This window comes from Frigoribacterium sp. NPDC087798, from assembly GCF_044742985.1.
GTDB lineage: Bacteria > Actinomycetota > Actinomycetes > Actinomycetales > Microbacteriaceae > Frigoribacterium.
Genome location: NZ_JBIUVP010000002.1, coordinates 169408 through 225104, shown reverse-complemented (window position 1 = coordinate 225104; position 55697 = coordinate 169408). Strand labels below are relative to the sequence as shown.

At 71.8% G+C, this 55697-nt stretch carries 53 protein-coding genes and 1 tRNA gene (2 of these 54 only partly in view); 17 read left to right on the top strand and 37 right to left on the bottom strand.

Annotated elements, in window-relative coordinates:
• The 5 genes from ACIOSR_RS08045 to ACIOSR_RS08025 all read right to left on the bottom strand — a co-directional run.
• Positions 1 to 581 carry the 5' portion of a DUF4397 domain-containing protein gene (locus ACIOSR_RS08045; RefSeq protein ID WP_402752313.1) on the bottom strand. The gene continues 283 nt to the left of window position 1, outside the view, so only the first 581 of its 864 coding nucleotides appear in the window; the start codon lies at positions 579 to 581; its stop codon lies off the left edge, out of view.
• Between the two features lie 98 nt (positions 582 to 679).
• Positions 680 to 2686, bottom strand: a complete 2007-nt coding sequence (locus tag ACIOSR_RS08040; RefSeq protein ID WP_402752312.1) for an ArnT family glycosyltransferase — start codon at positions 2684 to 2686, stop codon at positions 680 to 682.
• Positions 2683 to 4173 carry a glycosyltransferase gene (locus ACIOSR_RS08035; protein ID WP_342211737.1) on the bottom strand — a complete coding sequence of 497 codons (1491 nt, stop codon included), beginning with the start codon at positions 4171 to 4173 and terminating at the stop codon, positions 2683 to 2685. The genes ACIOSR_RS08040 and ACIOSR_RS08035 overlap by 4 nt, the downstream gene beginning before the upstream one ends.
• A 15-nt stretch (positions 4174 to 4188) precedes the next feature.
• On the bottom strand, positions 4189 to 4800 hold the full coding sequence (locus tag ACIOSR_RS08030) for a GtrA family protein (protein WP_402752311.1): 612 nt from the start codon (positions 4798 to 4800) through the stop codon (positions 4189 to 4191).
• A gap of 85 nt (positions 4801 to 4885) precedes the next feature.
• Complete coding sequence (locus ACIOSR_RS08025) at positions 4886 to 6325, bottom strand: glycosyltransferase (RefSeq protein ID WP_402752310.1); 1440 nt, start codon at positions 6323 to 6325, stop codon at positions 4886 to 4888.
• 183 nt (positions 6326 to 6508) lie between these two features.
• Between ACIOSR_RS08025 and ACIOSR_RS08020 the strand changes: the two genes are divergently transcribed.
• A complete protein-coding gene (locus ACIOSR_RS08020; protein WP_056048517.1) occupies positions 6509 to 7513 on the top strand; it encodes an aldo/keto reductase family protein in 1005 nt (334 codons plus the stop codon).
• Positions 7514 to 7669: 156 nt separating this feature from the next.
• Positions 7670 to 8221 (top strand): YceI family protein, encoded by a 552-nt coding sequence (locus tag ACIOSR_RS08015; RefSeq protein ID WP_054144994.1) that lies wholly within the window; start codon positions 7670 to 7672, stop codon positions 8219 to 8221.
• Between the two features lie 54 nt (positions 8222 to 8275).
• On the opposite strand, the gene yidC is transcribed toward ACIOSR_RS08015, so the two are convergent.
• Both yidC and ACIOSR_RS08005 read right to left on the bottom strand, forming a co-directional pair.
• Positions 8276 to 9019, bottom strand: coding sequence for a membrane protein insertase YidC (gene yidC / locus ACIOSR_RS08010; RefSeq protein WP_402752309.1), 744 nt, complete (start codon positions 9017 to 9019; stop codon positions 8276 to 8278).
• Positions 9020 to 9097: 78 nt separating this feature from the next.
• On the bottom strand, positions 9098 to 9394 hold the full coding sequence (locus tag ACIOSR_RS08005) for a DUF6412 domain-containing protein (protein ID WP_056048521.1): 297 nt from the start codon (positions 9392 to 9394) through the stop codon (positions 9098 to 9100).
• Between the two features lie 112 nt (positions 9395 to 9506).
• Between ACIOSR_RS08005 and ACIOSR_RS08000 the strand changes: the two genes are divergently transcribed.
• Complete coding sequence (locus ACIOSR_RS08000) at positions 9507 to 10064, top strand: TIGR03086 family metal-binding protein (RefSeq protein WP_056048524.1); 558 nt, start codon at positions 9507 to 9509, stop codon at positions 10062 to 10064.
• A gap of 86 nt (positions 10065 to 10150) precedes the next feature.
• Positions 10151 to 11845 (top strand): long-chain-fatty-acid--CoA ligase, encoded by a 1695-nt coding sequence (locus ACIOSR_RS07995; protein WP_123571717.1) that lies wholly within the window; start codon positions 10151 to 10153, stop codon positions 11843 to 11845.
• 80 nt (positions 11846 to 11925) lie between these two features.
• On the opposite strand, the gene lepB is transcribed toward ACIOSR_RS07995, so the two are convergent.
• From lepB to ACIOSR_RS07980, 3 genes are all read right to left on the bottom strand, one after another.
• Positions 11926 to 12567, bottom strand: coding sequence for a signal peptidase I (gene lepB / locus ACIOSR_RS07990; RefSeq protein WP_402752308.1), 642 nt, complete (start codon positions 12565 to 12567; stop codon positions 11926 to 11928).
• Between the two features lie 86 nt (positions 12568 to 12653).
• The gene (locus ACIOSR_RS07985) at positions 12654 to 13571 is read right to left on the bottom strand and encodes an oxygenase MpaB family protein (protein WP_402752307.1); all 918 of its coding nucleotides are present in this window, start codon (positions 13569 to 13571) and stop codon (positions 12654 to 12656) included.
• Positions 13572 to 13677: 106 nt separating this feature from the next.
• Positions 13678 to 14496: an SDR family oxidoreductase gene (locus ACIOSR_RS07980; protein ID WP_402752306.1), complete on the bottom strand. Its 819-nt coding sequence runs from the start codon at positions 14494 to 14496 to the stop codon at positions 13678 to 13680.
• A 123-nt stretch (positions 14497 to 14619) separates the two neighbouring features.
• Here ACIOSR_RS07980 and ACIOSR_RS07975 point away from each other — a divergent pair, with 123 nt between their 5' ends.
• Positions 14620 to 16302, top strand: a complete 1683-nt coding sequence (locus tag ACIOSR_RS07975; RefSeq protein WP_200412294.1) for a long-chain-fatty-acid--CoA ligase — start codon at positions 14620 to 14622, stop codon at positions 16300 to 16302.
• Between the two features lie 81 nt (positions 16303 to 16383).
• Here the strand turns inward: ACIOSR_RS07975 and ACIOSR_RS07970 are convergent, their stop codons facing one another.
• The 5 genes from ACIOSR_RS07970 to ACIOSR_RS07950 form a co-directional block, all read right to left on the bottom strand.
• Positions 16384 to 16839, bottom strand: a complete 456-nt coding sequence (locus ACIOSR_RS07970) for an SRPBCC family protein (RefSeq protein WP_056048541.1) — start codon at positions 16837 to 16839, stop codon at positions 16384 to 16386.
• A 108-nt stretch (positions 16840 to 16947) separates the two neighbouring features.
• Positions 16948 to 18411 carry a phytoene desaturase family protein gene (locus tag ACIOSR_RS07965; RefSeq protein WP_402752305.1) on the bottom strand — a complete coding sequence of 488 codons (1464 nt, stop codon included), beginning with the start codon at positions 18409 to 18411 and terminating at the stop codon, positions 16948 to 16950.
• On the bottom strand, positions 18408 to 19418 hold the full coding sequence (locus ACIOSR_RS07960) for an SDR family oxidoreductase (RefSeq protein ID WP_043594173.1): 1011 nt from the start codon (positions 19416 to 19418) through the stop codon (positions 18408 to 18410). The genes ACIOSR_RS07965 and ACIOSR_RS07960 overlap by 4 nt, the downstream gene beginning before the upstream one ends.
• Positions 19419 to 19508: 90 nt before the next feature.
• Positions 19509 to 20342 (bottom strand): hypothetical protein, encoded by an 834-nt coding sequence (locus ACIOSR_RS07955; RefSeq protein WP_402752304.1) that lies wholly within the window; start codon positions 20340 to 20342, stop codon positions 19509 to 19511.
• A 109-nt stretch (positions 20343 to 20451) separates the two neighbouring features.
• The gene (locus ACIOSR_RS07950) at positions 20452 to 21168 is read right to left on the bottom strand and encodes a DedA family protein (protein ID WP_123571520.1); all 717 of its coding nucleotides are present in this window, start codon (positions 21166 to 21168) and stop codon (positions 20452 to 20454) included.
• A gap of 191 nt (positions 21169 to 21359) precedes the next feature.
• On the opposite strand from ACIOSR_RS07950, the gene ACIOSR_RS07945 reads away from it, so the two are divergent.
• Positions 21360 to 21686 (top strand): hypothetical protein, encoded by a 327-nt coding sequence (locus ACIOSR_RS07945; RefSeq protein ID WP_056048554.1) that lies wholly within the window; start codon positions 21360 to 21362, stop codon positions 21684 to 21686.
• 83 nt (positions 21687 to 21769) lie between these two features.
• Complete coding sequence (locus ACIOSR_RS07940; protein WP_402752303.1) at positions 21770 to 23470, top strand: discoidin domain-containing protein; 1701 nt, start codon at positions 21770 to 21772, stop codon at positions 23468 to 23470.
• Positions 23471 to 23534: 64 nt separating this feature from the next.
• Here ACIOSR_RS07940 and ACIOSR_RS07935 read toward each other — a convergent pair whose 3' ends face one another.
• The 10 genes from ACIOSR_RS07935 to mnmA form a co-directional block, all read right to left on the bottom strand.
• Positions 23535 to 23933, bottom strand: a complete 399-nt coding sequence (locus tag ACIOSR_RS07935) for a DUF3054 domain-containing protein (protein ID WP_082460565.1) — start codon at positions 23931 to 23933, stop codon at positions 23535 to 23537.
• 52 nt (positions 23934 to 23985) lie between these two features.
• Complete coding sequence (locus ACIOSR_RS07930) at positions 23986 to 24831, bottom strand: spermidine/putrescine ABC transporter substrate-binding protein (protein ID WP_402752302.1); 846 nt, start codon at positions 24829 to 24831, stop codon at positions 23986 to 23988.
• A 136-nt stretch (positions 24832 to 24967) separates the two neighbouring features.
• Entirely contained in the window at positions 24968 to 25804 is an 837-nt protein-coding gene (locus ACIOSR_RS07925; RefSeq protein ID WP_192122713.1) for a DUF3097 domain-containing protein, read from the bottom strand.
• The gene (locus ACIOSR_RS07920; protein WP_402752301.1) at positions 25797 to 26594 is read right to left on the bottom strand and encodes a hypothetical protein; all 798 of its coding nucleotides are present in this window, start codon (positions 26592 to 26594) and stop codon (positions 25797 to 25799) included. Before ACIOSR_RS07920 ends, ACIOSR_RS07925 begins: the two co-directional genes overlap by 8 nt.
• A 37-nt stretch (positions 26595 to 26631) precedes the next feature.
• The gene (gene gatB / locus ACIOSR_RS07915; protein ID WP_402752300.1) at positions 26632 to 28131 is read right to left on the bottom strand and encodes an Asp-tRNA(Asn)/Glu-tRNA(Gln) amidotransferase subunit GatB; all 1500 of its coding nucleotides are present in this window, start codon (positions 28129 to 28131) and stop codon (positions 26632 to 26634) included.
• Positions 28131 to 29681 (bottom strand): Asp-tRNA(Asn)/Glu-tRNA(Gln) amidotransferase subunit GatA, encoded by a 1551-nt coding sequence (gene gatA, locus ACIOSR_RS07910; RefSeq protein WP_159827029.1) that lies wholly within the window; start codon positions 29679 to 29681, stop codon positions 28131 to 28133. The genes gatB and gatA overlap by 1 nt, the downstream gene beginning before the upstream one ends.
• 2 nt (positions 29682 to 29683) lie before the next feature.
• Positions 29684 to 29983, bottom strand: coding sequence for an Asp-tRNA(Asn)/Glu-tRNA(Gln) amidotransferase subunit GatC (gene gatC / locus ACIOSR_RS07905; protein WP_159827032.1), 300 nt, complete (start codon positions 29981 to 29983; stop codon positions 29684 to 29686).
• Between the two features lie 105 nt (positions 29984 to 30088).
• Positions 30089 to 31525, bottom strand: coding sequence for an alpha/beta hydrolase (locus ACIOSR_RS07900; RefSeq protein ID WP_402752299.1), 1437 nt, complete (start codon positions 31523 to 31525; stop codon positions 30089 to 30091).
• A 125-nt stretch (positions 31526 to 31650) separates the two neighbouring features.
• A complete protein-coding gene (ligA, locus tag ACIOSR_RS07895) occupies positions 31651 to 34002 on the bottom strand; it encodes an NAD-dependent DNA ligase LigA (protein WP_402752298.1) in 2352 nt (783 codons plus the stop codon).
• 10 nt (positions 34003 to 34012) lie between these two features.
• A complete protein-coding gene (gene mnmA, locus ACIOSR_RS07890) occupies positions 34013 to 35143 on the bottom strand; it encodes a tRNA 2-thiouridine(34) synthase MnmA (protein ID WP_123571527.1) in 1131 nt (376 codons plus the stop codon).
• 39 nt (positions 35144 to 35182) lie between these two features.
• Between mnmA and ACIOSR_RS07885 the strand changes: the two genes are divergently transcribed.
• From ACIOSR_RS07885 to ACIOSR_RS07875, 3 genes are all read left to right on the top strand, one after another.
• Positions 35183 to 36433, top strand: a complete 1251-nt coding sequence (locus ACIOSR_RS07885; protein ID WP_123571528.1) for an MFS transporter — start codon at positions 35183 to 35185, stop codon at positions 36431 to 36433.
• A gap of 55 nt (positions 36434 to 36488) precedes the next feature.
• A tRNA-Leu gene (locus ACIOSR_RS07880) sits at positions 36489 to 36570 on the top strand.
• A 227-nt stretch (positions 36571 to 36797) separates the two neighbouring features.
• Positions 36798 to 37505 carry a DedA family protein gene (locus ACIOSR_RS07875; RefSeq protein ID WP_056048583.1) on the top strand — a complete coding sequence of 236 codons (708 nt, stop codon included), beginning with the start codon at positions 36798 to 36800 and terminating at the stop codon, positions 37503 to 37505.
• 63 nt (positions 37506 to 37568) lie between these two features.
• Here the strand turns inward: ACIOSR_RS07875 and ACIOSR_RS07870 are convergent, their stop codons facing one another.
• From ACIOSR_RS07870 to murI, 3 genes are all read right to left on the bottom strand, one after another.
• Positions 37569 to 38195, bottom strand: coding sequence for a non-canonical purine NTP pyrophosphatase (locus tag ACIOSR_RS07870; RefSeq protein ID WP_402752297.1), 627 nt, complete (start codon positions 38193 to 38195; stop codon positions 37569 to 37571).
• Positions 38192 to 38938 carry a ribonuclease PH gene (gene rph, locus ACIOSR_RS07865; protein ID WP_043595412.1) on the bottom strand — a complete coding sequence of 249 codons (747 nt, stop codon included), beginning with the start codon at positions 38936 to 38938 and terminating at the stop codon, positions 38192 to 38194. The genes ACIOSR_RS07870 and rph overlap by 4 nt, the downstream gene beginning before the upstream one ends.
• 72 nt (positions 38939 to 39010) lie before the next feature.
• Positions 39011 to 39865: a glutamate racemase gene (gene murI / locus ACIOSR_RS07860; RefSeq protein WP_173152677.1), complete on the bottom strand. Its 855-nt coding sequence runs from the start codon at positions 39863 to 39865 to the stop codon at positions 39011 to 39013.
• Positions 39866 to 39970: 105 nt separating this feature from the next.
• Here murI and ACIOSR_RS07855 point away from each other — a divergent pair, with 105 nt between their 5' ends.
• The gene (locus ACIOSR_RS07855; protein WP_402752490.1) at positions 39971 to 41221 is read left to right on the top strand and encodes a nicotinate phosphoribosyltransferase; all 1251 of its coding nucleotides are present in this window, start codon (positions 39971 to 39973) and stop codon (positions 41219 to 41221) included.
• A 13-nt stretch (positions 41222 to 41234) separates the two neighbouring features.
• Here ACIOSR_RS07855 and ACIOSR_RS07850 read toward each other — a convergent pair whose 3' ends face one another.
• From ACIOSR_RS07850 to ACIOSR_RS07840, 3 genes are read right to left on the bottom strand one after another with little or no spacing between them, the layout of a single operon-like run.
• Entirely contained in the window at positions 41235 to 41495 is a 261-nt protein-coding gene (locus ACIOSR_RS07850; protein ID WP_043595414.1) for a DUF3039 domain-containing protein, read from the bottom strand.
• Positions 41496 to 41520: 25 nt separating this feature from the next.
• On the bottom strand, positions 41521 to 43086 hold the full coding sequence (locus ACIOSR_RS07845; protein ID WP_402752296.1) for an ABC transporter permease: 1566 nt from the start codon (positions 43084 to 43086) through the stop codon (positions 41521 to 41523).
• Positions 43062 to 44477, bottom strand: coding sequence for an ABC transporter ATP-binding protein (locus tag ACIOSR_RS07840; protein ID WP_402752295.1), 1416 nt, complete (start codon positions 44475 to 44477; stop codon positions 43062 to 43064). Before ACIOSR_RS07840 ends, ACIOSR_RS07845 begins: the two co-directional genes overlap by 25 nt.
• Positions 44478 to 44741: 264 nt before the next feature.
• Here ACIOSR_RS07840 and ACIOSR_RS07835 point away from each other — a divergent pair, with 264 nt between their 5' ends.
• The 5 genes from ACIOSR_RS07835 (at position 44742) to ACIOSR_RS07815 (ending at position 48323) form a co-directional block, all read left to right on the top strand.
• Positions 44742 to 45455 carry an NTP transferase domain-containing protein gene (locus ACIOSR_RS07835; RefSeq protein ID WP_056048594.1) on the top strand — a complete coding sequence of 238 codons (714 nt, stop codon included), beginning with the start codon at positions 44742 to 44744 and terminating at the stop codon, positions 45453 to 45455.
• A 61-nt stretch (positions 45456 to 45516) separates the two neighbouring features.
• Positions 45517 to 46314, top strand: a complete 798-nt coding sequence (locus ACIOSR_RS07830) for an ABC transporter permease (protein WP_173152684.1) — start codon at positions 45517 to 45519, stop codon at positions 46312 to 46314.
• A complete protein-coding gene (locus tag ACIOSR_RS07825; protein ID WP_123571534.1) occupies positions 46314 to 47075 on the top strand; it encodes an ABC transporter ATP-binding protein in 762 nt (253 codons plus the stop codon). Before ACIOSR_RS07830 ends, ACIOSR_RS07825 begins: the two co-directional genes overlap by 1 nt.
• A 9-nt stretch (positions 47076 to 47084) precedes the next feature.
• A complete protein-coding gene (locus ACIOSR_RS07820) occupies positions 47085 to 47888 on the top strand; it encodes an EcsC family protein (RefSeq protein ID WP_235452818.1) in 804 nt (267 codons plus the stop codon).
• Between the two features lie 153 nt (positions 47889 to 48041).
• Positions 48042 to 48323, top strand: coding sequence for a hypothetical protein (locus ACIOSR_RS07815; protein WP_200412305.1), 282 nt, complete (start codon positions 48042 to 48044; stop codon positions 48321 to 48323).
• A 50-nt stretch (positions 48324 to 48373) separates the two neighbouring features.
• Here ACIOSR_RS07815 and ACIOSR_RS07810 read toward each other — a convergent pair whose 3' ends face one another.
• From ACIOSR_RS07810 to ACIOSR_RS07785, 6 genes are all read right to left on the bottom strand, one after another.
• Complete coding sequence (locus ACIOSR_RS07810; protein ID WP_056048603.1) at positions 48374 to 48679, bottom strand: helix-turn-helix domain-containing protein; 306 nt, start codon at positions 48677 to 48679, stop codon at positions 48374 to 48376.
• A gap of 99 nt (positions 48680 to 48778) precedes the next feature.
• Positions 48779 to 50083: a CDP-glycerol glycerophosphotransferase family protein gene (locus ACIOSR_RS07805; RefSeq protein WP_402752294.1), complete on the bottom strand. Its 1305-nt coding sequence runs from the start codon at positions 50081 to 50083 to the stop codon at positions 48779 to 48781.
• A gap of 52 nt (positions 50084 to 50135) precedes the next feature.
• On the bottom strand, positions 50136 to 51023 hold the full coding sequence (locus ACIOSR_RS07800; protein WP_402752489.1) for a glycosyltransferase family 2 protein: 888 nt from the start codon (positions 51021 to 51023) through the stop codon (positions 50136 to 50138).
• Positions 51020 to 51826 (bottom strand): CDP-alcohol phosphatidyltransferase family protein, encoded by an 807-nt coding sequence (locus ACIOSR_RS07795; RefSeq protein ID WP_192122727.1) that lies wholly within the window; start codon positions 51824 to 51826, stop codon positions 51020 to 51022. The genes ACIOSR_RS07800 and ACIOSR_RS07795 overlap by 4 nt, the downstream gene beginning before the upstream one ends.
• Before the next feature lie 6 nt (positions 51827 to 51832).
• Positions 51833 to 52876: a glycosyltransferase family 2 protein gene (locus tag ACIOSR_RS07790; protein ID WP_200412308.1), complete on the bottom strand. Its 1044-nt coding sequence runs from the start codon at positions 52874 to 52876 to the stop codon at positions 51833 to 51835.
• Between the two features lie 175 nt (positions 52877 to 53051).
• Positions 53052 to 54791: a trypsin-like peptidase domain-containing protein gene (locus tag ACIOSR_RS07785; protein ID WP_402752293.1), complete on the bottom strand. Its 1740-nt coding sequence runs from the start codon at positions 54789 to 54791 to the stop codon at positions 53052 to 53054.
• 144 nt (positions 54792 to 54935) lie between these two features.
• On the opposite strand from ACIOSR_RS07785, the gene ACIOSR_RS07780 reads away from it, so the two are divergent.
• Positions 54936 to 55697 carry the 5' portion of an aminotransferase class I/II-fold pyridoxal phosphate-dependent enzyme gene (locus ACIOSR_RS07780; RefSeq protein ID WP_402752292.1) on the top strand. 438 nt of this gene lie beyond the right edge of the window, so the window shows 762 of its 1200 coding nt (coding positions 1-762); its start codon is at positions 54936 to 54938; its stop codon lies off the right edge, out of view.

Sequence of the window (55697 nt, the reverse complement as noted above, 5' to 3'; positions counted from 1 at the left end):
CTGGCGCTGCCGAAGGGCGCGTCCTCGGCGATGGTGGTGCCCGTGCTCGTCGCGACCGTCACGGTCTCGCTGACGTTCGCGGCCTGCACGAGGCGGACCTTGGCCTGGCCGTCGGCCGGGGCCGTCAGGTCGTCCGTGAAGACCTGGGTCTTCAGGTCGTCGTTCGGGCCGTAGGCGACGGCGGTGATCGGCTGGCCGCTGTCGACCGTGATGTTCGACGTGATGACCGGCTTGGCACTGGTGGGTGCGTCCGCGGCCGTCATCGAGACCACGTAGGTGCCCGCGGCCAGCGCCTGGTAGGGGCTGACCTGGCCGTAGGTGACGTCGTCGAGGTCCATGACGACCTGCCCGCCCTTGAGCGAGGTCAGCGTGACGTCGACGGCCTTCGTGTCGGGCGAGAGGTGGCCGACGCGGACCCAGCCGTCCCCGTCGGCGGCGTGCGCGGGCGACGTGCCCACGAGGGCGCCGGCGAGGGCGACCCCGGTGGCGGCGGTGAGGGCGAGCACCGTCGCGAGACGGCGGCGTCGGGACGGGACGCCGGTGACGGCGGGTGCGGTGGTGGTGCGTGAGAGGGAAGCCACGATGGCTGGTCCTTTCCGGTCGGGTGTCCCACCCGGGACGGGTGGGACGCGGTGAGGAGGTGCCGGCGCCCGTGGGAGGACGGACGCCGGCGTGGCGATCAGTTCGAGAGGACGCCCGTCGGTGCGACGGCCGAGAAGGTGACGCGCAGTCCGTCACCCGAGGGGACGACCGACTCGGGGACGTAGACGCTGCCCAGGCCCTCGAGCGTGGTCTGCACCTCGTCGACGGACTGACCGCCCTGCGGGGTGACGTCGAACTGCCGGAACAGGGCGTCCTGTTCGCCCGGCAGGGCCGCGGGGTCGGCGACCGAGATCGGCCCGAGGGCGGCGAGCTGACCGAGCACGATGATCGCGCGCGGGTCGAGGCGACCGTCCGAGAGCGCCGTCGACAGGGTCGACGAGATCTGCAGGTTCGGGTTCTGGGCGAGTTCGGCACCGGCCTGCGAACGGGCCGACGCGGCGTCGTCCGCCTCGGTCTGCGCCTGCGCGGCCCCCTGGCTGTCGATCTGCCGGACGTTGACCTGCTGGTCGCCGTCGCCGAACGAGGCGATCACGGTCGAGTTCGCGAGGGCCTCGCGGATCTCGGGCGAGGTCGGCCCCGAGGTGCGGACCGACTCGGTCTCGAAGAGGTAGTCCGAGTCGCGCCAGCCGTTCGGCGACTGCGCCTGGACGGCACCGTCGGTGTCGATCTTGTAGAACCAGATCACGTTGTCGCGGGCGAAGCCGGCCTTGACCAGGTCGACCCAGACCGCGTCGTCGACCAGCAGGCGGCTGTCCTTCGGCACGTTCGTCTCGACCCAGCTCTCGGCGTTGCGCATGGGCGCGTCGAGGTCGCTGTCCAGGAAGCCGCGCAACTGCACGGCCCAGAGCGGGACGATCGCCACGACGGCCGCGAGGGTCAGGGCGAGCCAGGCCACCGAACCGGTGCGGGACGCCGCGGTCGAGAGCGCGCCGGCCCGACGGGCACGGAACGCCCGGACCGCGTGGTCGGTGACGGCCGCGACGAGGAGCGCCGCGAACGGCAGCAGCATGATCACGTAGGGCACCGGCAGGTAGCCGCCGGGACGGAACATGAAGGCGATCAGGAACACCATCATCACGCCGAGCGGGCGCAGCCTCTTGACGAAGACCGCGACGACCGAGGCCAGCGTGCCGAGCACGATGAGCACCTGGTCGAGCTGCCACCACTGCGACACGGTCGCGAAGAAGAGGCTGCCGGTGTCGAACACCGAGCCGCTCGCCTCACGGGTCGCGAGCTGGAACTGGATGCCCTCGAGCAGGCTCACCCTGCCGGCACCGGGCAGCAGCTCGCCCTTCACCGCGGCGAGCGCGACGTAGCCGAGGCCGACGAGCACGAGCAGGCTGCCCGCGATCGACAACGTGTACCGACGGGTCGACTTGTCGGCCCCGCGCCACATGATCCAGGCCAGGAAGGGCAGCGCCAGCAGGTACGTCTCCTTCGAGAGCACCGCGATGCCGAACGAGAGGGACGCCGCCGCGAAGCCGGCGAGCTGGTAGCGCTTGCTCAGGGCGAAGACGAACGCGGCCAGCAGCCACGGGGTGGCGACGTTGTCGAGGTAGACCGTGCGGTGGAACTGCAGGGCCAGCGGCGACACGGCGAACACGAGACCGGCCACGGCGGCCGCGGGACGGCTGAGGCCGAGCTTGCGGCCGAGCAGCCAGACGAGGGCCACCGAGACGACCGTGAAGAACAGCATCGCCTCGCGAGCGGCGAGCACGGCGACGTCGTACCGCGAGAAGGCGCCGGTCAGGGCCGTGTAGGCCGAGATCTGGAGCCAACCGACCGGCGGGTGGTCGTACCAGTAGGTGTAGTGGGTGATCTCGCCGAGGTTCTGGATGGCCCAGGCCTGGGCGGCGTAGGTGCCCTCGTCGTCGATGCGTTGCGGCGAGCCGTCCATGTTGAAGGCCATGACGACCGCGGCGATCGCGAGGACGGGCAGCAGCCAGGCGAGGCTCGCGCCGTGTCGACGCAACCACGACGCGGGCCGGGCGCCCCGCGGGTCCTTCGTGGGGAATACGCGTGTTCCCGGTCCGTTCGACACCGTGGTGTCGGCCGCGCGGGGGCGGTTCAGCGTGCTGGTCATCGGTCACCTCCGGTCATGGCCAGGGCGGGCTCCGTCGAGGAGGCGCGGGGCGCCTCCTGCGGTTCGGTCGCGACCTCGTCGCGGTGCGCGCCGGTGTGCTCGGTCTTCTCCCAGGCGTTGAGGCCGCGCAGCTGGCGGAAGACCGCCCGGACCGCGGCGAGCGCGAGGAAGATCTGGTACGGCAGCAGTCCCCAGACGAGGCGGAAGTAGTCCCGGGCCCGGACCTTCTGGTCGTAGACCCGCCCGAACTCGCGCAGGCCGGTGAACTCGACGGCCAACAGCACGAGCGTCGGCGCCAGGGGCACGAACGACACGAGTGCGATGGCGGTCGGCACCTTCGTGGTCAGGATCAGGACGATCGAGACGGGGATGAGCAGACCGGTGGCGGCCTGGATGAACGGCATGGTCAGCAGGTAGCGGGCCATGAGGCGCTGGCGCAGGCGGGGCAGCTTCTTCCACTCGCCCTTGCCGTAGACCTGCATGAAGCCCTGGTTCCAGCGGGTGCGCTGCTTGAGCAGCGAGACGAAGGTGCCGGGGGTCTCCTCGCGGGTGACGACCTCGGGGCTGTAGGCCACGACGACCTTGGCCCCGGCGCTCGAGAGGCGGACGCCGAGCTCGCAGTCCTCGGCGAGGCACTCGGCGTCCCAGCCCTCGGACCAGTCGAGCCAGTCCTTGCGCACGAAGACGGTGTTGCCGCCGAGCGGGATGAACTTCTCCTTGGCGTGGAAGTGCAGGCGCGACCGGAACCAGAAGTAGTACTCGAGCACGTTCCGCAGGCTCCACCAGCTGCTCTGGAAGTTCATCAGCTGGACGCCGCCCTGCACCACGTCGGCGTCGGTCTCGGTGAACCGGGAGTCGACGAGCGTCAGGAGGCGGGGGTGCACCTCGTCCTCGGCGTCGAACACGCCGACGATCTCGCCACGCGACGACTGGAGGGCCAGGTTCAGCGCCTTGGGCTTGTTCTTCGGCACGCTCGAGTCGACCACCACGCGGATCAGCTCGGGGTGACGGGCGGCCGCCTCACGGGCGACCCGCTCGGTGCCGGGGTCGTCGTGGCCGACGATCGCGATGATCTCGAAGTCGGGGTGGTCCTGCTGGGCGAGGCGGTCGAGGGTCTGGCCCATGACCTCCTCCTCGTGCCGGCCGGGCACGAGCAGGGTGAACGAGTGGGCGGCGTCGAGGGGGTTCTCGCTGAACTGGCTGTCGTCGAGGTTGTCCTTCGACCGCCAGGCGTGCAGCATCCACCAGAGGGTCGACACGGCGACCGCGGTCAGCAGGATCGTCACGACGATCAGCGACGAGTAGCCGATCCACTCGAGGGGCGACCAGTCGGGTAGCTGGAAGCCGATCATCGAGTCGGCGGCACCGGTCGAGCCACGGTTCGGGACGAACTGCGACGGGTCGGCGGGGGCTTGCGGGGTGAGCAACGGGGCGGGTTCGCCCGCTGCGAGATGTGATGTCGGGATCTGGGTCGGGTCAGTCGACACAGGATCACTCTCCAGTCAGGGGGTCGGGTGCAGGTGGGCCTGCGAGGTGGTCTGCGGGATGGGGTCGTCGGTCGGCCGGGGGTCGATGACGGTGGCGAGCGCGGCCGACGGGTCGGGGGTGTCGGCCGTGGTGGTGACCGCGGGCGAGCCGCGGAAGACGAGGTGGCGGTAGGCCAGGTAGCGGAAGGCGGTCCCGAGGACGAGACCGACCCCGTTGGCCGCGACGTTGTCGGCGAGCTGGCTCGTGAAGCCCAGCAGGTAGTGCGAGACGAAGAGGCAGGCCGAGGCGATCAACAGGCCGCCCACGTTGACGAGGCCGAAGGTGACGGCCTCGCGGACGACGGCCTGGTTGCGTCCTTCCCGGAAGGTCAGGTACCGGTTGCCGAGCCAGGCGACGGCCGTCGCGACGATCACCGAGACGACCTTGGCCCCGATGGGCTTGTCGTCGAGCAGGGTGGCGCGCAGCAGGTTGTACACGCCGACGTCGACGACGAAGGCGATCCCGCCCACGGCGCCGAACGTCGCGAGCTCCTTCACCCGTGCGACGAGGCGCAGGGGTGGCGTCGGGTTCGTCGTGGCGGCACGGTCGGGACGTGCCCCCTGGACGGGGGACTCTGGTTCGGGCATGACACCGGTTCGGGGGACGTCGCCGGATCGGTTTGGTCGGGGTACGCAGATCTGGGCCAACTGCCAGACAGGCGACATCTGCCGGTCATCCGACGGCGGATTCGTCGAGCCCGACGGGTCGCCCGGCGAGGACCGGGGCGCTCGTCGAGGGGCCGACGACCCGCGGGCGGACGATCGCGAGTTCCGCCGCGACCGCCGTGACGACCGCGCAGAGGGTGACCAGCCGGTCCGGCACCGAACCGACGACGACCAGGAGGCGCTCCCGGCTCGTCGCGCGCCGCCCCTGTTCCGCAGCCGCCTCCGTCGTGGCCCCGACGTCGAGGAGCTGCGAGAGCATCCAGGGCAGCACCGGGAGCGCCGCGAGCGCGACGACGAGGACGGGTGCACCGACCAGGACCGTCGAGGCGACCGTCGTGGCCGTGAGGACCGTCACGGCGGCGTCGACCAGCGGCTCGGTGAGGACGCCGAGGGCGCGGCGCCGCGCGCCCGGCCGGAGCCGACGCCAGTCGCCCTGCCCCAGAACCTGCAGGCAGCCGCGGACCCACGTCGCCCGGGCACGGGCCAGGTCGCGGAGCCCACCCGGCGACCGCTCGACCGTGGTCGCCTCGGCCGAGGTCGCGATGACGATCCGGGCACCGGCCGCCGTCATGCGCACGCCGAGGGCCAGGCCCGCCTCGACGCGGGAGGCGTCCCAGCCCCCCGCCCAGGCGAGCCACGCGTGACGCACGAAGAGCGTGCTGTCCGACAGCGGCACGAAGCCGGCGCGACCGTGGGAGCGGACCACCGACCGGGACCACCACCAGCGGTCGACGGTCGACCGGGGCGTCCACCAGGGGGTCGCCGCGAGCGCCGGGCGGCTGGCGTGCTGGACCGCGTCGGCGTCCGTACGGGTCAGGACCGAGTCGACCAGGGCGAAGAGGCGGGGGTGCGGCCGGTCGCCCGCGGAGAAGACGCCGACGATGCCGTCACCGTCGGGGGCGAGTTCGTCCGCGAGGGAGGAGGCGGCCACGGGCGTCCGCCCGGCGAGCGGGCCGGTCCTGACGATCCGGACCCGTTCCGGATGACGCCGGACGGCGGAGGCGGCGACGTCGAGGGTCAGGGCGTCGTCCACGTCGACGACCACGAGGACGCGCACGTCGGGGTGCCGCTGCCGGGCCAGCAGGTCGAGCGTCACGGCCAGGCCGGCCGGCCCGTGCGCGGGCACCAGGGCCGTGAACGCGTGCGCCGGGGGCAGCACCGGGCCGTCGAGGTCGCCGTGGCCGAGCTCCTCCTGCTCGCGGACGACGTAGAGCCTGCGCACGATGCGACCGATGGTGACGGTCAGGACCAGCGCGACGAGCACGGCCAGCAGCGCCGTGCCGGCCCACTGCAGGCTCGACCAGTCCGCCCACGGCAGCGCGGCCGAGACGTCGTCCCCCGGGACGGAGGGCAGGCCGCCCCGGTTCGGCACGAACGGTGTCGGCGTCGCGGGCAGCGTCGGCGTCAGGACGGGGCCGGGCGCCGCGAAGGCGGGTGCGGAGGTCACGGTGGTGATCCAGTCGGGTCGGGGCAGCGGGAGCCTCGGACGTCCGGTCCCGCAGGGGACCGCGACGTCCGACGGATCGTGTCCCCCAGCCGGGGGACATGATCTGATGAATCGTCACTGTACGCCTCCTCAGCCGACCGCACGGGCCTTCGCCGCGTCCCCTGCGACGCGTAGCGTGGGGTCATGGAATTCAGACACCTCGGCGACAGCGGACTCAAGATCTCGGAGATCACCTACGGCAACTGGCTGACGCACGCGTCCCAGGTCGAGAACGACGTGGCGACGCAGTGCGTCCGTGCGGCCCTCGACGCCGGCATCTCGACCTTCGACACCGCCGACGCCTACGCGAACACCGCGGCCGAGCAGGTCCTCGGCGACGCCCTCAAGGGTGAGCGTCGCGAGGGACTCGAGATCTTCACGAAGGTCTACTGGCCCACCGGCCCCCGCGGGCACAACGACGTCGGCCTCAGCCGCAAGCACGTGCTCGAGTCGATCGACGGGTCGCTCCGCCGCCTCGGCACGGACTACGTCGACCTCTACCAGGCCCACCGCTACGACCACGAGACCCCGCTCGAAGAGACCATGCAGGCGTTCGCCGACGTGGTCCGCGCCGGCAAGGCGCTCTACATCGGCGTCAGCGAGTGGACCGCCGAGCAGATCCGGGCGGGCCACGAGCTCGCCGTGAAGCACGGCGTGCAGCTGATCTCGAACCAGCCCCAGTACTCGATGCTCTGGCGCGTCATCGAGTCCGACGTCGTGCCGGCGAGCAAGCAGCACGGCCTCGGCCAGATCGTCTGGTCGCCCGTCGCCCAGGGCGTCCTGACCGGCAAGTACAAGCCCGGAGCCGAGCTGCCCGCGGGCAGCCGCGCGACGGACGACAAGGGAGGCGCGGACACGATCAAGCGCTTCCTCACCGACGAGGTGCTCACCGGCGTCGCGAAGCTCGAGCCGATCGCCGCCGACCTCGGCCTCTCGATGGCCCAGCTGGCCATCGCGTGGGTGCTGCAGAACGACAACGTCGCCTCCGCGATCATCGGGGCCTCGCGTCCCGAGCAGGTGGCCGACAACGTCAAGGCGGCGGGCGTCACGGTGCCCGCCGACGTCATGGCCCGCATCGACGAGGCGCTCGGCGACCTCGCCGAGAAGGACCCCGGCAAGACGGTCTCCCCCGAGCGCCGCCCGGCCTGACGCCCGTCCGGCCCGACCCGGGCCGGTCCGCAGGACATCCCCTCGACATCGTCCGGACACCCCGGGAATGTTGTCCCGCTGGATGCGCTTGCATATACTCGTACCAGCTTCGATGACACGTCATCGACCTCGACCTCACAGATTCAGGAGAACACCATGACCATCACCGCAGAGAAGATCCCCGCCGGCACCTGGAACCTCGACCCCACCCACAGCGAGGTCTCGTTCAGCGTCCGCCACCTGGCCATCAGCAAGGTCAAGGGCTCGTTCGAGTCCTTCGACGCCTCGCTCGTCACGGCCGAGGACCACACCGCCTCGAAGGTCACCGCCTCGATCGACGTGGCCTCGGTCAACACCAACCAGAAGGACCGCGACGGCCACCTGCAGACCGGCGACTTCTTCCTCGCCGAGGAGCACCCCAAGATGACCTTCGTGTCGACCAGCATCGAGGAGAAGGGCGACGACGCGTTCCTCGTGCACGGCGACCTGACCCTCCGCGGCGTCACCAAGCCCGTCACCCTGAAGAGCGAGTTCGGCGGCCTCGTCGTCGACGGCTACGGCCAGACCAAGCTCGGCTTCTCGGCGACCACCAAGATCGACCGCACCGAGTTCGGCGTCACCTGGAACGCGGCCCTCGAGGCCGGCGGCTTCACGCTGGGCAACGACGTCACCGTCACGCTCGAGATCCAGTTCACGCTCGCCGCGTAGGCACCGGCACCACGAAGGGCCCGCTCTCGCTCGGCGAGGGCGGGCCCTTCCGCGTCATCCCGCGAGGACGCGCCGCAGCACGGCGCGCTCCCCCAGCGTCCAGGCCGCGCTCGTCACGAGGTAGAGGGCGGCCGCGAGCGGGGCGAACGCCGCGAACAGCACGCTGACGAAGGGCAGCCAGCGCACCATGCCCGCCATGCCCGGGAGCGCCTCCTGCCCCGGTGCGGCCGTCGTGACGGTGACCGCGCCGGTGAAGCGCAGCGTGGCACGCCGGCTCGTCTCGACCACGACGGCGAGCAGCGCGAGCAGCACCAGGTACGGCCAGATCGCCGGGAGCCCCACCGCGAGAGTGGCGAACAGGTTGGCGCCGAGGGCGGCTCCGCCGAGGGTGTGCGTCAACAGGGCGTTGGCGTGCCCGGCGATCTCGGAGTGCGCGAACAGCGAGTAGACCGCCGTGAGCACGGGTGCCTGCGCGAGCGTCGGCAGGCAGCCGGCCAGCGGGGACGCCTTCTCGGACGCGTACAGCGCCATCAGCGCCTTGCTGCGGGCCGCGGGGTCGGTGATCCGGCGGTTCAGGTCGGCGATCGCGGGGGCCAGGCGGCGACGGGCGACCTCGGCGCGCACCTGCGAGACGCCCACGGGCACGAGCACGAGCCGGACGAGCAGGGTGAGCAGCACGACGCCGAGGGCGGCGGCGGACGACCCGGCCACCGGTTCGACGAGCACGCCGAGGGTGGTGACGAGCGACTGCAGACCGCCGAGGACGACGGCGATCGGGGGGAAGGTGGACAGGTCCATGCGGACTCCTCGGTCAGAGAGACGGTGGGTGTCTTCTGGCCGCCGAGGGGCGTCGGGTCGACGCGGGCGCGGGTGCGCTCAGGCGGCCGGGACGGCCCGCCCGGGAGCCCGGGACCGCACGTGCCCGCGGGCGTCCGGGTCGCGTCGCCACACGAGGAGGCGCGTGCCGGCTTCTTCACGGAGCGTCACCTCGGGCACCGCCCCGGCCAGCCCGCAGAGCGTGAGCACGACGCGGGCGACGCCGAGCGCGGCCACCGCCGTGGCGGCACCGAGCAAGCCGACGAGCACGACCGCGGACAGCGGCGCCCCGCCGGACGAGAGCACGGCCTCGACGAACGCCGCGAGGGGCGCCAGCATCGAGAGGCCGAGGGTCATGCCGACGACCCTAGCCGACGGTCCTACCATCGGGGCAGTGCTCTCGGGAACACCGTGCCGTCCCGCGCGGTTGACGCCGAGAGCCACCGCCCCGCCCCGAGAGGACTCCCCGATGACCGTCGACTGGATCACCCTGCAGAAGACCGCCCACGACGAGTTCGCCCGTCGCGTCGAGGCCGTGGCCGACTGGGACGCCCCGACGCCGGACACCGAGTGGAAGGTGCGCGACCTCGTGCGTCACGTCACGCGCGAGCAGCAGTGGGTGCCGCTGCTGCTCGAGGGCGGCGACCCCTCCGAGGCGGAGAACTCCATCGAGCCGCTCGGCGACGACCTCGTCGAGGCCTGGCACCGGTGGTCCGGTGCCGCCACCGCCGCCTGGAGCGCGGCCGACCCCCACGCCGAGGTGCGGTTGAGCGCCGACGTCGTGCCCGTCCACGAGTACCTCGCCGAGCAGGTCGCCGACGTGACGATCCACACCTGGGACCTCGCCCGTGCCGTGGGGACCGACGAAGAGCTGGACGACGCGCTCGTCGAGGCCGTCTGGGGCGTGTTCGCGCCGCAGAAGGACGCTCTCGAGGCCTCGGGCCTCTTCGCGTCCCCCGTCCCGGTAGACGACGACGCGCCGCTGCGCATCCGCCTGCTCGCCCTCACCGGTCGCGACGCCCGCTGAGCCGTCCGCCCACCCGGGTGGGCGTCCTCGGCGACCCGACCTGCGCCTCCCGGGGGTTCATCACCCGGCCCTGCCAAGGTGGTGGCATGACCGCCCCGATCGATCGCCCGTGGCTGCACAGCTACGCCCCCGACGTCCCCGCCGACATCGAGCCCGTGACGGGCAGCCTCGTCGACCTCATCGACGACGCCGTGTCGACGTACCGGCAGAAGCCGGCCCTCGAGTTCTTCGGCCGCGAGACGAGCTACCGCGACCTGGGCGACCAGGTCGCCCGCGCGGCCGAGGGCCTCAGGAGGCTCGGCGTGGGTCGCGGCGACCGGGTCGCCCTGATCCTGCCGAACAGCCCGCAGCACGTGGTGGCGTTCTACGCGGTGCTGCGCCTGGGCGCGGTCGTGGTCGAGCACAACCCGCTCTACACCGACCGTGAGCTGCGCCACCTCTTCGAGGACCACGGCGCCACGATCGCCATCGCCTGGGACAAGTTGGTCGACCGACTGCGCTCCCTGCCCGCCGACATCGGCTTCTCGACCGTGGTCTCGGTCGACGTGACGAAGGGCATGCCCCTCGGCACGCGCCTCGCCCTCAAGCTGCCGGTGCCCGCCGCGAAGAAGAGCCGCGCGGCCCTCACCGACGGAGCCGAGGGCGACGTCACCTGGCAGGGGCTGCTCGCGAACCGTCCGCTGCGCAAGAAGCACCCCCGACCCGACGTCGACGACATCGCCCTGCTGCAGTACACCAGCGGCACCACGGGCTCGCCCAAGGGCGCGATCCTCACCCACCGCAACCTCCGCAGCAACGCCGCGCAGGGTCGCGCCTGGGTGCCGGGCCTCGTCGACGGCGACGAGACGGTCTACGGCGTGCTGCCGTTCTTCCACGCCTACGGCCTCACGCTCTGCCTGACCTTCGCGATGAGCATCGGGGCGCGCCTCGTCCTCTTCCCCAAGTTCGACGTCGACCTCGTGCTGAAGGCCGCGAAGAAGCACCCGCCGACCTTCCTGCCGGCCGTGCCGCCGATCTACCAGCGCCTCGCCGACGCGGCCCGCGAGCGCGGCGTCGACCTGTCGTCGGCACGATTCGCGATCTCGGGCGCGATGAACCTGCCGACCGCCGTCGTCCAGGCCTGGGAGGGCGTCACGGGCGGCATGCTGGTCGAGGGGTTCGGACTGACCGAGACCTCGCCCGTCGCCCTCGGCAACCCGATCGGCCCGACCCGTCGCGTCGGCACCGTGGGCGTGCCGTTCCCGTCGACCGAGGCCCTGGTCGTCGACCGCGACGACCCCGATCCGAGCCGCCCGGTCGTCGCCGGGGCCGCCGGAGAACTGCTGCTGCGGGGCCCCCAGGTGTTCCGCGGCTACTGGAACCGACCCGACGAGACCGCCGAGGCCTTCCTCGAGGGCGGCTGGTTCCGTACCGGCGACATCGTCACGATGAGCGCCGACGGGTACGTCACGATCGTCGACCGCATCAAGGAGCTCATCGTCACGGGTGGCTTCAACGTCGCCCCCTCCGAGGTCGAGGAGGCGGTCCGCAACGCCCCCGGCGTGGCCGAGGTGGCCGTGGTCGGCCTGCCCCGGTCGGGCGGCGGCGAGGACGTGGTGGCGGCCGTCGTGCTCGAGCCGGGTGCCGAGTTCGACGCCGAGGCCATCCGCGACGCCTCACGCGGCCAGCTGGCGGCCTACAAGGTGCCGCGGCGGGTCGTCCGGCTCGACGAGTTGCCCAAGTCGCTGATCGGCAAGGTGCTGCGGCGCGAGGTGCGCGACCGGCTCATCGCCGCGGGCTGACCCTCCGGGCGGGTCCTGCCGACGGGGCCCCGTCGGCGTGTCCGGTCTGCGGGTCCGGTCTGCGGGTCCGGTCTGCGTGGTCAGAGGCCTTGCCACCGGTCGACCGGCCAGCTGACCACGAACGCCCGCCCGATCACGTCGTCGACGGGCACGAAGCCCGCGTAGGGCCCGGTCTGGTGTGCGCGGGAGTCCGCCGACCGGTCGCGGTTGTCGCCGAGCACCCAGAGCGCCCCCTCGGGCACGGTCACGTCGAAGTCGGTCGCCGAGGCGCGGGGTCCGCCGTCGGCGAGCGTGAGGTACGGCTCGTCGAGGGCCAGGCCGTTGACGAGCACGTGGCCGTCCGCGTCGCAGCAGCTGACGTGGTCGCCCGGCAGGCCGATGACGCGCTTGACGAGGTCCTGACCGGCGTCGTCGCCGTAGCCGAGCCACCCGCCCGGGTCCTCGAAGACGACGATGTCGCCGCTGTGCAACGGCAGGAGTCCGGGTGCCAGCTCGTTGACGATGATCCGGTCGCCGATCATCAGCGTCCGTTCCATCGATCCCGACGGGATGGAGAAGCTGCGCACGAGGAAGGTCCGCACGCCCCAGGACAGCAACAGCCCCACCAGGACGATCGCGAGCAACTCGAGCAGCCACCGGCCCGTGGGGTTCCGGCGGACCCCGGAGGCGCGGGTCCCCTCGCCCTCGTCGGTCGCGTCCGCGAGGGGGCTGCTGTCGGTCACCGGCTCATCCTGTCAGCGCGTGCCCGCGCCCGCCCTCCCCGGTCAGGGGGCCGTGGGGCCACGGTCCCGCTGCCCCGGGTCGTCCGTCAGGCGGCCGTCCACCCGATGCGGTCGAGCCGGGCGAGGGCGTGCTCCTCGGCGACGGGTCGCTTGCCGAGGACTCCCCCGACGCCCGCGAGCATGGCCCGCGCCGGCGCCCGGGTCGGGATGCCGATCGGGCCGACGTGCGGCGCGCGCAGCCCGAGCAACTCGCGGAAGCGCGGCTGCAGCGTGCCCACCGCGCCGTTGAAGAGCACGGGATAACCGACCTTGAGAGCGGGGAAGAGCGGCGGTCGCTTGATGAATTTGACGACGTCGTCGGTGCGCGCGGTGCGCTCGAGCACGCCCCGGCGGTCGAAGTCCATGAGCTGTGACTGCATCTCGGCGACGCTGCGCGGCGGGTTCGGCACGCCCATCAGCTCGCCGGCCGTCGCCCACTCGCGGACGTAGGCGTCGGGCCCCCCGGGGATCGGCTCTCGGCCCCACTCGAGGTAGGCGGCGAGGAACGAGTCGGCGAAGGCCATGTGCACCCAGCTGAGCAGCTCCGGGTCGTTGGCGGCGTAGTCGTGGGTCACGCCGTTCCGGTCGTCGTACGTGCCGACGACCTTCGTGTGCAGGCGTGACACCCAGTTCGACGCGTGGGTGGCGGCCTCGCGGCTGCCGTACGAGACGGTGTAGATCCAGCGGATGGTGCCGGCGAGACGGCCGAGCGGGTCCTCGCGGAAACGCGAGTGGTCGTGGACGCCGGCGAGCGCCCCCGGGTGCAGCGCCTGGACGAGCAGTGCCCGCACGCCGGCGGGGATGGTCGACATGGCGCCGTGCACGGCCCACACCGCCGAGCCCGGCAGGAAGAACCCCTCGTCGTCGCCCTTCTCGAGGTCGGTGACCCACTCGGGCGTGCCCGTGTACTGCCCGTTGAAGGTGTACTGCAGGCGGGCGCGGAGGGGTTCGGTCAGTGCGGGCATGCCTCGATCATGCGCCGCGGTGGCTGGACGCTCGCAGCGGACGCACGCCGCGCCTCCTGCGTCCCGGGGAGGGGCAGGAGGCGCGGCGTGCGACTCGGGGTGGGTCTCAGTTCCCGTGAGCCTCGATCGAGACGGGCTGCCACTCGTTCCAGGTCGCCAGACGCGACTCGTAGTCCTTCGTGGCGATCTCGAGCGGCGCCTTGCCGAAGAAGACGCGCAGCGGCGGCTCGTCGGCGTCGACGACCGTGAGGATCGCGGAACGGGTGGCCGTGGGGTCGCCGGGGTCGGCGGCCGAGGGACGCTTCGACGCGGCCTCACGGACGTCGGCGTAGGCCTCGAGTTCGTCGCTGCGGGAGGCGGAGGGGCCCGACCAGTCGGTCGAGTAGCCGCCGGGCTCGACGAGGGTCACCTTGATGCCGAAGCCCGCGACCTCCTGTGCCAGCGACTGGCTGAAGCCCTCGAGCCCCCATTTCGAGGCGTGGTAGATGCCGACCGTCGGGAAGGCGCTGATGCCGCCGATGCTCGACACCTGGACGATGTGACCCGAGCCCTGCTCGCGCATGATCGGGAGCGCCGCCTGCGACACCCAGAGGGGGCCGAACAGGTTCGTCTCGAGCTGGGCACGGGCCTCGTCCTCGGTGATCTCCTCGATCATGCCGAAGTGGCCGAAGCCGGCGTTGTTCACGACGACGTCCAGTCGTCCGAAGTGCTCGGCGGCCTTCTGCACCGCGGCGACGTCGGCCGCACGGTCGTTGACGTCGAGCTGGAGCGGCAGGAAGGAGTCGCCGTACGCGTCCACGAGGGGCGTGACGTCGTCGATCTTCCGTGCGGTGCCCGCGACCTTGTCGCCGCGTTCGAGGGCCGCCTCGGCCCATTCGCGGCCGAAGCCCTTGGATGCACCGGTGATGAACCAGACCTTGCTCACGATGTGTCGTTCCTCTCTTCGTGATGTCGAGGACCATGCTGCGCCGCGCCTCCTCGTGCGCGGTCAGGTTGCCAGCCGGCACCGAGCCCACGGGGTACGCCCGGCGGTCGATAGAGTGGCCCGGTGACCACCGACAGCGCTCGTCCCTGGCTCGACTCCTACGCACCCGGCGTGCCGCACGACCTCGAACCGGTCGACGGCTCGCTGCTCGACCTGGTCGAGGCCTCCGCGGCGCGGTACCCCAGGGCGGTGGCACTCGAGTTCTTCGGGGCGACGACCACCTATTCCGAGCTCGTCGACCAGATCGCGCGGGCGGCCGAGGGGCTGCGCAAGCTCGGGGTCGGGCACGGCGACACCGTCGCGATCGTGTTGCCGAACGGTCCGCAGCACGTCGTCGCGTTCTACGCGGTGCTGCGCCTCGGCGCGATCGTCGTCGAGCACAACCCGCTCTACACGCCGCGCGAGCTGCGTCACCAGTTCGAGGACCACGGCGCCAAGGTGGCCATCGCCTGGAACAAGGTGGTCGAGACCATCCAGGCCTTCCCCGACGACGTGGCCGTCGAACACCTCGTCTCGGTCGACGTCACCCGGGCGATGCCGTTCACCACGCGGGCGGCCCTGGCCCTGCCGATCAAGAAGGCCCGCCAGTCCCGTGAACGCCTCACGACGACCGTGACGGGCACCACGCCGTGGGAGAAGGTCGTCGGCTCGTCGCGCATCAAGGCGAGGCACCCGCGACCGACCACCGACGACCTGGCGGTCATCCAGTACACGAGCGGCACCACGGGCGCGCCCAAGGGTGCCCAGCTGACGCACCACAACCTCCTGTCGAACGCCGCGCAGGCCCAGGCCTGGGTGCCGACGATCGAGCGCGGCACCTGCGTCGTCTACGCGGTGCTGCCGATGTTCCACGCGTACGGCCTGACGCTCTGCCTCACCTTCGCGATGAGCATGGGCGCCCGACTCGTGCTCTTCCCGGCCTTCGACCCGGCGCTGGTGCTCAAGGTCATGAAGAAGCACCCGCCGACCTTCCTGCCCGCGGTCCCCCCGATCTACGCCCGTCTGCAGAAGGCCGCCGACGACGCCGGCGTCTCGCTGAAGGGCGTCGACGTCGCGATCTCGGGGGCCATGCCGCTCTCGGCCGACGTCGTCGAGCCGTGGGAGGCCGAGTCCGGCGGCTGGTTGGTCGAGGGCTACGGGCTCTCCGAGTGCTCGCCCGTCCTCATGGCCAACCCCGTCGGTCCGACGCGCCGCGCCGGCACGGTCGGTCTGCCCCTGCCGGGCACCGAGGTGCGCGTCGTCGACCCCGAGAACCCCACGGTCGACGTGGCGGCCGGTGAACGCGGCGAGCTGATCGTCCGTGGCCCGCAGGTCTTCAGCGGGTACTACCGCAAGCCGAAAGAATCGGGCGAGGTCTTCGTCGACGGCGACTGGTTCCGCACCGGCGACATCGTCACCATCGACGACGACGGGTTCGTCCGCATCGTCGACCGCATCAAGGAGCTCATCATCACCGGCGGCTTCAACGTCTCGCCGTCCGAGGTCGAAGAGGTCCTGACCCGGTTCGAGGGCGTCGCCGAAGCCGCGGTCGTGGGTCTGCCCACCCCCGGCGGCGAACAGGTGGCCGCCGCGATCGTCGTGAAGCCGGGCGCCCACGTCGACGTCGCGGCCCTGCGCGCGTTCGCGCGCAAGCACCTCACGCCGTACAAGGTGCCGCGGCGCATCGTCGTCGTCGACGACCTCCCCCGGTCGCTCATCGGCAAGGTGTTGCGCCGCAAGGTACGCGACTCGCTGGCCGAGCGCTGAGACCGGACCCGCGCCTCCTCGACGGGACGACGGTCGGCGGGCGCGGGTCGGTCCACGCGGCCGCGGCTCAGGAGGCGCGGCTCAGCTGGGTGAGACGCGATCCGTCATGCGCCCCTCGGCCAACCAGGCCAGTCGCTGCAGCGCTTCTCTGTTGCGCCAGTGCAGCGGCGGGTCCATCAGGGCCTTCGGCACCAGCCGACCGGGGCCCGCGACGGCGTACTCGGTCATCGTGACGAAGCAGCCGCCCATGCGGTTGCGCACGTCGATCTCGACCCGGGCCTCGCCCATCGGCCAGCCCCTGGCGTGGAACACGGCCCGGACCGGAGGGTCCCACTCGAGGATGGTCGTCACGTCGTCGATGACCAACGGCCAGACCCCGAACGAGTGGTGGACCCTGGCCTCGACGCTCGGCCAGGTCAGTTCGACCTCGCGGATGCGCGCCGACCCGACGACCCAGCTCGTGAAGAGCCACCCGTCGCTCAGCACGTCGAAGACGTCGTGGGGTGAGGCCTCGATGAAGCGGTGCGTGGTGCTCATCCGTCGATCCTGGCACGGTCCCCGCGCGCCGCGCACCCCGTTGACGCACCCCTGCCGCCGTGGATCAGATCGGGCGTCGGGCGCCTCCCCCGTCGGGAGTCGATCCGCTCAGGAGTCGACGCCGAGGTACGGCAGCCGGTCGATGCCGAACTCGTGCTTCAGGGCGCTGCGCGCGGCATAGGCACCACCCAGCCCGTGCACCGAGGGGCCCGGCGGGGTCGAGGACGAGCACAGGTAGAGGCCCGGCGTCGGCGTGCGCCACGGTTCGGTCGACAGCGTCGGCCGTGCCGCCAGCTGCCAGACGCTCGGGGCCCCGGCGGCGATGTCGCCGCCGATGTAGTTGGGGTCGTGCGCTTCGAGGTCGACCGCCGTGCGGCTGTTCGTGGCCAGGATCGTGTCACGGAACCCCGGCGCGAAGCGCTCGATGCCGGCGATGACGGTCTCGGTCTGGTCGACCGTGGACCCGCGCGGCACGTGCGTGTACGCCCACAGGGCCTGCTGACCGTCGGGGGCGCGCGTGCCGTCGACCACGCCCGCCTGGGCCACCAGGACGTACGGCGTGCGGGCGTGTCGACCCGAGGCGACGTCGTGCTCGCCCGAGGCGATCTCGGCCCGCGTCCCCCCGAGGTGCAGCGTGGGGCTGCGCCGGGCCTCGTCGTTCGCCCAGGGCACCGGCCCCGACAGCGCGAAGTCGACCTTGGCCGCCGCGTTCCCGTACCGGAAGCGCCGCAGGGCGCGCTCGTACCGGTCGGGCAGACGACTGCCCGCGATGTCGGCCAGGGCACGGGCACTCGTGTCGAAGATCGTGGCCTTCGCCCTCGGCAGCTCGTCGATCGACGTGACGTCCACGCCCGTCGTGATGGTGCCTCCGTGGGCCAGGACGTCGTCGGCCATGGCGTCGACGATCGACTGGCTGCCACCGGTCGGCACCGGCCAGCCCCGGGCGTGCGCGTGGACGGCCAGGACGAGCCCGGCGGCCGAGGTCGACAGGCTCGGCATCGGGCGGATCGCGTGGGCCATCACCCCGGCGAGCATGGCCGGGGCCTCGTCACCCGCGAACCCGGCGTTCCACCAGGGGCCGCTCTGTGACAGGGCGGCCAGACCGAAGCGCGCGAGGGTCACCGGGTCGTCCGGCACCCGGACGAGCTCGCGCATCGTGAACTTCGCCATGCGGGGCTCGGTCTCGACCAGACCCCGGAGGAGGCGCGCCCAGGCGGCCCCGTCGGCACCGAGCCCGTCCGCCGTCCGGTCGAGGTCCCGGTAGGCGATGCCGGCACGTCCGCCGTCGAGCGGGTGGGCGTACGAGATGTCGGGGACCGTCAGCTCGATCCGGCGGTCGAGTTGGAACCGCTGGAAGAACCCCGACGCGAGGGCCATGGGGTGCACGGCCGAACAGATGTCGTGGCGGAAGCCCGGCAGGGTCGCCTCCTGCGTGCGCGCTCCCCCACCGATCGTGTCGGCCCGTTCGACGACCTCGACGCGGAGACCGGCCCGAGCGAGCACCACGGCCGCCGCGAGACCGTTGGGCCCCGCACCGACGACGACCGCGTCCACCTCGGGCGCGGCGCTCATGCCCGACGCCCGCGGGTCACCCGACCCACCACGGCGGCGGTGGCGGCCGCGGACGCCCCCACCACGGCCCCCACGGTCAGGGCGCGGTTGCGGGTGTACCAGACCTGCGGACTCGTGGTGCGCGCGCGGTCGCTGAAGATGCCGCGAGCCCCGTGGTCACCGGCCGTGGGCTCGTAGAGGTTGTCGGGCAGCATGGGCTCGCTCTTGTCGGGAGCCTGCTGGCCGGAGTACCCGCTCTTGGCGAGGTAGACGTCGAGGAAGTTCGCGACGAACCGGTTGCCGAGCACCGTCATGACGGTGGGCTCGCCGAGCCAGGTCCGGCGACGCGGCTTGTCGGCGACGTCGGCGATCGCCCGGGCCCCGACCTCGGGTTCGAAGATGGGCGGCACGGGCTGGGGATGCTCGGGCAGGGTCGAGCGCACCCAGTTGAACTGGATGGTGTTGAGGGCCGGCATGTCGACCGTGCTGATCCGCACCGAGCTCTTGTTGTGGATCAACTCGGTGGTCACCGACTCGGTGAAGCCCTGGACGGCGTGCTTCGCGCCGCAGTACGAAGCCTGGAGCGGGATGCCTCGGTGGGCGAGCGCCGATCCCACCTGGATGACCTGCCCGCGGTCGCGGGGCACCATGCGCGACAGGGCCGCACGAGTGCCGTTGACGAAGCCGAAGTAGTTGACGGCCGTGGCCCGCTCGAAGTCGTCGGGGTCCGTCTCGAGGAACTCGCCGAACACACCGACCATCGCGTCGTTGACCCAGAGGTCGATCGGCCCGAGCTCGGCCTCGACGCGATCGGCGGCCGACTCGACCTGGGCGCGATCGGCCACGTCGGTCGAGATGCCCAGCGCACGGCGACCGGCGGCCTCGACGTCGCGGACGGCCCCGTCGAGGCCGTCCTGTCCCCGAGCGAGGATCGCGACGTCCCATCCGCGCGCGGCGAGCTCTCGGACGGTGGCCCGGCCGAGTCCCGCGGACCCTCCGGTGACGACGGCGGTTCTCGTGCTGGTCATGGTGCTCCCTCGGGCCTCTCGGCGGATCGTGGACGGACCCCCGACGCTAGTCCGCGACCGGAGGTCCGTCCCGGGGGTGATGCCCAGGTGTCAGATGTCGAAGCCTCCGCCGAAGTCCCCTCCCCCGAAGTCGCCTCCCCCGAAGTCCCCGAAGCCCCCGCCGGAGTCGCCGGCCCCGTCGGCACCGAAGTCGCCGCCGCCGTCGCTCGCCGTCTCGGTGCCGGCGTCGGCACCGCCGTCCGCGCCGCCGTCGCCCTCGGAGCCCTGGTCGCCGCCGGCGTCGTCACCCGCGCCGCCGTCCGCCGTCGCCCCGGCGTCGGGCAGGAACGCGCTCATCAGGGTCGACCCGATGACGTAACCGGCCACCGTGCCCAGGATCGACCCGCCGATGATCGAACCCATGCCGGGGCCCTGACGGAGGGGCTGGCCGTTCGGCCCGACCTGCTGCCGTCCGTCCGGGCCGCCGCCGAGGGTGCGCTCGAGGGTCCCGGGTCGTCGCAGCTCGGACCGGGTGGCGGCCTGGGCGAGCGAGCCGGCGTCGTCGCCGCGCGGTGCCTCGCCGGGGCTCGACTCGGCCGTCAGCTGGTCGAAGACGAGACGGCGTTGTTCGGGGCTGAGCTTCGCGAACGCCTCGGCGTGCACCTGCTCGATGGTCTCGGGCGGGGCGGTCTTCAGCAGGTAGCGGTACCGCTCGACGGCGATCTCGTCGTCGCTGCGGGCCGGGCCGGTGCCGGCCGACGAGGCCGGGACCGGCGGCTGCTGGCCGTAGCCCTGCTGGTCGTACCCCTGCTGGCCGTACCCCTGCTGCGGGGCGGCGGGCTGCTCGTAGCTCTGCTGCCCGTACCGGTAGCCCTGCGGAGCGGAGGGCTGCTGCGGCTGGCCCTGCTGCGGCTCGCGGCCGAGGAGGCGGTCGAGGAATCCCATGGTGGTGTCCTGTCGGATCGTGTGCTCGGTGCCGCACGCGGGGCGCGACGTCGGTCTGCCCACCACGGTACGGATCGTCCCGGCCCGCCGCCTGGACGGCGACGGAACGTCAGCCGCGAACGTCCTGATCGACGGCGTCACGCGACGCGTCGTCGACGCCGGCTCGACGGCGGCGCACCGACCGGACGACGAGGAACACCACGACGCCCGCGATGGCGGCGTACACGACGTAGTCCAGGTACTTCGCGTACCGGTCGATGAGCTCGTACTGGGTGCCGAGGGCGGCGCCCAACCCGATCAACAGCCCGTTCCAGAGGCCGCTGCCCACGATCGTGAAGACCGAGAAGACCAGCAGGGGCATGCGCTCGGCACCGGCGGGAAGCGAGATGAGGCTGCGCACGCCCGGGATGAACCGGCCGAAGAACACCGCGGACCGCCCGTGGCGCTCGAACCAGCCGGCCGCCTTCTCGAAGTCGTGGCGGTCGACCAGCGGCAGCTTGGCCAGCCACCGGATGCTGCGGTCGAGGCCGAGACCGGCCCCGAGCCCGTAGAGGACCAGGGCGCCCAGGTAGGCGCCGAGGGTGCTCAGCGCGATCAACAGCACGATGTTCATCGACCCGGCGCCGGCCAGGAACCCGGCCAGCGGCAGGATGACCTCGCTGGGGATCGGCGGGAACACGGTCTCGACGAAGGTCAGCAATGCGACGCCCCACTCGCCGAGGGCGTCGATGACGCGGGCGGCGAACCCGACGAGGCCGTCGAGGTCGGCGACGACGTCCTGGCTCGAGGACGAGGAGGCGCGGAGGACGAGGGCTGTCGAGGTCATGGGTCCCAGGTGGTCGGTCGGGCGCTCGGGGGCGCAACGGATCGGCAGCCCCGAGTATGGCGGGGCAGCCTGCGCGTCCGCCCACAACGCCCGGGTGGGCTGCGCCTGACGGGGAACACCGCATCGCTTGCTACATTGACCTGTGTCGGCTTGGTTTCCGACGCCGGACACACTCACGAAACAGGACCCCAATGGGATCGCTCATCTACGGAACCTCGGGCATCGAGGTCGAGTTCGAGGACCGCGTGCTCGAACACCTCCAGATCGTCATCGCCACCAAGCTGCGTCGCCGCGAGTCGTTCTTCTTCTCGTGGCGCGACACGCAGAAGGTCGGTGACGGTCGCAGCAGCATCTGGCTGGACGCCGGCATCCCGCTCTACTTCAAGTACTCCGGCGGCCGGGTGCCGTCGATCAACCGTGACTGGCTCACCGAGCTGACGGCCTCGTCGAACAGCTCGTCCGGCCTCGTCCTCACCGACGAGCCCAGTCTCGACAACAGCGCCAAGCGACGCGGCTGACCCGCGCCTCCCCCCTTTCGAGGCGTTGACCCGGTTCGGGTCCGTTCCGTACCGTGGGCCCGACGGCGACGGAGGGGGCGGTCATGCACGGTGTCAGGCGCGCGAGCGCGGGCCGTCTGGCGATCGCCACGATGATGACGGTCGCCCTGGTCGCGGCCCTCGTGACGGCCCAGGCCCCCGTCGCGGCGCGGGCCTCGGACGCCGTCCTCTCGCAGGGACGCAGTGCGGGGGCCTCGTCGGTCGCTTCGCGGTCCACCCCGGCAGCGGCCGCGGTGGACGGCGACGGGCGGACGGGCTGGAGGAGCGCGCGGGCGGGCTCGCAGTGGTTGCAGGTCAGCATCGGGCCGCAGGTCGACGTGTCGCAGGTCTCGCTGGAGTGGGGTGACGCCCCGGCGACGGCCTACGAGGTCCAGATCTCGTCGAACGGCAAGATCTGGCGCACGCTGGCGTCGACGACCCGGGGTGACGGCGGCACGGATACGTACGACGTGGCGGGGACGGGGAGGCACGTCCGGGTGCTCGCGACGGTCTCGGCCACGGGCACGGGGTACTCGCTGTCCGAGCTGACGGTGCGTGGGTCCCGGACCGGGTCGTCGTCCGCCACCCCGGGCGTCCGGCTCGCCGGTGGTGCCGGCTCGTGGCACCTCGAGGTCGACGGGCGGCCCTTCACGGTCGAGGGGGTCACCTACGGCGCCCCGGTCGCCGAGGCGGCCACCCACTTCCCCGACATCGCCTCGATGGGCGCCAACACGGTCCGCACCTGGGGCACCGACACGGGCTCGGGGCGCCTCTTCGACGCCGCGTCGGCGTCCGGTCTCCACGTCGTCGCCGGCCTGTGGCTCGACCACGGCGTCGACTACGTCGGCGACACCGCGTACAAGACGGCCACCCTGGCGAGCATTCGCTCGACCGTGGCCGCCTACCGGGATCGGCCGAGCCTCCTGGCCTGGGACGTGGGCAACGAGGTGATGCTGGGGCAGGGCGAGAGCCAACGTGTCGCCTACGCCCGCTTCGTCGACGAGGTCGCCCGGACGATCCACTCGATCGACCCGGGCCACCCCGTCACCTCGACCGACGCCTGGATCGGCGCCCTCTCGTACTACGAGGAGCACGCTCCGTCGCTCGACTTCTACTCGGTCAACTCGTACGGCGGTGTCGGGTACCTCGAGGACGGGTGGATCTCCGGCGGCTACACCAAGCCCTACCTGGTGACCGAGACCGGTCCGGCCGGATCGTGGGAGGTCCCCGACGACGCGAACGGCATCCCGCTCGAACCCGGCGACGAGGCCAAGGCCCGGGCCTACACCGCCGCGTGGCAGGCCGTCCAGTCCCATCCCGGCGTCGCCCTCGGGGCCACCGTGTTCAACTACGGCCTCGAGAACGACGAGCCCGGCGTCTGGTTGAACCTCCGGACCGACGGCCTCCGTCGGCTGTCGTACTTCGCCGTGCAACGCGCCTACGGCGGGGAGGCGCCCGCCAACACGTCGCCCGTCGTGCGCTCAATGACGCTGTCCCCGGCGTCGGGAGTGCGCCCGGGCACACCGGTCACGCTGACGACCTCGGTGACCGACCCCGACGGCGACCCCGTGACCTACCGGGTCTTCGCCACGAGCCGGTACGTCGACGGGGACGAGTCCCTCCGGCCGATGCCGGCGACCACCACGGGGCCGGGGACCATGACGGTGCAGGCCCCGTCCCGCCCCGGGGTGTGGAAGATCTACGTCTACGCGCTCGACGGCCGGGGCAACGTGGGCATCGAGGCCCGCTCGGTCCGCGTCGTCTGAGGTCCCCGCGTCGTCTGGCGTGCCCGCGTCGTCGAACGTCGCTGCGTCGTCTGAGGTCCCCGCGTCAGCGGCGGACGAGTGCGGCGACCGCTCGCCACCCCACGACGAACACGCCGAGCACGACGACGGTCACGACGACGAAGCTGACCTGCACACCCTGACCGCTCACCACACGGAGCAACACGCCGATCACGGCGGTGGAGACCCAGACGACCGCTCCCGAGCGGACGGCCGACAGCGGCCAGCGGACGCCGGTCACGCTCGCCCAGCCGACGACCGAGCCGACCACGAACGGCCACAGCGTGCCGAGCAGGCCGGGCAGGTCGAGACCTTCGGCGTGGCTGCGACGGCCGATGACGACGAAGGCCAGGACCGCGACGAGGTCGACGACGATCGGCCACCAGGCCGGGCCGACCTCCCGCCGCCGGGTCGTCGGGGACGAGGTCGGGCTGGGGCGGGTCATCTCGGTGTCCTCTCGTGACGTCGGCACGCGCCGCGGACCGGGTCGCTCGGGTTCAGCGCGACCGCGGCTGCTCGAGTGCGCGCGACAACTCTGCCAGCAGTTCGTCGACCTGGGGGGCCACGAGGCGGTCGAGGGCCTCGGCGATGCGCGGACGGTGCTGCACCAGGGCCAGGCACAGGCTCGTGCCGACGGACTCGGCGTGGTCGCCCGCCAGGGTGATCTCGTGTCGCAGTGCGGCCTTGGCCTCGTCCGAGTACTCGGGCTCGGGCTCGGGTCGCGAGGCCGGACCCGGTCGGTGTTCCGATCCTGCGGCCGGACGAGGCTCGTCGAGCAGGGGCGCGTCGGTCGGCGTCGCCGAGTCGGGCGGCAGCAGCCAGCCGTCGAGGTCGTCGGGGTCGAACGACGCGGCAGCGACGTCGGGCTCGGTCGTGGAGGTGGCTCCGGTGGACCCGCCTACGACGGTCGGGTCGGGCGGGACGATGCCGGCGTCGGCCGGCATCCCCGCGAGCCCGGCGAGCGTGAAGAGGAACGGCTGGCCCGGTTCGGGTTCGGGGTCGAGATCGAGACCCTGGAACTCGGGGTCGAGACCCTGCTCGGGTCGGTAGCCCCGCGCCTCCTGGGCCTCGGCGAGTCGCAGCTCGCGCGTGACGAGCGGCAGGTTGCGGGCCGTGTACTCGTCGACGTCGTCGTCGACGATCTGCCGCATCCGGTTCAACAGCGCGTGCTGCACGGCGTGCGGCACGTCGTGGTCGAATCCGGCGGCGGTGGCGACGGGCGAGCCGAGGCACACCCGACACGGTCGCGTGCGACCGCGGGCGGTGCCGATGTGCCACCGGGGCAGCCAGCGCAGCCAGGCGTCGACGGCAGAGCTCACGCGTCCCTCGATCTGCTCGGCCATGCCTCGAATCTAGGGCGAAAAGCGGCCGGGACGCCGACACGCCCGGGCGATTCCCGGGGATCGAGGTGTCCGAGCAGCCCGCGGAGCGGACGGCGGTGCACGACTCGGGCCGCGTCACCCGCGTCGACGCCGGGACTCAGCCCGACGTGACGAAGTCGATGAGTTCCTCGACCCGGCCGAGCACCGACGGCTCGAGGTCGGCATAGCTCCGCACGCGCGACAGGATGTGCTGCCAGGCCCGCGCGATGTCCGCCTGGTCCTCGTGCGGCCAGCCCATGGCCTCGCACACGCCGTGCTTCCACTCGACGGATCGGGGCACGACCGGCCAGGCCTCGACACCGAGCCGCCCGGGCTTGACGGCCTGCCAGACGTCGACGAACGGGTGCCCGACCACCAACACGTGGCGGCCGAGCGGACTGCGGGCGATGCCCTCGGCGACACGGCTCTCTTTCGATCCCGGCACCAGGTGGTCGACGAGCACGCCGACGCGTCGCTCGGGCCCCGGCCGGAAGTCGCGGAGCACGTCGGCCAGGTGGTCGACGCCCTCGAGGTACTCGACGACGACGCCCTCGACCCGCAGGTCGGAGCCCCAGACCTTCTCGACCAGCTCGGCGTCGTGCCGCCCCTCGACGAAGATGCGACTCTGACGGGCGACCCGGGCCTTGGCCCCCTCGACGGCGAACGAGCCGGACGCCGTGCGCGCCCGACCCTGAGGCGCCGCCCGCGGCACCCGCAGCGCGACGGGGGCGCCGTCGATCGAGAACGAGCCCGACATCGGGAAGGCCCGCACCCGGCCCTTCCAGTCCTCGAGCTCGACGGTGCCGGCCTCGACGCGGACGATCGCGCCCGTGAAGCCCGACCGGACTTCTTCCACCACGAGGTCGCGGACCGCGTCGGTCGGCGTCGGCGCCGGCTTCGTCGAGCGCTTCCAGTCTCCGGCGAGCACGTCGGCACCGTACCGGTCGTCATCCACGGGGGCCTCCGGAGCGTGGTCGGGGTTGGTAGGGGCGGGGTGGGCCCTTTCGCGGGCCGTCGGCGGGTGCGGTCTCGGGACGCCCGGACGTGCGGCCCGGCCGGGGGGACGGAGCAGGAGGCGCGGTGCCGCTCCGTGGAGTCGCCTCGGTCGGGCGCTGGCTCACCTTCGGCGGACGCGCCGCCGACGCGTCGGGCTTCGGGAGCGCGACGCGGGTGGAGGACGGTGACGACGCGACCCGCGCCTCGCGGTCGGATGCGGCCGTGCGGACCGCGACGCCCGCCGGGGTCGGCGTGAAGCCGACCGTGAACACCCAGGTCAGACCACCCAGGACGAAGAGCACGAACGCGGCCGACACGGCCGCGGGCAGCCACCAGGCCGCGAGGGGCCCGCCCTGCGAGACGAGGGCCAGGACGAACAGCGCCGCGACGAACCACAGGGAGGCGCTGGTCGCCACCGCGAGGTAGCGCTGGTACCGGCGCCTCATCTCGGCCCGGTTGGCCGGGTTCTTCCAGAACGCGGCGTGCGGGACGAGCACGTGGCGGGCGGGCGTGACCGCGAGGAACAGAGCCGACACCGACCAGGTCACGACGATGCCGACCACGAGCACGGCGCCGAGGAGGACGAGGTCGTCACGGCTCGCCGCGAACGCCGACCCACCCGTCTCGCTGAGGTGGACCATCACGACCCGGCCGGGCAGGACGCGCGAGGCCACCGCGAGCGTCACGAGCACGCCGACGAGGGCGATGGCCACGGGCACGGCGGGGCGCAGACGCGCGACGAGGTTCATCGTGCGCCGCTCCCTGCCGCGGCCGTGGTCACGTCGATCAGGCCTGCGCCCGCTCGAGCACCAGCTCGCGGACGCGCGCGGCGTCCGCCTGCCCCTTCATGGCCTTCATGACGGCGCCGATGACGGCACCGGCGGCCTGGATCTTGCCGTCGCGGATCTTCGCCAGCACGTCGGGCTGACCGGCCAGGGCCTCGTCGATGGCGGCGATGAGCGCGCCGTCGTCCGAGACGACCTTCAGCCCGCGGGCCTCGACGACCTCGGACGGGCTGCCCTCGCCGGCGACGACGCCCTCGAGCACCTGACGGGCCAGTCGGTCGGTCAGCTCGCCGCTCTCGACGAGCGCGATGAGTTCGCTGACGTGCAGGGGCGACACGAGGCTCGAGGCCTCGACGCCCTGCGCGTTGGCGAGGCGGGCGATCTCGCCGGTCCACCACTTGCGTGCGGCCTGGGGTGAGGCACCCGCGGCGACGGTCTCGACGAGCTCGGTGAGCAGGCCGGAGTTCACGACGTCCTGGAACTCGAGGTCGGCGAACCCCCACTCGGACTTGAGCCGGCGACGCTGGGCGACCGGCGCCTCGGGAAGGGCCAGACGCAGTTCTTCGACGAGCTCGCGAGGAGGGACGACGGGCAGCAGGTCGGGCTCGGGGAAGTACCGGTAGTCGTCGGCGTCGCTCTTGGGGCGGCCCGCCGAGGTGCGACCGGTGTCTTCGTGCCAGTGGCGCGTCTCTTGCGTGATGGTGCCGCCCGCGGCGAGGATCGCGGCCTGACGCTGGATCTCGTAGCGGACCGCGCGCTCGACCGAACGGAACGAGTTGACGTTCTTGGTCTCGGTGCGGGTGCCGAGCTTCTCCTGCCCGTGCGGACGCAGGGAGACGTTCGCGTCGCAGCGCAGGTTGCCGCGCTCCATGCGGGCCTCGCTGACGCCGAGAGCCCGCACGATGTCACGGATGGTCGACACGTAGGCCGCGCCCAGCTCGGGACCCTTGGCGCCCGCGCCGATGATCGGCTTGGTGACGATCTCGACGAGCGGGATCCCGGCGCGGTTGTAGTCGACGAGGGAGTACTCGGCGCCCTGGATGCGACCGGTCGACCCGCCGACGTGCGTCAGCTTGCCGGCGTCCTCTTCCATGTGGGCGCGCTCGATCGGGATCGCGAAGACGGTCCCGTCCGGCAGCTCGACCTCGACCTCGCCCTCGAACGCGATGGGTTCGTCGAACTGGCTGACCTGGTAGTTCTTGGGGTTGTCGGGGTAGAAGTAGTTTTTGCGGGCGAAGCGCGAGCTCTCGGCGATCGAGCAGCCCAGGGCCAAGCCGAGGCTGATCGAGTAGCGCACGGCCTGCTCGTTGACCACCGGCAGCGACCCGGGCAGGCCCAGGTCGACCGGGGTGACGTTGGTGTTGGGCTCGCCACCGAAGAAGTTCGGGGCGTCCGAGAACATCTTGGTCTTGGTCGCCAGCTCGACGTGGACCTCGAAGCCGAGGACGACCTCGAACTGCTCGAGGGCCTTCTCGTAGTCCATCAGGTCTGCCTTGGCCATCAGATGACTCCCTCGGTGGCGGCGGTCTGCTCGGTCGCGCTCAGGTCGGGCGCGCGCGAGATGAGCGTGTGGCCCCAGCCCTGCTCGAGCAGCTGCTCGAGGGCGGCACCGTAGGTGTAGAGGCGGGCGTCGCCGCGCGCGGGGGCCATGAACTGCAATCCCGTCGGCAGCCCGTCCTCGGCGGCCAGGCCCATCGGCACCGTGATGCCGGGGATGCCGGCCAGGTTGGCCGGGATCGTCGTGATGTCGTTGAGGTACATGGCCAGCGGATCGTCGATCTTCTCGCCGAGCCGGAACGCCGTGGTGGGCGCCGACGGCGAGACGAGGACGTCGACCTGGTCGAACGCCGCCGCGAAGTCGCGCTGCACGAGGGTGCGTACCTTCTGCGCGCTGCCGTAGTAGGCGTCGTAGTAGCCCGCGCTCAGCGCGTAGGTGCCGAGGATGATGCGGCGCTTCACCTCGGGGCCGAAGCCGGCCTCGCGGGTGGCGGCCATGACGTCCTCGACGGTGCCGCCTCCCTCGGGGACGACCCGCAGGCCGAAGCGCACCGAGTCGAACTTGGCGAGGTTGCTCGACGCCTCGGCCGGCAGGATCAGGTAGTAGGCGCTGATCGCGTGCTCGAAGCTCGGGGCCGAGATCTCGACGATCTCGGCACCGGCCGCGCTCATGAGGTCGAGGGCCTCGGCGAAGCGGGCCTTGACGCCGGCCTGGAAGCCCTCGCCGTTCAGCTCGCGGACGACTCCGATGCGGACGCCCTGCAGGGCCCCGCCGGCGAGACCGGTGCGGGCCGCCTCGGTGAACGAGGGCCAGGCGTCGCGCAGCGAGGTGGAGTCGCGGGGGTCGTGCCCGGTGATGACGTCGTGCAGCATGGCACTGTCGAGCACCGTGCGACTGACCGGGCCGACCTGGTCGAGCGAGCTGGCCAGGGCGATCGCGCCGTAGCGGCTGACCGACCCGTAGGTCGGCTTGACCCCGACGGTGCCGGTGACGGCACCGGGCTGGCGGATGGACCCGCCGGTGTCGCTGCCCAGGGCGAGGGGCGCCTCGAAGGCGGCGACGGCCGCCGCGGAGCCGCCACCCGAGCCACCGGGGATGCGGTCGAGCGACCAGGGGTTGTGCGTGGGTCCGTAGGCCGAGAACTCGGTCGACGAGCCCATCGCGAACTCGTCCATGTTGGTCTTGCCGAGGGGGACGAGGTCGGCCGCGCGCAGCTTGGCGACGACGGTGGCGTCGTACGGCGGCACCCAACCCTCGAGGATCTTGCTGCCGGAGGTCGACGGCATGTCGATCGTGCAGAGGACGTCCTTGATGGCGATCGGGACGCCGGCGAGCGGGCCGAGGGCCTCGCCCGCGGCACGGCGGCGGTCGACGTCGGCCGCCGTGTCGAGTGCGGCCGTGCTGACGTGCAGGAAGGCGTGGACGTCCCCGTCGACCGCCTCGATGCGGTCGAGGTGGGCGCGCGTGACGTCGACCGACGACACGTCGCCGGCGGCGAGGCGGGTCGACAGCTCGGCGGCGGACAAGTGGACGAGCGAGGTGGTGTCGGTCATGGCTACTGCTCTTCTCCCAGGATCGCGCTCACCCGGAAGCGCGAGCCGTCGTGGTCGGGGGCGCCGGACAGGGCCTGCTCGGCCGTGAGCGTCTGGCCCACGACGTCGGGCCGGAACACGTTCTCGAGCGGGATCGGGTGGCTGGTCGCCGGGACGTCGTCGGTCGCGACCTCTCGGACCTTGGCGACGCTGTCGACGATGTGGCCGAGCTCGGCGGTCATCGTGTCGATCTCGGCCTCGGTGAGGGCGATGCGGGCGAGACCGGCGAGGTGCTGCACCTGCTCGCGCGTGATTTCGGACATGCTTCTCTCTCACGTGGTCGTGCGGGGGTACCGCGGCGGCGGTACCGCACGATTCTACGGGGCGGCACCGACGCGCGGGGTCGTGGTGGGTGCGGCGTCGGACCCTCAGTCGCGGAAGTAGACGTCCTGCGGCCGCACGAGCGTGAGGGCGGGCGCCTCCGGACCGCCCTCGCCCGGTTGGCCGGTGCGACCGTCGACGAGTGCGCCGTGCCCGAGCCCGATGAGGGCCAGGCTGCGCATCGACTCGGTGCCGGCCCGGAAGTAGTCGTTGTGGCCGAGGGCGGAGGCCAGGGCGTGTCCCGTCACCGCGTCGGCTCCACCGCTCAGGTGCAGCACGACGGCGCCGAAGGCGCCCGTCGCCGGGTCGGCCCCGAAGAAGCCGCTCCCGGCGACGGGATCGAAGCTGCCGGCGGCGGCGTACACGTCGTGACGGCGGACCGCGAGCTCCCCGGCGTCGGGGACGACGCTGCCGGGCGATCCGAGCAGCACCAGCGAGTCGACCGACACGCGTCCGGACGACAGGGCGATCGTCGCCGTCGTCGAGCCGTACGAGTGCGCCATGACCGACACCCGCGGCTCGTCGTCCGCCCGGGCCGCGTCGAGCCCGTCGAGCGCGTCCACGAGGTGGGAGGCACCCTGCCGAGCGAGGCCGAGGTCGTAGAAGTTGGTCAGGTCGGGCGTCTGGTAGCCCATCCAGGCCACGACGGCCACGGTCGGCACGGGGCCGGGGCCGCCGCGGCCCAGCAACGACGCCCAGGTGGCCTGCTCGTCGTGGAGGGCGCCGGCGGTGTTGGTCCAGTCCACGAGCTGGTCCGACACCGTGAACAGCATGCCGGGGACGAGCACGCTGACGTCGTCGGCGGTGTCGAGGTCGCCGACGGTGACGGCCGCGCGTCCGGGCAGGACCGTGTCGAGCGCCACGAGGTGTCGGTCGGCCGCCCCGGCGAAGGGGACGTCGTTCGTCGCTCCGTCGAGCGTCGCCCGCACCTGCTGGAGCATGGCCAGGCGACGGGCGTCACCCGGCTCCTCGTCGTCCGAACCGATCCGCTGCGAGACGGCGCCCGTCGCGTACCGCAGGAGCTGCCGGTTGGCGGTGTCGCGCACCGCGTACGGGATTCCCTCGAGGTTGCCGACGACGCCCGGCACGCTGCGCGCGAGGACCGCCTGCCGACCGTCGTCCAGCCCGGACCACCAGGCGGCCGTGACCTCGGGTGCGACCTGCTCACCGAGCGCCGCCGTCAGCACCGTCGCGTCGTCACCGTCGGCGTCGAGGGTGTCGGCGAATCGCTCGACCCCGGCCGAGGAGGCGCGGGCCAGCTGGTCGAGGCAGGCCTCGGCCGAGAAGGCGGTCGCCTCGACCTCCCGGCAGCCGTCGAGCTCGGGCACGGCACGACCGTCCCGTACCGGTGCGACCCCCGGGACGTTGCCCGGCGACTCCCCGACGAGTGGCCCGGTGGCCGGGCGGTCGAGCGTCACGTCGGTCGCCGACGGCACGGTCGGAGCGTCGGCCACCCCGGCGAGGTGCACCGAGGCAGAAAGCATTGCTGCAGCGAGGAACAGCACGTCGGGTCTTCCCCCTAGTCACGTGCCTGTACCCCGGCTCCCTACTGCTGGAGAACGACCCGTCCTCACATCCTAGGAAACGAAAGTGCCCCTGACCAGGGAAATCATGATTCAGGCGCCTCCTCGTCCCCCACCTGGGGGACAACGAGAGCCGCCGGGCCCTCCTTAAGGAGGACAGCGAATTGCTCCGCGTCGATGATCCGTACCCCGAGTTGCTCGGCCTTCGTCAACTTCGATCCGGCGCCGGGTCCGGCCGCGACGAAGTCCGTCTTCTTGCTGACGCTGCTCGCCGCCTTGCCGCCGGCCTCGACGATGGCCTCGAGTGCGCCCTCGCGCGTGAACCCCTCGAGGCTCCCGGTCGCCACGACCGTCACGCCCGAGAGCACGCCACCCGCCGCCTCGGCCGCACCCGGTCCGGGATGACCGGGTGTGGCGAACTGCACTCCCGCCGCCGTCCACCGATCGATGATCTCGACGTGCCAGTCGACGTCGAACCAGGCGAGCAGCGCATCGGCGATGATGCCGCCCACGCCGTCGACGGCCGCGAGCTCGTCCCGCGAGGCGGCTCGGATGGCGTCGAGCGAGCCGAAGTGGTTGGCCAGCGCCCGGGCCGCGACCGGCCCGACGTGTCGGATGCTCAGACCGACCAGGAACCGCCACAGCGGGCTGGTCTTCGCCTTCTCGAGGTTCGCGAGCATCTCGATCGCCGTCTTGGACGGCACCGAGGTCTCGTCACCCGAGAACTCGGTCGCCGAGGCGTCGAAGGCGCCGTCGCGCTTGGCGCGCTTCCGGCGGAACGGGGTGACGAGTTTCGGCTGCCCGTCGGCCTCGAGCTTCTGCATGCCGGTCTCGGTGTCGCGGACGACGACCCGTACGGGGAAGATGTCGGCCATCGTCAGGCTGAAGAGGCCGGCCTCGGTGCGCAGGGGCGGCGTGGCCGGCTCGACGGGCTGCGTCAGCGCGGCCGCCGCGACCTCGCCGAGCCCTTCGACGTCGAGCGAGCCGCGGGACGCGATGTGCTCGACGCGTCCGCGGACCTGGGCAGGGCAGCTCTCGGCGTTGGGACAGCGCAGGTCGATGTCGCCCTCTTTGGCGGGCTTGAGCGGGGTGCCGCACTCGGGGCAGTCGACGGGCATGACGAACTCGCGTTCGGTGCCGTCGCGCAGCTCGATGACCGGGCCGAGCACCTCGGGGATGACGTCGCCCGCCTTGCGCAGCACGACGGTGTCGCCGATCAGCACGCCCTTCGCCTTGACGACCTGCTGGTTGTGCAGGGTCGCCTGGCGCACCTCGCTGCCAGCGACCTCGACCTTCTCCATGACGGCGAAGGGCGTGGCCCGACCCGTGCGTCCGACGCTCACGACGATGTCGAGCAGCGTCGTGTTGACCTCTTCGGGCGGGTACTTGAACGCCGTCGCCCACCGGGGAGCCCGGCTCGTGGCCCCGAGCTCTTCGTGCAGGGCGAGGTCGTCGACCTTGACCACGATGCCGTCGATCTGGTGCTCGACCGACGAGCGCCGCACCCCGTAGTCGTGGATGAAGGCCTCGACCTCGTCGACGGTGTCGAAGACGCGGTAGTGGGTCGAGATGGGCAGGCCCCACCCACCCAGCAGGTCGTAGACCTCGGATTGCGACCGGACCTCGGTCGCCCGCTCGAGTTCGCGGACCGGCCACGCGCCGATGCCGTGCACGAGCATCCGCAGGCGGCGCAGGCGTGCGTGCATCAACTCGCGCTTCTCGGGGCTCTTGCCCTCTTCTTTCTGACGCAGCGAGCCGGCGGCGGCGTTGCGGGGGTTCGCGAAGACGCGTTCTCCCGCCTCGCGCTGCTGGGCGTTCAGTTCGTCGAACTCGCTGACCGGGAAGAAGATCTCGCCTCGCACCTCGACCAGCGGCGGGTGGCCGGTGCCCTCGAGCCGTTCGGGGATCGTGCCCATGGCGAGCACGTTGCCGGTCACGTCCTCGCCGACGACGCCGTCGCCGCGGGTGGCGGCGGTGACGAGCACGCCGTCCTCGTACCGCAGGTTGATCGCCAGGCCGTCGATCTTCAGTTCGGTGAGGAACCGAACGCGTTCGGCCCCGGCGTCGCGCTGGACCTTGCCCGCCCACTCGGCGAGCTCGTCGTCGCTGAACACGTTGTCGAGGCTGAGCATGCGCTCGGCGTGCTCGACCGGGGCGAACTGCGTGGTCTCGGCCCGGCCACCGACCGTCTGCGTGGGGCTGTCGGGCTTCTGCAGCTCGGGGTGAGCCCGCTCGAGGGAGTCGAGGCGTCGCACGAGGCCGTCGTAGTCGGCGTCGGAGACGGTCGAGCCGTTGCCCTCGTAGTACTGGTCACGCAGCTCGAGGATGCGGGTCGTCAGACGTTCGGCCTCGTCTCGCGCCTGGGACAGGTCGTCGGGGACGCCGTCGGTCTCGACCGCGGGCCCGGAGGCGGAGGCGTCGTCGCCGGTCTCGCTCATCGTGGTCGCCTCAGACGGTGACGACTGCGGGCACGGGCACGGCGCTGACCGTGCGGTCGATCGTGCACTGACCGAGGACGCGGGTGCCGACGTAGACGACGGCGGTCTGCCCGGGGGCGACGCCGTTGAGGGGTTCGCGAGGTGTGATCACGAGTTCTTTCTTACCCTCGACCTCCGACACCCGCGCGACCGCGGGTACGGGGTCGGCGTGGGCACGGATCTGCACGTCGCAGTCGAACGCGACCGTCGGGTCGACCGGGGCGAGCCCGGCCCAGGTGTACGAGCCGCCGGCGATCTCGGCGATGTCGAGGGCCTCCTTCGGTCCGACGACGACCGTGTTGTCGACCGGCCGCACCTCGAGCACGAAGCGCGGCTTCCCGTCGTCGGACGGGAAGCCGATGTTGAGGCCCTTCCGCTGGCCGACCGTGAAGGCGTGCGCCCCTTCGTGCGACCCGACCACGGCACCGCTGCGATCGAGGATCTCACCCGTCTCGGCACCGACCCGCTCGGCGAGCCACCCGCGGGTGTCGCCGTCGGGGATGAAGCAGATGTCGTGGCTGTCGGGCTTGGACGCCACGCTGAAGCCGCGCTCGGCGGCCTCGGCCCGCACCTCGGCCTTGGAGGGCGTCGCCCCGAGCGGGAACATCGAGTGCGCGAGCTGCTCGGCGGTGAGCACGCCCAGCACGTACGACTGGTCCTTCGCCCAGGCGGAGGCGCGGTGCAGCTCTCGGTTGCCCCGGTCGTCGGTGACGATGGTCGCGTAGTGACCCGTGCAGACCGCGTCGAAGCCTAGCGCGAGCGCCTTCTCGAGCAGGGCGGCGAACTTGATGCGCTCGTTGCAGCGCATGCAGGGGTTGGGTGTTCGGCCCGCGGTGTACTCGGCGACGAAGTCGTCGACGACGTCGAGCTTGAAGCGCTCGGAGAAGTCCCACACGTAATACGGGATGCCGATCTTGTTGGCGGCGCGCTGGGCGTCCATCGAGTCCTCGATGGTGCAGCAGCCACGGCTGCCCGTTCGGAGCGTCCCCGGCATCCGGCTGAGCGCCAGGTGCACGCCCACCACGTCGTGGCCCGCCTCGACCGCCCTCGCCGCGGCCACCGCCGAGTCGACTCCACCACTCATCGCTGCCAAGACCTTCATCCGACAAGTGTACGCAGCGGGCCTAGGGTGGCGAACGACATGTCTTCCTCCTCCCCCGCCTTCAGCATGCGGTCGGTGGCCCTCGCGGCGTTCCTGCCCGCGGCGCTCTTCGCCATCGGCGAGGGGGCCATCATCCCGATCATCCCCGTCGTCGCGAGCGAGCTCGGTGCCTCGCTCCCCTTCGCCGGCTTCGTCGCCGCGCTCATCCTCGTCGGCGAGCTGATCGGAGACATCCCGAGCGGATGGCTCGTCAGCCGCATCGGCGAGCGCACCGCGATGATCGGTGCCTCGCTCGTGAGCATCGGCGGTCTCGTCACCTGTCTGCTGGCGCCGAACGAGATCGTCCTCGCCGTCGGCGTGCTGGTGATCGGCCTCGCGACCGCGGTCTTCGCCCTCGCACGGCACGCCTTCATGACCAGCTTCGTGCCCGTCGAGATCCGCGCCAGGGCGCTGTCGAGCCTCGGCGGAGTCTTCCGACTCGGCTACTTCGTCGGACCGTTCCTCTCGGCCGGGGTCATCGAGCTGACCGGGTCCGTGCAATCGGCGTTCGTCGTCCACATCGTCGGCTGCCTCGGCGCGGCGATCGCGCTGCTCGTCCTGCGCGACCCGTCGGCTGCCTTCGGCGTCCGGCCGGGCAGCGGCACGGAGGACGGCGCCGACCTCGTCGCCCGGGAGGCACACGGCCTCTTCGCGACCCTCTGGCGTCATCGAGGCGTGCTGCTGAAGCTCGGCAGCGGGGCGGCCCTGATCGGCGCCATGCGTTCCGGTCGCCAGGTCATGCTGCCCCTCTGGGCCGTCAGCATCGGCCTCGGGGCGTCCGAGACCGCGATCATCATCGGCATCGCCGGCGCCGTGGACTTCGCACTCTTCTACACGAGCGGACAGATCATGGACCGCTTCGGGCGCCTCTGGAGCGCCGTCCCCTGCATGGTGGGCCTCGGACTGTCGTACCTCGCCCTGTCGGTCACGCACGACCTCGACGCCAGGGTCGGATGGTTCGTCGCCGTCGCGATCCTGATGTCCCTCGCCAACGGGGTCGGCAGCGGCATCCTCATGACGCTCGGTGCCGACCTGGCCGACAAAGGCGACCCCGCCCCCTTCCTCGGCGCCTGGCGCTTCACCGGCGACGCGGGCAGTGCTGCGGCGCCCCTGCTCATCTCCGGGGTGACCGCGGTCGTGTCGATCTCGCTCGCCAGCGGGGTGATGGGCGTCCTCGGCCTCGTGGGTGCGGCGATCCTCGTGCGCTACGTGCCCCGCTACTCACCGCACGTGCCCCGCTCGCAGCGCTAGCGCCTCCTCGTCCCCGTTCCCGCCGAGGGTCGCCGTCGGTACACTCGGTGCTGCCGCGGGAGTGGTGGAATTGGCAGACACGCAGGATTTAGGTTCCTGTGCTTTCGAGCGTGAGGGTTCAAGTCCCTTCTCCCGCACACAGAGCGCCTTAACGACGTGCCCCCTCCCGCCAGGGTTCACGTCCCTTCTCCCGCACACAGAGCGCCGTAACGACGTGCCCCCTCCCGCCAGGGTTCACGTCCCTCCACCCGCACACAGAGCGCCGTCACGACGTGCCCCCTCCCGCGAGGGTTCACGTCCCTCCACCCGCACGGGTACCCTGAGCGAGACCGGCAGGCCGGCCACCACGACCGGAGAACACCCGATGCTGCCCCTCGTCTCCATCCCTTGGTTGAACCCCGAGTACCTGCTCACGTCCTTCGGACCGTGGGCCGTGCTCGGCGTCTGCCTGCTCGTCTTCGCCGAGACGGGCCTGCTGATCGGCTTCCTGTTCCCGGGTGACACGCTGTTGATCATCACGGGCATCCTCGCCGCGACGAACCCCGGCGCCCTCGGCCTGCCGATCTGGCTGATCGCGATCTTCATCAGCATCGCCGCGTTCGCCGGCGGCGAGCTCGGCTACCTCATCGGCCACAAGGTCGGCCCCCGCATCTTCGAGCGGAAGGAGAGCGGGCTGTTCAGCGTCGCGAACGTCAACCGCACGAACGCCTTCTTCGAGCGGTTCGGCCCGATGGCCGTCATCATCGCCCGGTTCGTCCCGGTGATCCGCACCTTCGCGCCGATCATGGCCGGAGTCGGCCACATGAGCTACCGGCGGTACTCGCTGTTCAACGCCGTCGGCGCCGTCGTCTGGGGCATGGGCATCACGTTGGCGGGCTTCGGCATCGGACACATCCCGCCCGTCGCGGACTTCGTCAGCTCGTACATCGACCTCATCCTGCTCGGGGCCGTGCTGGCGACGGTGATCCCCATCGCGATCCACTACTTCCACGGGGTGCACCAGGCCAAGAAGGCCGAGGCCTCGGGCGAGGTCGAGACGCCGCAGGTGTCGTCCGCGCCGCACGACGCCTGACCACCGCGGGCACCCAGGCGCCCGTCGGCCGATGGCCGAGGGCCCCGAGGAGGCGCGCGCGGCTCAGTCCGCGAGCGCGGCCACCCGGGGCGCGATCGCCCGGAACGCCCGGGAGCGATGGCTGACGGCGTTCTTCTCGTCCGCGGTGAGCTCGGCCGCGCTGCGGCTCTCGCCCTCGGGGCGGAACACGGGGTCGTAACCGTGCCCGTTCGAGCCGACCCGCGCCTCCAGAACCTCGCCGTGCCATTCGCCGTACTCGACGTGCTCGATCCACGCGCTCGCCTCGGGCGGCCCGTCGGGGCCTTCGGCACCGACGGGCGGCGGCACGACGAGGGCGGCGGCGCACGAGAACCACGCCGAGCGGTCGTCGGCCCCGTCGAGCTCGGCCAGCAGCTTGTCGATGTTGTCGTCCGCGTCGCGGGTGCCGGCGTAGCGCGCCGAGTGGATGCCGGGAGCCCCGCCCAGGGCCGCCGCCGAGATCCCGCTGTCGTCAGCGAGGGCGGGCAGCCCGGTGTGACGGGCTGCCGCACGCGCCTTGATCAAGGCGTTGGCCGCGAACGAGTCACCGTCCTCGACCGGCTCGGGGCCGTCGTAGGCGACCAGCTCGACGCCCGGCGCCGTCTCGGCGAGCAGCAGTCGGAGCTCGGCCACCTTGCCCTTGTTGTGCGTGGCGATGACGACACGGGTCATCGGCCGAGGGCCTCGCGCTGGAAGCGGCTCAGGTCGACGGCGCCGGCGACGGCGAGGTCGAGCAACGAGTCGAGCTCGCGACGGTCGAACGGCGCGCCCTCGGCCGTGCCCTGCACCTCGACGAACGACCCGCTGCCCGTGACGACGACGTTCATGTCGGTCTCGGCCCGGACGTCCTCGACGTAGGCGAGGTCGAGCATCGGCTCGCCGTCGATGATGCCCACCGAGACGGCGGAGACGCTGTCGGTCAGGGGCGTGGCCTTCTGCCCGACGAACTTCTTCTCGCGCCCCCACTCGATCGCCTGGGCGAGGGCGACGTAGGCACCCGTGATCGCGGCGGTGCGGGTGCCGCCGTCCGCCTGCAGGACGTCGCAGTCGAGGACGATCGTGTTCTCTCCGAGGGCCTTGGTGTCGACCACGGCGCGGAGGCTGCGGCCGATCAGGCGCGAGATCTCGTGCGTGCGACCGCCGATCTTGCCCTTGACGCTCTCGCGGTCGTTGCGCGAGTTGGTGGCCCGGGGCAGCATCGCGTACTCGGCCGTGACCCAGCCCTTGCCCTTGCCGGTCAGCCAGCGGGGCACGCCGTTCGTGAAGGACGCCGTGCAGAGCACCTTCGTGCCGCCGAAGGTGATGAGGGCGCTGCCCTCGGCGTGGGCGCTCCACCCGGTCTCGATCGTGACGGGGCGCAGGTCGGTCGTGCTGCGCCCGTCGGCGCGGACGGTCGTGCTCGTGGTGTCGGTCATGGTGCCTTCTCTCGGCTGGGGATGGACGGTGGCGGGCGGGGTCGTCGACCCCACGGGCGCAGGAGGCGCGGGTCAGGTCCGCTCGACGGTGCGGAGGCCCGGGGGCAACTCGATCGCCCCCGTCTCGAGGTGCCCGACGCGCGAGACCTCGGGACCCAGGAACCGGCGGGCCAGGCGCAGGAACGACTTCTCGTCGGGCCCGGTCGCCTCGAACTCGTGGTGCGGCTCGCCCCGGTCGGTGCGCTCGAGCCCGTGCTGGACGAGGGTGCGGTAGACGTCGGCTGCCGTCTCTTCCGCGCTGGACACGAGACGGACGTCGGGGCCCACGACGTACTGGACGGCCGCCGACATGAGGGGGTAGTGCGTGCAGCCCAGGACGAGGGTGTCGATGCCGGCATCGCGCAGCGGGGCGAGGTACCCCTCGGCGACTGCCCGCAGCTCGGGGCTCGACGTGTCGCCCGCCTCGACGAACTCGACGAAGCGGGGACAGGCCTGCGTGATCAGCTCGAGACCCGCGGCCGCCGCGAACGCGTCCTCGTAGGCACGCGAGTTGATCGTGCCCTCGGTGCCGATGACGCCGATGCGGCCGTTGCGCGTCTGCTGCACCGCCGCGCGCACGGCGGGCTGGATCACCTCGACGACGGGGATGCCCGCGCCGATCGTGTACCGCTCCCGGGCGTCGCGCAGCACCGCGGACGAGGCGGTGTTGCAGGCGATGACCAGCAACTTGACGCCCTGGGCGACGAGGTCGTCCATCACGGCGAGGGCGTAGCCGCGCACCTGGGCGATCGGCTTCGGCCCGTACGGCGAATGGGCCGTGTCGCCGACGTACCGGATCGACTCGTGGGGGAGCTGGTCGATGATCGCCCTCGACACGGTCAGCCCGCCGACGCCGCTGTCGAAGACTCCGATGGGTGCGTCCGTCACGACCACGAAGCCTACCCGGCGCGAGCCGCGACCCCCTCGACGACCGGGCGAGCCTAGGCTGGCGGGGTGACCAGCGCGCTGTTGACCGACCGGTACGAGCTCACCATGGTGGAGGCCGCCCTCAAGGCGGGCACGGCCCACCGCGACAGCGTGTTCGAGGTGTTCGCGCGACGCCTGCCCGAGGGGCGGCGCTACGGCATCGTCGCGGGCACCGGTCGGTTCCTCGAGCTGCTCGCCGACTTCCGTTTCGGCGACGACGAGGTGGCCTGGCTGCGCGAGGCGGGGGTCGTGGACGCGACGACCGCCGACTGGCTGGCCGACTACCGGTTCTCGGGCGACATCTGGGGTTACGCCGAGGGCGAGGTCTACCTGCCGGGGTCGCCGCTGCTGGTCATCCAGTCGACGTTCGCCGAGGCCGTGCTGCTCGAGACTCTGGCGCTGAGCGTCTTCAACTACGACTCGGCCGTGGCCAGCGCGGCGGCGCGCATGGTCTCGGCCGCCGACGGTCGCCCGCTCGCCGAGATGGGCTCACGGCGGACGGGCGAACGCAGCGCCGTGGCCGCGGCCCGGGCCGCCTACATCGCGGGCTTCGGTGCCACGAGCAACCTCGAGGCCGGCCGGTCGTGGGGCGTCCCGACGATGGGCACCGCCGCCCACGCGTTCACCCTGTTGCACGACACCGAGGAGGACGCCTTCCGCGCCCAGGTCGACACCTTGGGGCCGGGCACCACCCTGCTCGTCGACACCTACGACATCCCCGAAGCCGTGGCCACGGCCGTCCGGGTCGCCGGACCGTCGCTCGGGGCGGTGCGCATCGACAGCGGCGACCTGCCGTCGCTGGTGGGGCAGGTCCGCGCTCAGCTCGACGAGCTCGGCGCGACGGCGGCGAAGATCACCGTCACGAACGACCTGGACGAGTACACGATCGCCGCCCTGCGCGCGGCCCCGGTCGACTCGTTCGGCGTCGGCACCTCGGTCGTCTCGGGATCGGGCCACCCGGCCGCCGGCATGGTCTTCAAACTGGTCGCCCGTCGCGGCGACGACGGCGACTGGGTCTCCGTGGCGAAGAAGTCGGCCGACAAGGCCTCCGTGGGAGGACGGAAGTCCCCCGTGCGCGTCATCGTGGACGGGGTCGCCACCCGCGAGCTCATCCGCATCGGGTCGTCGGAGACGGCGGCCGGGGAGCGATCGCTGCACGTCCGGCTCGTCACGGCCGGCGAGATCGATGCCCGGCACACCGGGCCGGAAGGTGTCGCCCGCGCGCGCCTCCACCGGGCCGCGGCCGTGGCAGAGCTACCCGACCAGGCGCTACGGCTGGGTCGTGGCGAGCCGGTCGTGCCGACCGTCTACGCCTGATCAGGCGCCGACATCACTCGGACGTCATCTTCTCGTAGATCTCTTTGCAGGTCGGGCACACCGGGAACTTCTCGGGGTCGCGACCAGGCGTCCATTTCTTGCCACAGAGCGCCTTGACGGGCTTGCCGCTCAGCGCGGACTCCATGATCTTGTCCTTCTTCACGTAGTGCGAGAAGCGCTCGTGGTCGCCCGGGTCGATCGCCTCGTCGTTCAGGAGCTTCTCGAGCTCGCGGTCCATGACGTCGAGGCCGCCGCCCGTCTGCGTGTCAGTCATGCAGACATCGTACGTCGACCTCGTCTCAGCTGCGGAGGGCGAACGCCAGCAGCTCGGGAGCCCGCCGCGAGAAGACCCGGGCGCCCAGGGCGACACCCGCGACCAGCACGACGAGTCCGATGCCGACGCCGAGGACCAGCGCCCACGTGCCGCCCGCGGCGTAGCCCGTGATGAGCCCGCGACCGGCGAACCAGAGGGCGGGTGCCGTGGCGAGGACGGCTCCCCCGATCATGACGGTCTGCGCCCAGGCCGCGGTCGCGCCGTTCGACTGCGGCTGCTGGAACGGGTCGTCGTGCGGTCGGACCGTGGCGTACGGCAGGAGGGCCGACACCAGGCTCGAGAGACCGAGGCCGCTGAGGAGGAAGCCGGCGCTGACCCCCAGCTCGGACGGCAGGGCCTGCCAGTCGCCGAACAGCCAGGTGGCGACGACCGACCCGAGCACCACGAGCGGGACGCCGATCAGCAGAGGAGGCGCGAGTCGCCCCACCCGGTCCGCCAGACCCCGCGTGTCGGACGCCACGTGCATCCAGAGCGCCGTGCTGTCGTAGGCCACGTCGTTGTGCGGGAGGAACCCCAGGATCAGGCACATGATCGGCACCGGGACGAGGGCCAGCCAGTTCCAGCTGACACCCGCGATGCCGAGGGGGACGACGAGAAGCGGGAGGAACGGGATGATGACGAGCGACATGCGGTAGCGGGCGTCGCGCATCCAGTAGGTGAGGCTGCGGCCCGCGACGGCTCCGGTCGGCGAGGCCCTGACGTACTCGAACCACCCGAGTCCGTCGCCGTCGTCGACCTCCTCGGGCTCGGGTCGGTCGACGAACGCGCGCGCGACGAGTGCCCGCCAGGCGAGCCAGAGCGCCACGAGCGTGACGGCGGCGATGACGACGTCGGCCACGACGCGACCGGTCTGACCTGCGGCGACGTGACCGGGGAGCGCCAGCGCGGCTCCGAAGGGAGTCCAGGCGAGGGCGTCCGCGACGACGCCGGTGCCCGAACGGCCGGGCAACGAGAGACGGACGAGGTCGACGATCACGGGCACGGCGAGCAGCACGACGAGCACGGCACCGACGAGTGCGAGCTCGCGACCGCGTCGGGAGGTCAGGACGACGCTGTTCAGCGTCGAGGCCACGAGGGCCAGCAACAGCGCGGTGACGCCGGCGACGAGTGCCCCCACGACCGCGACGGCGGCGACGCCGGTGCCCTCGCCCCAGGCCCGGACGTATCCGGTCGAGAGGACCAGCAGGGCCAGCGTGGGGAGTCCGACCGCGGCACCGAGCGCGAGTCCGATCGCCGCCCGCCCCTCGGGCACGCCGAGGACGGCGAGGCGGCGGGGGTCGCTCCAGGCAGGACGGACGGTCGCGAAGGGGACGACGGCGAATCCGACCAGCAAGAGGGCTCCCCCGCCGACCGCGAGGGCGCGCACGTCGTCGAGGGGCGCATCACGCAGGCCGCTCACGAGGCTCGCGACCGCGATGGTCGCGATCAACACGGCCAGCACGGACGCGACGGCGACGGTCAGTCGGCGGGGCCCGAAGCGGACCGTGTTGCCGATCGTCTGGAGCCTCAGTCGGAGAAGTTCTGCAACCATTCCATGCCCTCCGTGACCGCGCGCCCGCCGGCGAGCTCGACGAACCGCTGCTCGAGGGAGCGTCCGGCCCGCACCTCGTCGACCGTGCCGCTGGCGAGCACGTGGCCGTCGACGATCACCGCGACGCTGTCGCAGATGCGCTCGACGAGGTCCATGCTGTGGCTCGAGAGCAGCACCGTCCCGCCCCCGGCCACGTAGCGCTGCAGGACGTCCGTCACGGTCGCGGCCGAGACGGGGTCGACCGATTCGAAGGGCTCGTCGAGGACGAGGACCCGGGGCGAGTGGATGATCGCGGCGGCCAGGGCGATCTTCTTCGTCATGCCCACGGAGTAGTCGCTGACGAGACGGCCGAGCGCGTCGTGGAGCCCGAACGCGGTGGCGAGGTCGGAGGAGCGCTTGCGCGCCGTCACGCCGTCGAGCCCCCGCAGGGTCGCGGAATAGTAGAGGAGCTGGGCACCCGTCAGCCGGTCGAAGAGCCGCAGGCGGTCGGGGAGGACGCCGAGGCTTCGCTTCGCCGCGGCAGGGTCGCGCCAGACGTCGGCCCCGAGGACGGTCACGGTGCCGGCGTCGGGACGCAGGAGACCGGTCACGATCGACAGGGTCGTCGTCTTGCCGGCCCCATTCGGACCGACGATGCCGTAGAACGACCCGGCCCGCACCTCGAGGTCGACGTTCTCGACGGCGACCGTGCCGCCGTAGCGCTTCATGAGCCCCGAGATCGACAGCACGACGGGCGCCTCGACGTCGACCTGACGGGTCGGTCGGACGTCGCCCTCGCTGTCGAGGGCCTCGACGTCGTCGGCCTCGGTCTCGGCCTCGGCCTCGGCCTCGGGGACCTCGACGGTGGCCTCGTCGACCGGGGCGGTCGCGCCGGCGGTCGTCGGTGCGTCGGCGGCGAGCGTGTCGTCCGGGGCGGCCGTCGATTCCTCCTCGGCCGTCAGGGCGTCGCCGAAGTAGTCGTCGGCCGAGACGGGGACGACGACGGTGCCGTCCGTCGTGGCACCCGCGTCGGCGAGTTCGGCGACGACCTCTTCTTCCGCGGCCTTCGCCGCCGCCTCGGCCCGGGCGCGCGCGTTCGCGGCACGGGTCGCCGCTGCCTTCTTGGCCGCCGCCGACCGGTCGGCGGCGGTGCGCTGCGAGGGTTTGCGGGGCGACGAGGGCTTCCGGGGTGCCGGGGGCTTGCGCGCGGTCGACGACTTCGTCACCGGGACGCGGGGCGTCGCGGCCTCCGTCGACTCAGCCGTCCCCTCGGCCACATCCCCCGCGGTCGTCGAGTCGTCGTCCACTGTGTTCTCCCCCTGGTCGGACGCGCCCACCGCTCCGACCGTGTCGTCACCCGGTGTCGAGTCGGGGGCGATGTCACCCACTTCGTCCTCGCGCCGTCCAGCCATCGCCCCACCGTACCAAGGCCGCGTCGCCGACCGGTCGACGGGTGACTCATATCACGAAACGGACACGCTTCGGGCACGGTCCCTGGCCGCTCCTGGCCCCATCGGGTAGTCTGCAACAGCACGACGACGTGTCCAGATCGATGCTCCGCGGTGAACACCGCTCGAACACGAGGCGAATCGCACCCAGAGACGGGTCCGGTCCGCACCGCCGGGGCCACCGCAGAGCCCGTCCCGCATGGGCTCGCCCCTTGTGAGGAGACCAGCGTGAGCAAGAACGACACGAACCACCGCCAGCAGATCGTCATCCTGGCCGCCGGGCTCGGCAGCCGCCTCGGCCGCTCGTTGCCCAAGGCACTGACCGAGCTCAGCGACGGCCGCACCATCATGCAGCAGCAGTTCGACAACATCCGGGACGCCTTCGGGCCCGACGCCCGGGTGACCGTCGTCGTGGGCTACAAGTTCGAGCACATCGTCGAGGCGTTCCCGTCGGCCTCGTTCGTCTACAACGAGATGTACGACCAGACCAACACGTCGAAGAGCCTGCTCCGCGCCCTGCGGGCCAGCGCCTCCGGTGGCGTCCTGTGGATGAACGGCGACGTCGTCTTCGACCCCACGGCCCTGACTCGCGCGGCCCGCCTGGTCCGCGACGACCAGTCGTTCGTCACCGTCAACACCTCGAAGGTTTCCGACGAAGAGGTCAAGTACACGACCGACGCCGAGGGCTACATCGCCGAGTTGTCGAAGCAGGTCAAGGGTGGTCTGGGCGAGGCCGTCGGCATCAACTTCGTGTCGAAGGCCGACAAGGCGACGCTCATGCACCAGCTCTCGAAGGTCGACAACCAGGACTACTTCGAGCGTGGCATCGAACTGGCCATCGGCCAGGACGGGCTACGCTTTGAGCCCGTGGACATCTCCGACCTCTACGCCGTCGAGGTCGACTTCGCCGAAGACCTCGAGCGCGCGAACCTGTTCGTCTGAACCGAGCCGTCTCCCGACGGCTGCGCGCCGGTGCCTGGTGTCCTGAACGAGAAGGACGTCCGTGAGCACTGACCTGGCCGAACGGCCCCGTCGTAGCGGCTTCGCGCGGTACCGACAGACGCTGTGGCTGCTGACGAGCCGCGACCTCAAGGTCCGGTACTCGACGTCGAAGCTCGGCTACTTCTGGTCGATCCTCGACCCGCTCGTCATGTCGGGCATCTACTTCTTCGTCTTCTCGGTCGTCTTCAAGCGGTCGGTCGGCGACGAGCCGTACATCGTCTTCCTGCTCTCGGGCCTCCTGCCCTGGATGTGGTTCAACGGGGCGGTGTCCGACAGCACCCGGGCGTTCATCCGCGAGGCGAAGCTCGTCCGGTCGACCAAGATCCCCCGGACGATCTGGGTGTTCCGGCTCGTCGGCTCGAAGGGCATCGAGTTCACCCTCAGCCTTCCCGTCCTGGCCTTGTTCGCCGTCGTGGGCGGCGCGCACCTGCAGTGGCAGGTGGTGTTCTTCCCCCTGGCCATGGTCATGCAGACCGTGCTCGTCGCCGGGGTGGGGCTGATCGTCGCGCCGCTCGTCGTGTTCTTCCGCGACCTGGAGCGCGCCACGAAGCTCGCCCTCCGGTTCGCCTTCTACGCCTCGCCCATCATCTACGGCACCCAGGACCTCCCCGAGAGCCTCCACCTGCTGGCGGCGTTCAACCCGTTGAGCGGCATCTTCGGCCTCTACCGGTCGGCGTTCTTCCCGGAACAGTTCGACCTCACCGAGGTGCTGGTCGGCGGAGGCGTGTGCGTCGTGGTCCTGGCGGTCGGGCTGCTCGTCTTCCGAGCCAGCGAACGTGCCGTCCTGAAGGAGATCTGATGACCGTCGCCGGACCTCGCCCCGTGATCCGCGTCGACGGGGTCGGCATCCGCTTCCGCCGCAACCGACGTGGCCGACGGTCGTTCAAGGACCTCTTCGCCGACAGCGGCAGGCGGTCCCGGCCGGGCGAGTTCTGGGCCCTGCGCGACATCAGCTTCGAGGTGCAGCCGGGCGAGGCCATCGGCGTCGTGGGACGCAACGGCCAGGGCAAGTCGACGTTGCTGAAGCTGGTGGCCGAGGTGATCCTGCCCGACACCGGCACCGTCGAGGTGACGGGCGGCGTCGCGCCGCTCATCGAGATCACCGGTGGCTTCGTCGCCGACCTCACCGTCCGGGAGAACGTGTACCTGACCGCCGGCCTGCACGGCATGTCCCGCCCCGAGATCGACCGGCGCTTCGACGAGATCATCGAGTTCGCCGAGATCGGCGACTTCGTCGACACGCCCTACAAACACCTCTCGAGCGGAATGAAGGTCCGCATCGCGTTCGCCGTCATCTCGCGGCTCGAGGAGCCCGTCGTGCTGGTCGACGAGGTGCTCGCCGTGGGCGACAAGGCGTTCCGTGAGAAGTGCTACGCCCGGATCGGCGAGATGCTCGCCGACGGTCGGACGCTCTTCCTCGTGTCGCACAACGAACGCGACCTCAAACGGTTCTGCCGACGGGGCCTCTACCTCGACAAGGGCGCCCTGGTGTTCGACGGCCCACTCGACGACGCCCTGGCCCGGTACGCCACCGATCACCCTCCCCGCCCCTCGGCGTAGGGTCGAGGCGTGCCCGAACGCAGTCAGCCCCACAGCCCCGACCACGACGCCTCGACGGCGGACGGACGACTCGTCGCCCGTGACGCCGGGAACTCGACGGAGTACCACTACCAGACGTCCGCGCCCGACAGGTCCGAGGACACCGCCTGGGTGCGCCGTCTCGACAAGCTGCTGGCCGTACAACGTCCGGTGGTCGTCAAGCACGTCGCCACGCTGCGCCGTCGGCACAAGAAGGCGACGCCACAGAAGCTGATCACCATCCTCGAACGCGAGTACCTCGCCGCGGTGACGACCGGCGGGGCCGCCGTCGGGGCCAGCGCCGTGATCCCCGGTGTCGGCTGGGGCGTGTCGTTGGCCCTCTCGGGTGTCGAGACCGCGGGCTTCCTCGAGGCGAGCGCCCTCTTCGCGCAGTCCGTGACCGAGGTCCACGGCATCGCCGTCTCGGACCCCGACCGCGCCCGGGCCCTCGTCATGGCGATGCTGCTCGGCGGCCCGGGTGCCAGCCTCGTCCGACAGTTCGCGGGCGAGGCCATGGGGACGGCCCCGGCCAGGACAGCGTTCTGGGGTGAGCTCGTGACCTCGAAACTCCCCAAGGCGGCCATGAGCGGCCTGACCGACACGATCCGCAAGCAGTTCATCCGACGGTTCGCCGCGTCGCAGGGGGCTTCGGTCCTCGGCAGGGCCCTTCCGTTCGGCATCGGTGCCGTCGTGGGAGGGACGGGCAACCACCTCCTCGGACGCAAGGTCGTCACGACGGCCCGCACGGCGTTCGGTGCGGCCCCTGCCGAATTCCCCCTCGACCTGTCGCTCTGACCGTTCCCCTCGCCAGGGCGACCCGGCGTCCGCGAGGCGGCCATGCGGGCCTCGAGTGAGGCGGCGACCCGTCCCGCGACGGGTCCTCCCCAGTCAGCCGTCGTCCACAAGAACGCGCGTCGACCCGCGTCGGTCGCTCCTAGGGTCGACGACATGACGACGTCGACCCTTGCCTACACCGTCCCCTTCAGCCTCGACCGCTCCCGCGCACCCCGCGTCTACCGGCTGGTCAACGACTCCCCCGAGACCGTGACGGGCGTCAGGGTCACCCTCGTGGGCACCGGGCTCCTCGTCCCCGTCGCGACCACCCGTCTCGACCCCGCCCAGTCCGTCGACCTCTGCGTGCTGGGCGTCGAACTGAGCCGGAGTGCGATCGCCGTCGTGCGATGGTTCCGGCCCGGCGGCGACGAGTACCTCTGGCGGTTCAGTTTCTGAGCCTGGTCGACGGAACCCTGGCCGACGAGCCCTTCCCGTGAGGTGGCGGGTCAGCTGCTGAGCCGAGCGCGTCTCTCGGCGACGTAGTCCGCAGCCGTGAAGGCCTCGAGGACGGGCGGCAGGTGATCGGCCCCGAGGTCGGTGACCAGCACGCCCGGGTCGACCCCGAGCACGACGGCGAGACGGACGATCGTGTGCAACACGGGGTTGCCGATGCCGCGCTCGATCTTTCCGTAGTTGGACACGTTCATGCCCGCCAGGTGCGCCACCTCGTCCTGGCTCAGCCCGAGGCGCAGACGCTCGTCACGGATGCGTTCTCCGAAGAGGCGGGCGGCGGCGGACGTCGGTTCAGGCATGCCTCATGGATACGCTGCTCAGCGTCTGACATCCAGAGTCCACGGCACCGAGACATGAAAGCCCTGGTGCCCCAGACCCCCCGAGTCTGGTGCCGGGGGTCAGAGGTCGGACGCCTCCGCGTCGCCAGCCTCCTGGTCGGCGTCGCCCGCCGAACCGGTCGAACGTGGGTCGTCGATCGACGGCCGGCGCGCCGCGTAGTCGTCACGCAGCTGCACGAGGCGCGCCACCGCGCTCTCGAACCGATGCGTGGCCGCTCCGGGCGACGTGTCACCGAAGTGACGCCGGACCCAGTGCTCGAGGCGACCCCGCGCCTCCGGATCGTCGACGACCCGATCGACGAGGGCGACGATGTCGCCCGCACCATCGGCCGTCAACCACTCGGCGTCACCGAGGTAGCCCGATTCGTCGACGTCGGCCTCGACGGCGACCGGACGGGTCACGACGAGGGGACGGCCCGTGGCGAGGCGGTCGTAGACCATCGCCGAGATGTCGGTCACGGCGACGTCGGCCGCCGCCAGTTGCCAGCCGAGCTCGGGCCCCACGTCGTGGACGTGGTGGGCGTCGGGATCACGCGCGTTCGCCTCGCCGAGGGCCCGGATGATCGCCTCGTGCGCTCGCCGGTACTCGGGATCGAGCACGCCGCTCCGCGGATGCGCCCGGTAGACGACCCGGTGACGCCCCGAGGCCAGCAGGGCCCTGACGAGGGCGAGGCCGTGCGTCGCGATCGACCCGTACGCGGCCGCGGGACGGTCACCCTCCCAGGTCGGGGCGTAGAGCACGACGAGGCGGTCGTCGTCGGGGTAGGGCACCTCGCCCGAGAAGTGGTCGGCCTGCGGGCGTCCGATGGGCACGGCGCGCTTCTCTAGGTCGTAGTCCCAGAGCTTGGCGGCGAGGCGGTCCTTGGCGGCGTCGCCCGCGACGAAGGCGTAGTCGTAGGCCTTGAACTGGTTCGTCGTCATGTACATCTTGTCGCTCTCGCCGTGGTTGACGAAGACGTGCCACATGCGGCCGTACCGCATCATCTGGAAGTTCTTGGCGTTCTGGTTGACGTACAGGGTCAGGGCCAGCGGCTGAGCGGCGACGAAGTCCTCGAGGTCGGCCACCTTGCGGGCGTAGACCAGCGGTACCGGGCTTTCGTCGAGCATGGTCACCATGGTGCCCGGCGAACGGACGACGATGGCGACGGGGAAGGTCTCGGCCAGGTGGGCGAGAGGCGCGTACCACTGGCGGATCTGGTACATGTTGACGGCCGTGTCGGCGAAGTACACGGCGACGCGCACGGTGCCCGGAGCCGGCGTCACCGCGACCCGCGGGTCGCGCTCCAGCCGACGTCGACTGCTGCGGGAACGGACGGCCCGGCGGGCGAGGCTCCAGGCGAGCCCCAGGTCTCGGGTCAGCGGCACATGCCCTCCTCGGGTCGGTCCGTCACCCGATCGGCGCCGGACCCCGGAAAGCCTAGAGGACCGGAGGTCGACCGGCCCTGGACATGCGGAGGACCGTTACCCAACCGATGGAGCGTCGACCGCCCGGCGCCTCTCGCCACCCCTCCACCCAGCCCGCGAACCAGGGCCGCAGGCGCTGCGGGGTGCGTGCCCAGCGCAGCAGCTGGACCCCCGTCCAGGAGGCGACGTAGACGGGGACCAACGGCCAGGGCAGGTTGCGCTTGGCCAGCCAGACCCGGTTCCGGGCGTTCAGACGGTAGTAGTCGGCGTGCCGCGCCGGGTCGATGGCCGGGTGGTTCGCCACGAGCGAGCCCTCGTACCAGGTGCGCCTGCCCTGGGCCCAGACCCGCCACGCCAGCTCGATGCCCTCGTGCGCGTAGAAGTACGGCTCCCCCCAGCCGGCGCAGGCGTCGAAGACGTCGCGCGGCAGCAGTGTGGCCCCCTCCCAGACGGAGAACACGTCGCTCGAGCGGCGAGGGTCGCCCTTGCGCAGTCGAGGCGTCCAGCGGCGGGGGTTCGCGGCGCCGTCGGGGTCCACGACCCGCGGCTGCAGGAGCCCGATCTCGGGTCGGGCCCGCATCAACGCGACGGCGTCGGCGAGGAACCGCTCGGAGGGCAGGCTCGCGTCGTCGTCGAGGAAGAAGATCCACTCGCCCGAGACCGCTTCGGCTCCCCGGTTGCGGCCGGCGGGGATGCCCACGTTCTCGGCGAGTTCGAGCAGGCGGACCCCGGACGGGACCTCGACCTCGGCGGTCGCGGCGTCTCGTCCGTTCACCACGCAGACGACGTCCAGCTCGACGTCGCGCTGGGCCAGCATCGTGGCCAACCCCCGAGCCAGGTCGCGCGGACGTCGCCCCTGGGTCAGGCTCACGACTCCGACCCGGGGCCGGACCTCGCTCAGGAGCGCACCCGCTTCGACGCCATGATGGCGACGAAGTGGCCGACCAACGCCAGCACCGACAACGGGAGCAGGGCGACGAGCAGGACGCGGTCGGCGGTGACACCGCCCACGACGAGGCCGACGATCGCGGCCAGGAAGACGAGCATGGTCAGCTCGACCGAGTGGTACAGCCGATGGAACGGCACGAAGCGCGCGGCGCTGCGCAGTCGGGACAGGAGGCGCCCGCTCGGTTGGGTCGCGCCTCCTCGTTTGTCTTCGAGCCGGGCGAGGCCCGCGTTCGCCCGGGCGACGTGGACCATGTCGTTGAGGGCCTTGTTGAGCACGATCACGAGGGCCAGGGCGAAGCCGGCGGTCGTCCAGAGGAAGTCCTCCGGGGTCTCGAAGGGGAACCCGGCGGCACGGACGCCCAGCACGATCGGGATGAGCGCCTCGGTCGAGTAGTGGCCGACCTTGTCGAGGAAGACCCCGGCCGGCGAACTCGTTCCGCGCCAGCGGGCCACCTCGCCGTCGCAGCAGTCGACGAGCATCTGCAGCTGGCCCAGCACGAGGGCGAGCAGGGCACCGGTGATGCCCGGCACGAGCAGCGACAGGGCGGTGCACCAGCCGACGAGGATCATCAACCCGGTCACGCCGTTCGCCGAGACGCTGGTCTTGAGCAGCCACCAGGTCAGGTAGGGCGAGACGTCGCGCAGGTACAGGGAGGCCGTCCAGTGCTCGGCGTTCGCGCGGCTGCGCACCTCGGGCGGCTGGGCGACGCGTCGCAGCTCGGCGATCGAGCTCGGTCTGGTGGGCAGCGCGGTCATCGGCGGCTACCTTCCGGTCTGGGCGGTGATGTTCTTCGTGAGGTCGAGGAAGCCGAGCACGAAGCCGACGCCCCACCCGAAGTGGATGGAAGGCAAGACTACGAGAAACCAGAGCCGGGTGCGGAGGTCGTCGCCGCGGGCGGCGAGCAGAGCGGCCGCGAGCACGAAGACCACGTAGACACCGGGTACGACGAGGGCGAGCGTGGCCCACCCGAGGGCGGTGCCGAGGGCGAGGCCGACCAGGCCGGTCAGGCCGACCACCAGGCCGAGCGCCACGCCGAGCACCATGGCGGGAGGGACCAGGTACCGCACGGTGTTCGCCTTGGGGAAGCGTCGGGCCAGTTCACCCCGCCAGAGCCCGGTGGCGACGAACTGGCGCGCCAGCTTGCGCAGGCTCGGTCGCGGACGGTAGGTCACCACGAGCCGAGGGGTGAACCAGACAATGCCGCCCGTGGCCCGGAGCCGGCGGTTGAGCTCCCAGTCCTGACCGCGCTTGACGCCCTCGTCGAAGAGGCCGACCTCGATCAGACGGTGCCGCAGGAACACCCCCAGGTAAGCCGTGTCGGTCGGCCCCTCGGCCCCACCGACGTGGTGCGGCGTCCCACCGAGGCCGACCCGACTGCCGTAGGCGCGGGCGACGGCCTTCTCGAAGGGGGTGCGCCCGACGGCGGCCATGATGCCGCCCACGTTGTCGGCCCCGCTGCGTTCGAGGGTCTCGACCGCGATGCGCGTGTAGTCGCGAGGCAGCACCGAGTGGGCGTCGACGCGGACCGTGACGGGGTGGACCGAAGCCCGGATGGCCACGTTGAGCCCGGCAGGCGTCGAACCGACGGGGTTGGGGATGCTGCGGACACGCGGGTCGGCCGCCGACATCTCGGCCACGACCTCGTTCGTGCGGTCGACGCTCGGACCGAGGGCCAGGATCACCTCGAACGGGCCTTCGTAGTCCTGGTCGAGCAGGCTCTCGACCGCCGCCCGGATCTCGTGCTCTTCGTTGAGGACGGGCATGACGTACGAGACACCGGGTCGGGTGGCGTCGCCTGCTTGCATGGATCGCGTTCCTCGGGCTCGTGAGCGCCGGGGAGGCGCGGGTCGGGACTGCGGACGGCCGCAGGGATCGTGGCGAGCTTAGCAACACGCCAACGGGGGCCGGGACGCCGTCGCGTCCCGACCCCCGTCGGGACGCCGTCGCGTCCCCACCCCGCCGCACCGACCGGACAGAGCCTCAGGAGGTCAGGGTGTCGAGGGTCACCTTCGTGGTGTCGGTCTTCCCGTCCCGGACGTAGGTGAGGTCGGCCGTCGCGCCACCGGCGAGGAACCGGACCTGCGCCGTGAGGTCCGTCCGGTCGCTGATCGGCACGCCGTTGAACTCGGTCACGACGTCGCCCTGCCGCAGGCCGGCGTTCTGCGCCGCACCACCGGGGCTGAGCTGGACGATGAGCGCCCCGACCCGGGTGGCGGCCGCGTCGCTCGTGGCGTCGTTCACGCTGGCGCCGAGGAGGCCGTGGCTGGCCTTTCCGTTCGCCATGATCTCTTTGGCGACGCGCTGCACGAGGTTCGACGGCACCGAGAACCCGACGCCGATGCTGCCGGACGATTCTCCGGAACTGGCGATGGCGACGTTGAGGCCGATCAGCTCTCCTTGCGAGTCGAGCAGCGCACCGCCCGAGTTGCCCGGGTTGATGGACGCGTCGGTCTGGATTACCGGCAGCGAGATGACCGAGCTGGCCTGGTTCTGCGTGCCGCCGTCGCCGTTGTTGAAGGAGAAGGGCCCCTGGCCGTTGTTGTCGTTCTGCTGGCCCTGGTCGCTGCCGTCCGTCGGGGCGGCCGAGGACTGCACGGTGATGCTGCGGTTGAGGGTCGAGACGATGCCGTCGGTCACCGTGTTCGACAGACCGAGCGGTGCGCCGATGGCCACGGCGGTGTCGCCGACGTTCAGCTCCGACGAGTCGGCGAAGTCGATGGGGGTGAGCCCGGTCGCGTCGACCTTCAGCACGGCGAGGTCGACGGTGGGGTCGAGGCCAACGACCTCGGCCGGCAGGATGCTGCCGTCGCTGAGCGTGACGGTGACGGAACCCGACGCACTCGCCCCGTCGAGGGTGACGACGTGCGTGTTCGTGACGATGTAGCCGTCGTCGCTCAGGATGACGCCCGAGCCGGTGCCGCCGGACTCGCCCGCCGTCACGTTGATCGTGACGACCGACTTCGTGGCCTTCGCCGCCACCGCCGTGACGACCGTCGCGTCGTCGTAGTCGTTGACCGTCAGGTCTCGCGACTGACCCGTGGCCGAGACGCCGGCCCCGGAGTCGCGGGACAGCACCGCGGCGACGCCGCCGCCCGCCGCGCCTCCGACGAGGACGCCGACCAGGAGGGCCGCCGCGACGGACCCCGCACCACGCCGGCTCTTCTTCGGTTTCTCCGCAGGCGCCTGCCAACCAGCCGCCGCGTACGAGTTCGTCGTGTCGTACGCGAACGCCGACGGGTCGGAGTCAGGCTGCCGATAGGGGTCGGTCCCGGCCTGCTGGTACGAACCGGGCTGCTGGTAGGAGGACGGCTGCTGGTACGACCCGGGTTGCTGATACGAACCGGGCTGCTGGTAGGGACCGGGCTGCTGAGGGTCCCCGGCCTGCTGGTACGAACCCGTCTGCTGGTACGAACCGGGCTGCTGGTAGGGACCCGCCTGCTGGTGAGACGACGGATGCGGGAACGAGCCGGGTCGAGGCTGCGAGTCGTCGTTCCGGCGCCCGTCGGGGCCGGACTCGAACTCGCCGGCGCGCGGCGTGCTGCCGGGGAGAGGCGGAGCACCGTAGGTGACGCCCTGGTCCGCCGGGTACGGCGTCGTGGGCTGGGCACCGTCGTTCGTGGCCCGGTCGGTGCCCGGGACGCCCTGCGAACCGTCGGCGGTGCCCTCGGGCGTGCGCGGTGCGCCGTCGTCGGCGTCGTCGTGGCGGGGGGTGTCGGTCATGGTGCTCCTTCCAAGCCCTGACAGCTTGGTCGCCCAAGCTGGGCGGATCATACGGCGAGCCTGTGAGCGGACTGCGCCCAGCTTATGCGGGGGCTGGACGGGACCTCCCCCGAGCCCCTCCTCCGCGGCTACGGTGACGGGATCATGACTCCTCAAGCACCCTGGCAACGCGCGGCGAGCGGCGCCATGCTCCTCGATGCCTCCGGTCGACTCGCCCCGACCATCTTCGCCGAGATGTCGGCGCTCGCCACGGCGACGGACAGCATCAACCTCGGGCAGGGATACCCCGACGAGGACGGCCCGGTCGAGGTCCTCGAGGCGGCGCACGAGGCACTGCGCTCGGGCCTCAACCAGTACCCGCCGGGCCGGGGCATGCCCGTCCTCCTCGACGCCGTCGCCGCCCACCAGAGGCGGTTCTACGGCATCGACCTCGATCCGCGACGCGAGGTGCTCGTGACCGCGGGGGCGACCGAGGCGCTGGCGGCCACGATCCTGGCCTTCGTCGACCGCGGTGACGAGGTGGTGACGCTCGAGCCCTTCTACGATGCGTACGGAGCCGTCATCGGGCTCGCGGGCGGCGTCCACGTCACCGTCCCGCTCCGGGGTCCGGACTCGGTCGTCGACCCGGACGAACTCCGACGGGCCTTCGGACCGCGCACCCGTCTCGTCGTGCTGAACGACCCGCACAACCCCACGGGCAGCGTCCTCGACGACGCGACCAGGCGCCTCCTGCTCGAACTCGCCGTCGAGCACGACGCGCTCGTCGTGACCGACGAGGTCTACGAGCACCTGCTCTTCGACGGAGCGGCACACGTGCCGTTCGCCACCCTGCCCGGGGCGGCGGCCCGGACGATCAGCATCTCGTCGGGAGGCAAGACCTTCAACACGACGGGGTGGAAGATCGGC

What these genes read in the sequence shown, in the direction of transcription:
- ACIOSR_RS08040 (WP_402752312.1), bottom strand. Translation starts at nt 2,686, where the DNA reads ATGACCAGCACGCTGAACCGCCCCCGCGCGGCCGACACCACGGTGTCG.
- ACIOSR_RS08030 (WP_402752311.1), bottom strand. Translation starts at nt 4,800, where the DNA reads ATGCCCGAACCAGAGTCCCCCGTCCAGGGGGCACGTCCCGACCGTGCC.
- ACIOSR_RS08020 (WP_056048517.1), top strand. Translation starts at nt 6,509, where the DNA reads ATGGAATTCAGACACCTCGGCGACAGCGGACTCAAGATCTCGGAGATC.
- ACIOSR_RS08015 (WP_054144994.1), top strand. Translation starts at nt 7,670, where the DNA reads ATGACCATCACCGCAGAGAAGATCCCCGCCGGCACCTGGAACCTCGAC.
- yidC (WP_402752309.1), bottom strand. Translation starts at nt 9,019, where the DNA reads ATGGACCTGTCCACCTTCCCCCCGATCGCCGTCGTCCTCGGCGGTCTG.
- ACIOSR_RS08005 (WP_056048521.1), bottom strand. Translation starts at nt 9,394, where the DNA reads ATGACCCTCGGCCTCTCGATGCTGGCGCCCCTCGCGGCGTTCGTCGAG.
- ACIOSR_RS08000 (WP_056048524.1), top strand. Translation starts at nt 9,507, where the DNA reads ATGACCGTCGACTGGATCACCCTGCAGAAGACCGCCCACGACGAGTTC.
- ACIOSR_RS07995 (WP_123571717.1), top strand. Translation starts at nt 10,151, where the DNA reads ATGACCGCCCCGATCGATCGCCCGTGGCTGCACAGCTACGCCCCCGAC.
- ACIOSR_RS07985 (WP_402752307.1), bottom strand. Translation starts at nt 13,571, where the DNA reads ATGCCCGCACTGACCGAACCCCTCCGCGCCCGCCTGCAGTACACCTTC.
- ACIOSR_RS07970 (WP_056048541.1), bottom strand. Translation starts at nt 16,839, where the DNA reads ATGAGCACCACGCACCGCTTCATCGAGGCCTCACCCCACGACGTCTTC.
- ACIOSR_RS07965 (WP_402752305.1), bottom strand. Translation starts at nt 18,411, where the DNA reads ATGAGCGCCGCGCCCGAGGTGGACGCGGTCGTCGTCGGTGCGGGGCCC.
- ACIOSR_RS07960 (WP_043594173.1), bottom strand. Translation starts at nt 19,418, where the DNA reads ATGACCAGCACGAGAACCGCCGTCGTCACCGGAGGGTCCGCGGGACTC.
- ACIOSR_RS07955 (WP_402752304.1), bottom strand. Translation starts at nt 20,342, where the DNA reads ATGGGATTCCTCGACCGCCTCCTCGGCCGCGAGCCGCAGCAGGGCCAG.
- ACIOSR_RS07950 (WP_123571520.1), bottom strand. Translation starts at nt 21,168, where the DNA reads ATGACCTCGACAGCCCTCGTCCTCCGCGCCTCCTCGTCCTCGAGCCAG.
- ACIOSR_RS07945 (WP_056048554.1), top strand. Translation starts at nt 21,360, where the DNA reads ATGGGATCGCTCATCTACGGAACCTCGGGCATCGAGGTCGAGTTCGAG.
- ACIOSR_RS07940 (WP_402752303.1), top strand. Translation starts at nt 21,770, where the DNA reads ATGCACGGTGTCAGGCGCGCGAGCGCGGGCCGTCTGGCGATCGCCACG.
- ACIOSR_RS07935 (WP_082460565.1), bottom strand. Translation starts at nt 23,933, where the DNA reads ATGACCCGCCCCAGCCCGACCTCGTCCCCGACGACCCGGCGGCGGGAG.
- ACIOSR_RS07930 (WP_402752302.1), bottom strand. Translation starts at nt 24,831, where the DNA reads ATGGCCGAGCAGATCGAGGGACGCGTGAGCTCTGCCGTCGACGCCTGG.
- ACIOSR_RS07920 (WP_402752301.1), bottom strand. Translation starts at nt 26,594, where the DNA reads ATGAACCTCGTCGCGCGTCTGCGCCCCGCCGTGCCCGTGGCCATCGCC.
- gatB (WP_402752300.1), bottom strand. Translation starts at nt 28,131, where the DNA reads ATGGCCAAGGCAGACCTGATGGACTACGAGAAGGCCCTCGAGCAGTTC.
- gatA (WP_159827029.1), bottom strand. Translation starts at nt 29,681, where the DNA reads ATGACCGACACCACCTCGCTCGTCCACTTGTCCGCCGCCGAGCTGTCG.
- gatC (WP_159827032.1), bottom strand. Translation starts at nt 29,983, where the DNA reads ATGTCCGAAATCACGCGCGAGCAGGTGCAGCACCTCGCCGGTCTCGCC.
- ACIOSR_RS07900 (WP_402752299.1), bottom strand. Translation starts at nt 31,525, where the DNA reads ATGCTTTCTGCCTCGGTGCACCTCGCCGGGGTGGCCGACGCTCCGACC.
- ligA (WP_402752298.1), bottom strand. Translation starts at nt 34,002, where the DNA reads ATGAGCGAGACCGGCGACGACGCCTCCGCCTCCGGGCCCGCGGTCGAG.
- mnmA (WP_123571527.1), bottom strand. Translation starts at nt 35,143, where the DNA reads ATGAAGGTCTTGGCAGCGATGAGTGGTGGAGTCGACTCGGCGGTGGCC.
- ACIOSR_RS07885 (WP_123571528.1), top strand. Translation starts at nt 35,183, where the DNA reads ATGTCTTCCTCCTCCCCCGCCTTCAGCATGCGGTCGGTGGCCCTCGCG.
- ACIOSR_RS07875 (WP_056048583.1), top strand. Translation starts at nt 36,798, where the DNA reads ATGCTGCCCCTCGTCTCCATCCCTTGGTTGAACCCCGAGTACCTGCTC.
- ACIOSR_RS07870 (WP_402752297.1), bottom strand. Translation starts at nt 38,195, where the DNA reads ATGACCCGTGTCGTCATCGCCACGCACAACAAGGGCAAGGTGGCCGAG.
- rph (WP_043595412.1), bottom strand. Translation starts at nt 38,938, where the DNA reads ATGACCGACACCACGAGCACGACCGTCCGCGCCGACGGGCGCAGCACG.
- ACIOSR_RS07855 (WP_402752490.1), top strand. Translation starts at nt 39,971, where the DNA reads ATGGTGGAGGCCGCCCTCAAGGCGGGCACGGCCCACCGCGACAGCGTG.
- ACIOSR_RS07850 (WP_043595414.1), bottom strand. Translation starts at nt 41,495, where the DNA reads ATGACTGACACGCAGACGGGCGGCGGCCTCGACGTCATGGACCGCGAG.
- ACIOSR_RS07845 (WP_402752296.1), bottom strand. Translation starts at nt 43,086, where the DNA reads ATGGTTGCAGAACTTCTCCGACTGAGGCTCCAGACGATCGGCAACACG.
- ACIOSR_RS07840 (WP_402752295.1), bottom strand. Translation starts at nt 44,477, where the DNA reads ATGGCTGGACGGCGCGAGGACGAAGTGGGTGACATCGCCCCCGACTCG.
- ACIOSR_RS07825 (WP_123571534.1), top strand. Translation starts at nt 46,314, where the DNA reads ATGACCGTCGCCGGACCTCGCCCCGTGATCCGCGTCGACGGGGTCGGC.
- ACIOSR_RS07815 (WP_200412305.1), top strand. Translation starts at nt 48,042, where the DNA reads ATGACGACGTCGACCCTTGCCTACACCGTCCCCTTCAGCCTCGACCGC.
- ACIOSR_RS07810 (WP_056048603.1), bottom strand. Translation starts at nt 48,679, where the DNA reads ATGCCTGAACCGACGTCCGCCGCCGCCCGCCTCTTCGGAGAACGCATC.
- ACIOSR_RS07795 (WP_192122727.1), bottom strand. Translation starts at nt 51,826, where the DNA reads ATGACCGCGCTGCCCACCAGACCGAGCTCGATCGCCGAGCTGCGACGC.
- ACIOSR_RS07790 (WP_200412308.1), bottom strand. Translation starts at nt 52,876, where the DNA reads ATGCAAGCAGGCGACGCCACCCGACCCGGTGTCTCGTACGTCATGCCC.
- ACIOSR_RS07785 (WP_402752293.1), bottom strand. Translation starts at nt 54,791, where the DNA reads ATGACCGACACCCCCCGCCACGACGACGCCGACGACGGCGCACCGCGC.